Origin of the sequence: Streptomyces zagrosensis (assembly GCF_014203645.1) — a bacterium.
In the GTDB taxonomy this organism is placed as follows: Bacteria; Actinomycetota; Actinomycetes; order Streptomycetales; family Streptomycetaceae; genus Streptomyces; species Streptomyces zagrosensis.
Window position 1 is genome coordinate 1 of the sequence record NZ_JACHJL010000006.1, and the last position, 57,416, is coordinate 57,416.

Consider the following 57,416-nt stretch of genomic DNA (forward strand, 5'->3'; position numbering starts at 1 on the left):
GGATGTGTTGTCCAAGCCGGCGGGTGCCTCGCGGGTGTTGTTGGTGTCGGTGGGGGCGATGGCGCAGGTGTCGTTGGAGGCTGCGCAGTTGTTGGGGGAGCGTGGTATCGGTGTGACGGTGGTGGACCCGCGGTGGGTCAAGCCGGTCAACTCCACGCTGGTGGGCATGGCCGCCGAACATGACCTCGTCGCCACCGTCGAGGACAACGGTCGCGTCGGCGGCGTCGGCATGGCAGTCAGCCAAACCCTGCGCGATGCGGGAGTGAGCACACCGGTACGCGACTTCGGCTTGCTCCAACAGTTCTCCCCGTACGACAGCCGCAGTGCGGCCCTGTCCGCCGCGGGACTGACCGCCGAACGCGTCGCCGACTCCGTGAGCGACATGCTGACTCCGACCGGTTGGCCGTCGCTGCGCGGTGCCTCCTGACGGTCCCAGGCGCCCCCAACCCCACACGCCCCACTACGCACCACACCCAGCGGCTCGCCCTACGACCACCCCCGGCCCGCACGTCCCGCCCGATACCTGATCTCCAGGCACCACCCGCTTGATCACGCCACGTTCACCTCATCCGCCACACGCCGCTCCGCCACCCCAGCGCACGCTGGCCCAGGGGTATTCGCGGGCTCCTTAAGGGGCGTTGGGGGGCTCGACGTGGGGTGTACAGCGCGCCACGACAGCGCTTGGATACCCAGTGAAGCCGCTCGTACGCGCCGGGTGCGCACAGCCACAGCAGTGCGTCGGTGCTTGCTTCGCACAGCCTGTGGGGCTAGCAAGTTCTTGCTCTAGCGCTAGGCGATGCATCTGTGGGATGGCGCATATGCCTAGGGGGCATCCGGCACCGATTGCCTGGCTGGGAATAACTCCTACCGGCAAGTTCTTGTCCGTAGCGACGTTACAGAGCCGCTCCATAGCGTCACTCTCATGGTGTCCACGCTTACCGATGCCCCTGCCGCGCCGGTTCCGTTCTTTACCCAAGCGGAATCCTTCAAGGAGCTATGGCCGCTCATCACGCGCCATACGGATGATGTTTTCGATCGGGGCAAGTTCTCCCACGGGCGTAAGGTGGCGGAGCTTGAGCGGGCCATCGCCGAATACACCGGTGCCGGACGGGCTATTGCCGTCAATAGTGGTACCGACGCCCTGGTCATCTTGCTTCGGGCCGCCGGTATCAAGCCCGGTGACGAGGTCATCGTCCCGGCCTTTTCCTTCTTCGCCTCAGCGTCAGCCGTCAGCCTCGCCGGGGCCACCCCGGTGTTCGCGGACATAACCAACGACGGTGACTACGGGCTGGATGCCGTCTCGGTGGAGGAGGCCGTCACCGAGCGGACCAAGGCCGTCATGCCCGCGCATCTGTTCCATCAACTCGTTGACCTGACAGCGCTGTCAGACGTGGCCCGCCGCCACGACCTCATGCTCCTTGAGGACAGCGCCGAAGCGATCGGAATGCGCTGGGGCGGTACCCACGCCGGACTCGTCGGACGCGGCGGTGTGCTCTCCTTCTTCCCGACCAAGACGCTCGGCGCCCTTGGTGACGCCGGCATGATCCTCACCGATGACGAGGACCTGGCCGAACAGGCCGCCGTGCTGCGCCACCACGGCCGCATGGGCAAGACCATCGACCACATCGCCGGAATCTCCAACCTCTCCGGAGTCTCCGGCACCAACAGCAAGATGGACGACGTCCAGGCGGCCATCCTGATGGCCAAGATGACCCGCCTGGATCGCGACATCGCCCGCCGCGCGGAGTTGGCGGACGCGTACTCGCAGCGGCTGCGCGGCACCGATGGTGTGCTCGCCGTGCCGCGCATCGTGCCGCGAACCATCGAGACGGAGCCGGTCTTCTACGTCTACCAAATCGAGGTGGAGGCCAGAGACGAACTGGTGGCCCATCTGACGGCTCGTGGGATCGGCACCGAGGTTTACTACCCGCGCCCGCTCCACACCCAGCCGTGCTTCGCCGGCACGGACATCGGGCTGCGGCCCGGCAGCCTGCCCAACGCGGAGGCGGCCTGCGAGCGCACGCTCGCCCTGCCCCTGTACCCGGACCTGACCGAGGCGCAGTTGGAGACGGTCTGCGCCGCCATCTCGGACTTCTACGCCGGAAGGCGATGACATGGCCACCATCCCGTTCTTCCCTCCGGACCTCTTTGAGGAGGACCGGCAGGCGTTCAAGGACCTCCTCTTCGAGGTCGGTACGGACGATGAGCAAAAGTTCATCCTTGGGCGGCGCACCGCCGAACTGGAGGAGGAGCTGCGCCGTACGACCGAGGCGGAGCATGTCATCGCCTGCTCCAGCGGCACCGGCGGCCTCAACCTCGCGGTGCAGGCCCTGGGCGTCGGCCCTGGCGACGAGGTCATCGTGCCCGCGTTCTGCTGCCAGCCGGTCGCGAGCTCGGTGGCCAACTTCGGTGCGACGCCGGTCTTCGCGGATGTTGATCCGCACACCATGGTGATCGACCCGGAGTCCGTCGAGCAGCTCATCACGAGCAAGACGCGGGCGGTCATGCCCGCCCATGTCTTCTCGATCATGGCGGACATGCCCCGCATCAACAAGATCGCCCATGACCGGGGTCTCAAGGTCATCGAGGACGCGGCGGTGGCCCAGGGCGCGGTGCTCGACGGTGTGCCCTCCGGCCGCTGGGGTGACCTTGGAGTCTTCTCCTTCTTCCAGGTCAAGGCGTTCGGCACGGCCGGCGAGGGCGGCGCGGTACTGACCGATGACCCAGAACTCGGCCGCACGGTCCGCATGTTGCGCAACCACGGGCAGGACGGCATCACGCGCTTCCTGCACCACAAGGTCGGTCAGAACAGCCGGTTCGACGAGGTCATCGCGGCCTTCCAACTGCACCGGCACGCGGGCTTCGAGGGTCGCCTCGAACGCCGCGCTCGGATCGCCGACTACTACACGGAGCGCTTCGAACCGCTGGCCGACCGGGGCATCCTGGCGCCCCCCGCGGGGCGCAACGGCCGCTGCTACTACGTCTACTCGCTGCTCGTGGAGCGGCGCGCGGACCTGCGCGCCTGGATGAGCGAGAAGGACATCGGAACGCACGTTTACTACCCGGTGCCGCTGCCCCGTCAGCCCGCCTTCGCCGCGTACGCGCCCGAGGGCGCCGAGTGGCCCGGTGCGCAGCGTGCTAGCGATCAGAACTTGGCCATTCCGATCTGGCCCCACCTCTCGGACAGTCAGGTGGAATACGTCGCCGACTCGGTCTGTGAATTCTTCGACTAGGGAGCTTCCATTGACCACGAAACTGGTCGTAGTGGGGCAGGGGTACGTCGGCCTGCCGTTGGCCGTGGCCGCGGCCGAACACGGATACCAGGTCGTTGGGTACGACACCGATGAGTCTCGGGTGAAGAAGCTCGCAGTAGGCGACTCCTTCGTCGGGGACATCACTTCGGAACGCCTCAGCGCCGTCATCGACCGGGGCACGTATCGGGCGAGCATCGATATCGAGGACCTGGAGGGTTTCGATATCGCGGTCATCACCGTGCCCACGCCCCTGCACGAGGGCGTGCCCGATCTGTCCTTCATCGAGGCGGCGGGAAAGGCGCTGGCCCTGCGGTTGCGCCCGGGCGCGACCGTGATTTTGGAATCCACCAGCTATCCGGGCACTACCGAGGAGGTCCTGGCGCCGATTTTGCGCGATGGCTCGGGACTTGAGCCGGGTGCGGACTTCCATCTCGGCTATAGCCCCGAGCGCATTGACCCGGGCAACGTTGACTGGACCTTCGAAAGCACGCCCAAGGTCGTATCCGGCATTGATGAGGCGTCGCTGGAGAGCGTACGGACGTTCTACTCCGCCATTGTGCAGCAGGTGGTGATTGCTAAGTCGCCGCGCGTCGCGGAACTCGCGAAGGTCATGGAGAACACCTTCCGGCACGTGAACATCGCGCTGGTCAACGAGCTCGCCACACATGCCGAGGGAATCGGCGTCAATGTCTGGGACGCTTTGGAGGTCGCCTCGACCAAGCCCTTCGGCTTTATGCGCTTCACTCCGGGCCCGGGAGTCGGCGGGCACTGCCTGCCGGTGGACCCGTTGTATCTGTCCTGGAAGGTGGAGCGCACATCGAGCAAGCGGTTCCGACTGGTGGAATTGGCGGATGAGCTCAACAACGCCATGCCGGAACACGTGGTACGCAAGCTGACCCGCGGTCTGGACCGGCGGCATCAGACGGTGACCGGTTCGCGCATTTTGATGCTCGGCCTGGCCTATAAGCCGAACACCGGTGACGTACGCGAATCGCCGGCGTTGCCGATCGCCAAGATGCTCATCGAGGCGGGCGCCACGGTCCGGTTCGCCGATCCGCACGTCACCGAAGAGCCCAACATTCCGGGATTGACTCAGGTCGAGTTGACCCCGGAGGAGATCTCACGGGCCCACGCCGTGCTCATCGTCACCGATCACGATGACTTTGACTACGAAACCATCGCGGCAAAGGCCCGTTACATATTTGACTGCCGGCATCGGCTGCCTCTCTCCAAGGACATCGAGTCGCTATGAGCACGGCCGCCCCCGGCAACCCCACGCAGGCAGCAACTCCGTCGTCCCCCGCAGCTGCTGCAATCTCCGTATCGCAGTCGGCTGCGGGGCCTCGCCACTGGCGAAGCCGTCCCTGACGCTAGACCGAGTCATTATCCGTTTTGCGGGTGATTCGGGTACTGGTATGCAGTTGACGGGTAATCGGTTCACTTCGGAGACGGCGTCGTTTGGTAACGACCTCTCAACGCTACCGAACTTCCGCGCGGAGATTCGGGCGCCTGCTGGAGCGTTGCCGGGGGTGACATCATTCCAACTGCACTTCGCCGACCACGACATCCTCACCCCCGGCGACGCACCCGATGTACTGGTCGCATGGAACCTCCGTCAAAGCCGAGGAGTTGGCCACAGCCCTCAAGGAGGCCATCAATGCCTCACACCACCCCACCCCCCACCAGCGCAGCAGCCGGGGCTCATTCCAACGCGGGCGTAAAGGACCGGTTGCCGTCCCTGGCATTGGTGCCACGCGCGGACAGCAAACAAGCAATGAAAGACTTCAAGTCCGACCAAGAAGTGCGCTGGTGCCCCGGATGCGGGGACTACGCCGTCTTGGCCGCAGTACAAGGCTTCCCCTGGCTCTAGGCGCCGAAGCCACCTTCGTCGCCCGCACGGTGGACTCCGACCGCCAACACCTCACCGAACTTCTCCGACAAGCCGCGGCCCACCCAGGAACCGCACTCGTGGAGATCTACCAAAACTGCAACATCTTCAACGACGGCGCCTTCGAAGTCCTCAAGGGCAAAGTGGTCTGCGGCCTATGGGCTATGGGCCGGACGATGTATGCGTACCCGGTCGGATGATCATGGCCCACCGAGGTTCACCGGGGGAGTGACCGGTGCGAGTTGAGGTGTACGCGCGCCGGTAGCGAACGCGCGTAGCACTCGAACGACTCGGGAGAGCCGAGGAAGACTCGGGTCGCCCGCTGCCGTTTTGGCCCCTCACGCCATGGGCCTACTCGCCGTGGGCGTGAGCGTGGGCCGAGGCTGGTTGCTGGAGGGGAACGGTGGACGCGGAGGAGTACCGCGCGAGATCGAGGGCCAACACGGAGTCGGTGCCCACCGGGCTGTCGATGACCGGGTCGCAGGCCAACACGGCCTGGTGCAAATTGCGCATCCGCGGCGACGGCTCAAGGCCGAGCTCGTCATGCAGCACCTGACGCAACCGCTTCACCACCTCCAACGCCTGGGCACGTCGGCCCGAGCGGTAGAGCGCGAGCATGAGTTGCGCATGCAGGTTCTCGTGGGTGGGGTACTTGGTGACCAGGGCGCTGAGTTCGCCGAGAAGTTCGTGGTGGCGGCCGAGCCGCAAGTCGGCGTCGATGCGCTGTTCGTGGACGCTGATCCGATCCTCTTCGAGACCCACGAGATGGGCCCTGAGCACCGGGCCCGCCTGCACGTCGGAGAGGGCGGAGCCCTGCCACATGGTCAGCGCACGCGTCAAAAGGGCGGACGCGGTGTGGTCGTCGCGGTGGAGATCCGCACGGCCTTCGCGTACCAGCGACGTGAAGATGTTGACGTCGAGTTCATCATTGCGGACCGCCAGCAAATATCCGCCGTCGCGAGTCTCCAGAACGCGGCGCGCAGCTTGTAAACTGCCGATGCGCGGAACACTACGCAGAGTTCGCCGTAGCTGGAGGATATAGGACTGGAGGGTGGACAGCGCCGTGTTGGGTGGCGACGTCTCCCACAGTTCATCTATGCAGGTGCTGGTGGAAACGACCTGGTTGGCGTTGAGGAGCAGCAGGGCCAGAAGCTGCCGTTGTTTTGGTGCTGTTGGGGTATAGGAGCGCCCCTGCTCGTACATGCGGAGCGGGCCCAATATGGCAAATTCCATGACGTTCTCGTTCACCTTCCAGAAGAGTGTGACGAGAGGCTCGATGATTAGGGACGCACGGAAAGACCACACAGGTAAGACGTCATGACATCACTGGGAGTCTCACGCTAGTCCCCGTGTGGGCCGCTCCGTTGGGGGACGGGCGCCCGCCGATGTTCCGTCGTGCCTGTTTCCATATGGCCATGCTGCGTCGCCTGTTCATCCCCCCGTGGCTGAAAGTCGAGCAAATCTGGAGCCAGCAGGCAGTCTATGTCACCTCAAGTCGCTCGTTCAACAGTTCACCAGTGAGTCAACAGTTCCGCATGGTGGAGCGCGTTCGGTCTTCGAACGATCCAGATAGTAACCCGCTTTGAGCTGTGTACCTATGGTCCTTCCAGCTCTCTGACGGATGGCCACTCCAGTGCCTATTTGCGCAGCCCCGGCTTCATCCAGCCGCCTAGTCCGAGCCAGGCGTGGAGTTGACGAGCGTACCTCGTTGGCGTCGGTGGTGTATCGGGTGATCGAAAGTTTGTGGAGTGCGAGAACCCCCGTCTCCGGCCCTGGTGACGGGGGTTCTGTTGCTTACAAGAGGTGAACGGAAGGAGCCTCAATATCCTTACGTCATCAACTAGTTGCGCACGGTCATAGCCGGCGAGTGGGCTGGCTGATTCATGCGGCTCCGGCTAGCTCCCAGTGCGGAGTGCGCTCGTAGCGCGGCTGCCACACGCTGCGGCACAGGAAACGCAGCGGCGGCGACAGGAGGGACAAAATCTGGGACCTGGTGCTGTCCGGGGCCCCGTCGAGCAGCCAGGGAAAGAAGGAAGAGGCTCCCTTGAGTCCCACCTGGCGGCGCTGCTCATCGCAGAAGGCGCGCCATTCCTGCTGGCTGAGGACGCTCTGCACCAGCGGCAGGGCGTTGGCTTCCTCGCGGTCGAGGTGGGTGAGCAGCGAGGTGGAGAAGTCCTCCGCGTACTCGCGCAGTCGGAACCGTCGATCGTGGGAAAGGGCCGCATCGATCTTCCGGATCATGGGGTCCATCTCGGCATTCTCGGCCTCCATCGATTCCAGGATCTCCAACTCCTGGGGCTGGCCGGCCAACCGGGTGCGCATGGCGGGCCACAACACGCAGTCCTTGGCGGTGCGTTGCACCGCTAGATATCGCTTGAGCGTGAGCCAGCCTGCGCGGATCGACGCACCATCTCGTACGTCTTCGCTGTATGAGGCGGACATCAGCAAGGCCGCGTCCCGCCGAAAGGCGTTGTGCACCGCGTACGTTAGCGTCAGATCAGCCCGGCACTGGTCGCGAGTTCCCGCTATGGCGCTCAAGAGTTGCCTCCTCATGGTGAGAAGTCTGGTGCAGATTGCTCCGAATCTTCGGGTCAGTGTGCACCTCAATTACCTCCGGTGCAAGTTGTTCCATACCGCAGAAGTGGCTCCTGACCGGGCAGGCGGCCGAGTTGAGGTAGGAAACTCCGGCAATTCGGACCGCCATGGAACCAGCCGCATCGCGCCGCAATTGCGCCACGTTGCGAGATGAATACGGCGCGTGTCCGGCACGGTCACTCGCCACCGTGAAAGAGCCATTGTGGCGCGCTTCCCGGCGGTGTGACGGTACGCATCTTCCGCCCGTACGGAACGTCTGTTTTGCGTCGCTCCTGCGCGAAGTGGCCGAGCGTCGCCGGGGATGCGAAGTGGCCACTGACGCAAGGGCGCGCCAGGCGAGGCCGGATGGTCGGCGTGGGCCGTTGACGCGGGGGCCCGGCGAAAGGTGCGAAAGCCGTTGAGATGCGGCGAGTTGGCCGCGGTGAGGCTACGGGGCGGGGTGCGGGCTGCTCGTCTGCGGACCTCGCAGGAGGAGCGGGGCCGCGGGAACGCTGATCGGCGCGGTGGGTTGCGCTGCGGAATAGTCCGCTATGGCCTCGCTGAGCGCGCGGTGCATGGTGGTCTCCCTGGAGTGCGGCCAGATCAACGCGAGCGCCGAGTCGGGCAGTCCGACGACCGGGACGAACGCGACGTCGCGGCGGCCCTGATGGGTTGCGGTGGGGGCGCACAAGAGCATGGAGCCCAGGCCCGCGGCCACGGCGGTCAGCCCCTCCTGGAGGGTGCATACCAAGGCACCTGTCGCGATGAGGCGTCCACCCGGCGTGGTGGCCGGGGTCATGAACTCTCGCCAGTAGCGGGGAGCCGGGCCGCGGAGGCCGATGAGACGGCACTCGACCAGTTCCTCCGCCGACAAGGACAGGCGCCCCGCGAAGGGGTGTCGGAGCGGGACCGCCAGCAACTGGGGCTGCCGGGAAAAGACCGTACCGATCACCAGGTCGGGCTCCGCCACCGGCAGGCAGACGATCGCGGCATCCACCTCGCCACGCCGCACCGCGCCGAAGGGGTCAGCCAGCGGTATCTCGACCGGCGCCACCTCGCACCGCGGATGGCGCGCGTGGAAGGCCCCGATCGCGCCCATGACGAGTTCATCGGCCGAGCCCAAAAAACCCACCCGCAGCGTGCCGTCCAGCCCGCCGCGAGCGGCAGTGCGGGCCCCGTCGACGGCGGTTCGCAGCGACTCGTAGGCGGGCCGGAGCTCGGACAGGAAGCGCTCGCCGAGCGGGGTGAGGGACACCCGCCGGCTGGTGCGCTCCAACAACCGGCCGCCGATGCGCCGCTCCAGGGCGCTCAGCAACTGGCTGACCCGGCTCTGCGAGACGTACAGCCGCTCGGCGGCGCGACCGAAGTGCAGTTCCTCGCTCAAGAGCAGGAAGCACTCCAGTTCCCGGATCTCCACACCGCCGCTCACACCACAGCCCTCCAGCCTTCCTGGCGTCCTCATCGATGAATCTGACTCATACAAGGATGAGGATTTAGCCGTTGTTCCCGGCCGGGGCCGGCTGAAGGCTGGAGCCATGCCCCAAACTCCCAAGCGTTCGCACCTGACCAGTGCGTCCGCAACCCCGCACGTGCCGCAACCCACCCCTGCGGCCTCCGCCACGGCCGACCCCCACACTCCTGACCATGCCACTGCCCCAGGCCCTGACTCCCGCACGCCGCCCCACGAGCGTACGGCGGTCGGAGCGAGCGATGCGGGCGAGCGGGCGACGGTACGGAGCTGGCTGGCCGTGCTCACCGTGGCCATTGGCATCTTCTCCGTCGTCACCACCGAGATGCTTCCGGTCGGCCTGCTGACCTCGATCGGCTCCTCGCTGCACATCAGCGACGGCATGGCCGGTCTGGCCATGACCCTGCCTGGTCTCGTCGCCGCCGTCGCGGCGCCGCTGCTCGCCGTCACCATCGGGCGCCTGGATCGCAAGCGGGTGCTGTGCGCCTTGATGGTGCTGCTCATCGGGGCGAACCTGCTCTCCGCCATCGCACCCACCTTTTCCATACTGCTCATCGCACGGGTGCTGGTGGGACTGAGCATCGGCGGCGTGTGGTCCATCGCTGCCGGGCTCGCCGTTCGCCTGGTCCCGGAGCGGTCCGTCCCCGCCGCCACCTCGGTGATCTTCAGCGGTATTGCCGTGGCCTCGGTGCTCGGCGTGCCCGCCGGGACGCTGATCGGCGACCTCGCCGACTGGCGCGCGGCGTTTTGGGTGATGGCCGCGCTCGCGCTGGCGATACTCGTCGCCATGGTCGTGCTGCTGCCACCGCTGCCGGCGAACCAGTCGATCCGGCTGCGGGAGCTGCCCGCGCTGCTGCGCAACCCGACCCTACGCGTCGGGCTCATCACCACCGCCCTGTTGGTCACCGGCCACTTCGGCGCGTACACCTACATCCGCCCGGTGCTCGAAGAGGTCTCCGGCGTCGGGTCCGGCCTGATCAGCACGCTGCTGCTGGTGTACGGGGTGGCCGGCATCGCCGGAAACTTCCTGGCCGGGGCGCGGGCCGGGCGGGACCCGCGGGGCACGTTGATGCTCCTCTCGGCGCTGCTGACCGTTGCGGTGGTGCTGATCGCGGTCGTCGGTGACTCCACGCCGGGCGTCATCGTGCTGCTCGTCGTGTGGGGGCTCGCCTACGGTGGCGTGTCGGTCAGCGCCCAGGGGTGGATGCTCCGGGCGGCTCCGCAGGCCCGCGAGGTGGGGTCCGCGTTGTTCGTATCGGTCTTCAACCTCGCCATCGCGCTGGGCGCGCTGCTCGGCGGCCGGGCAGCGGACGGCATCGCCATGCCAAGCGTGCTGTGGTTCGGCGGTGCACTTGCGGTGCTCGCGCTGGCGAACCTGTGGGTGTTCGGGGGACGGGTGATGCCTCGGCAGCGATAGGGGGCGGGGCGGGGCGGGAAGGGGGCGGGGCGGCGATGACGCGGCCCCGTGCCCCGTCATCTCGCCTCGTGCCCCGCCCCGTGCCCCGTGCCCCGTCACCCCGCCCCGTGTGCTTTGCGCGTGCTCGGCTGGCTTCGTAGGCCGCGGGGAGCACCGCGGGGAGCTTTGTACGCTTCGTATGGTCGCTGCGCGCGCTCCAGTGGGCCTTGTCAGGCAGGCAACTGGGTGCCCGCCGGGAGTTCGATGCCGAAGTCGGTGGCGAGGGTGTGAAGCACCTCCGCGGCGCTGGTCAACTCGCGCTTGTTCACGGACCCATCGCCGTGGGTGTGGATGAGCTGGCGGCCGAACAGCGCACGGTGGGTGTCGATGCCCGGTTGCTGGGCGACTAGGCGGTGATGAAACGGCGACCGGGGGTGGGTGGCCATGTACCAGTTGGCGACCATGAAGTCGGCGGGCTCGAACGGCTCTTGACTGAAGGCGTAGAGATCGCTCCATTCGTCACCGGCCGAGTGCACCTGAAGCACCCACAGGTCGTCCGACCCGCCGCCCGGTTCACGTACCAGGCGCAACTTCCATGCTCCGCGGTCCCATTCGGTATCCGCCAGCAACGGAACGGCTTCCAGCAGCGCCGTCGTACCAAAACCGACATCGGCGAGATAGGGCGTTTCCGAACCTGGTACGCGGACCAGCAACGTCATATGCGTACGCGGGCGCACTCCGCCCGTCCCCGGTTGACTGACCCGCACCCGGGCCGCGAGGTAGGTCACGTGGAAACCGAACGCGCGGAGCGCCGTGGCGAGCAGCGTGTTGTGCTCGTAGCAGTAGCCGCCACGGGCCGAGCGAACGAGCTTGCGCTCCAGATCGGGCAACGCCAGCGACGGCGGTGACCCCACCATGGCATCGCCGTTCTCGAAGGGGATGTGGAGTAGGTGGGCGCGGTGCACAGAGCGCAGGGTGTCCGCGTTCGCTACCCGTTCCCCCGACCACTGGACTCGTGACAGATAGGCATCGAGATCCAGTGCGCCGGTGTCCTGATCAGCAGGCATGGACATCTCCTTCCACAACTGAGAGATCTGCGTAGGGTGACATGACGTTGACGGTAGTTCGCCCAGTGCGCGATGGCGACGGACCTGTGAGCGGCATCATGTAGTCCGCAAGACGTAGGACCCGGTGGGACCCCGGTGGGGCCGCTCGCGCCGGTTCGACCGCCCCGCGAGTGTTTTCCGACGCCACCGCCGGCGCCATCCACAGCGCGGGTCCACAGTGCCCGACTACCCCGACTACAAGGCAACCAGCGACCACGCCTGTGTTGGATCGCCCCATCACGCCCGGATACCGTCCGCCGGGACCGTCAGCCCGAAGTCGAAGAGCTCCGGACGCCCGACGCTCTTCCAGCATTCGATGGCATCCGCGCGTTCAGTGACGAGATTACGCGGACCCCACCGGCCGCCTCAAGGAGCCTTGGGGAGCGCCGCCACGGCCCGGCCCCACGGGAAGCTCGGGGCGTTGCCCTGCTTCGGCGGGTGCGGCTCGTACCCGCCTGGGCCGATGAGAACGGAAACGCCCTGAGCGCGTAGCGTCTCCACGCTGCGAGGCACTGCGGGCTGCGCGCCCTGGGCCTGGTTGAAGTACGGCATGGCGACGACCGGTACGCCCATGTGCACACCCTCGGAGACAAGGCCGATCGCGAGGGTGTCGGCGATCCCCGCCGCCCATTTGTTCAGACTCGTGCAACTTAGCGGCGCTACGAGCATGGCGTCGGCGAGTGGCAATGTGTCCTTCTGGCCCGGCAACTTGTACTGCGACCGCACCACATGCCCCGTCAATGTCTCCAGTTCGCCGAGCCGGTCTTCCCACCATCGCGCGGCTGACGGGGTGAGGACCAAGCAGGTGTCCCAACCCGCGGTGTGCGCGGCACGGATGCCTTGGTCGATGTGCTGAGTGGGCCCCGCCGCGCAGGCGATCAAATAGAGAACACGTGTCATGCACGGAGTCCACACCGCTTGGCGAGCCTGCGCAATTGCCCGTGCGCCTGGTTCCTCCATCACAGGGTGACGCGCGGGCGCCCGCACAGGCGGTAGGTCGCTTTCTGTGGCTCCGGGTGTGCGGACCTGACATTCCGTCGCCTTCGAAAGGCGAGAGGTCCCGTCGTGTCCGGGGGCGCGTGCCACCGTCAACACGCCGGCTCGTACTGCCTGGGAAGGGTTGATCGTTGCGCTCGCGGCTGGTGCGAGGAGTACCGTTTTGGTGTCGAGTCAGACCAAGGAGTCCGCTATGGCTGAAGGCACTGACACGCTCGGCGACCGTGTTTGCAAGTTACGCAAACGCCGTGGCCTTTCCCAGCGCGAGCTGGCTACCGCATCCAAGGTTTCTCTCGCTACTGTTCGCCAACTGGAGCAGGGGAATGCTGGTAACACCAGGATGGAGACGGCTCGCGCGCTGGCCGCCGCGCTGCGAGTGCCGACGACAGAACTCATGCGGCTCAATCCACCAGAAGAGATGTCACCGGACTCCGCTCCGTGGCAGCCCCTCGAACGGGCCGTCGTTGCGCCCCGCCTCACCTTCTTGGACGACGAGCCGACCATCGCCGGTCTCACAGCAGGCATGGAAGAAGCGCGCAGGCTGCACACCGCCAAGCAGATGGCGGACGAGGTCATGGTGCTCGCGCCATTGCTCCGAGACGCCGATGCGCTGGGCACCGCGCCAGAAGTACGGTCGGTACGCGCCCAGCTTTTGCACATGGCGGGAGCCCTGTTGACGCAGGCCAGACAGTTCGAGGGAGCCGAGACCGCGCTTCGCCGTGCTTTGGACGATGCGCCCGACCACGTGCGCGCGGCCTCGATCATCGCTACCTGGGCGTGGCTTTTGATGCGTCAAGGACGCCTTGGGCAGGCGCGGGAAATGGCGCAGCAATGGGCGGACGACTGCGAACCCAAGCTGTCACGCGCGCCAGTGGAAAGCATCGCCGCGTGGGGATGGCTGCTGTTGCACGGCGCGTCCGCAAGCCTGCGAGATGCCCGTGACGGCGAAGCCGACGACATGATGCGGCTCGCCCGCGCGGCGGCCACAGTCACGGGCACGATCACCCCCAGCGCCACGCGGCCCGACCCGTGGGGGCCGGTGGTCGTTGCGTACAAGGCAGCCGAAAAAGGCGTGATCCTCGATCGGCCAGATGACGTGCTGCGCGCCGGGCAACGGCTGAAGGGAACAGGGGAGGGCCAGGAGACTGACTATCACCGCCATCGGCTGGACGTTGCGCGCGCCTACACGATGGTGCGCAAGTACACGGAGGCGGCGGAAGTGCTCGGCGCGATCCACTGCGCTCAGCCGGAATGGCTGGCACAACAGCCCTACGCGCAGGACACTATGGGCCGCGTCATCGAGCGGCGACGCACCCTTACACCGGAGATGCGGAAGTTGGCCGACGCGCTCAGCGTGCCGATGTAGCCGACTAGCACTTCGCACGCGGGCCCGCTGAGACAGCTATTGAGGCCCCAACCAGGCAGCTTTACGGTCAGTCATGAAGCAACTACCCCCGATGACGCCGGAGGCTGTGCCATGCCGACCGAAGCGACCACCCCCGCCCCGCGCCATGACTGGATTCCGCCCGGTGGTGGGGTGCACTGGAGCCGGGTCGGTGACCTCGGTTGGCACACGCTGACCCTGTCCACCTACCTCGGTAACCGCGTCCTCGCGCACCTCGGGGATGGGACCGGAGCGGTGATCCAAGAGGACATCGGCCGTCAGATGACCTGGCTGACCGAGCCCCACGCACGGGCCGTTAAACACCTGTACGGCGACGACAAGGTCACGGTCTCCGGTGACGACAGTTCGTACGGTTCGGGCTCGGGGAGTGTCAGAAAGCCGTGAGCAGGTCGAACGGGCGCCTGGTCAGCTGGCCGGGCGCCGCCGAGTGAGCTTGCCCGTGGCTACGTGATGCATGACGGCCAGCGGCAGACTTACGAACCCATCGGCGCAGAGCCAAATGGTTCAGCCTCGTTCTGGGGACTTAGCAGGCCCGCCAGGAGGAGATTCTGTCGTTGGCCGTCGATCCGATGTTGGGGCGGGACTCGCCCGTGTTGACGATCGCCAGCAGCGAGCCACCGTATTTTGCGTGGTCGTAGGGACAGACCCGGGAACCCGTGCGGTTCCACAGAGCGGTGGTGTGATCGTTCATGTGGCTGCCGACGTTGGAACGACTAGTTCCCGGTACGAAGAGGAAACGGCCTTCGTAGTTACTGTCGCCCCACATGCATACGGCATTGTTGGGGCAGTCGTTGGGGTTGGCACTTGCTTGCGTGGCTCCTGCGACAACGGTGGTCGCTGCGATGCATGCCGCCGCGACGACGCCGCCAATCAGACTCTTCTTCATTTTCTGCACCCTTCTCTCGTCGGTCTCCGTACCACCTGCCGACGCAACCTCTGCCTCGCTGGCATAGAGATTGAGGCAATGCTGCTGCTTCATTCTTTTTCGGTAGTGAATTCGACTTGCGGGTCGCTAGCTAAGCGCTTCCAGACGGTGTGGCGGATAGCAGCTCCCGGCGTACGTGCTTCGCCGCGACTGCGTAGCGCAACACCGCTTGCGTCCGCCGTCCGTCGTCCGCTGCCCAACCCGGAAGTCCCGGTCCCACGCCCGGCTCGGTCCCGGCCCGCCTCCGTTGCCGTCCGCTCAGCGATAGCCGGTCAGCCCGTCCGTCAACTCCTCCTCGTCGCCGTCCCGGTGGGCGGCAAGGGCCTGTTGGAGGGCGAAGGTGCCCCGAATCGTGGTGATGCGGCGGGCTAGATCCCCGTTGGGCCGGCCGCCCAGTGCGAGCACCCGCGCCAAGAGGTCATCGCCGTAACTGGCGCCGATGGCCGCGAGGTCCTCGGCCGGGTCGCCTAGCGCGACCTCGTCCCAATCGACAACGCCGCTCAGCCGCGGCAGCCCGTCCGCGCTCTCCCAGAGTGCGTTTTCGGCCCCGAGGTCGCCGTGCACCACGGCCTCGACGCGGTGGGGGAGGCCATCGAGCGCTGCGACTTCCCGCTCGGCCCGCAGGCGCCCGGTATCGGACATGAGGGCGAACAACTTCGCGCGTACGTCAGCAGCGAACTGCTGCCACTGATCCCTGGGCGCATGGGGCAGCGTCGCGCGTACCGCCTCGTCGGAGCCGGCATCGGCCAGCCCGGCCAGCAGCACGGCGTACTGCTTCGCTACGGCATCGGCTAGCGCAGAGCTGTGCAGCGCGCCCGGCTCCAACGGAGCGCCGGGAATGCGGCTGAGTACCAAGTACCGTGGGTCATCCGGGTTTTGATGTACCCCCTGCGCCAACGGTTCGGGTGTGCGGAAGCCGAGGCTGAGCCCGGCGAGTGTGCGCAGCACGGCCGCTCGTGCGGGTAGCCGGTCGGCCGCTGCCTCGGTGCGGGGCAGGCACACCACCCGGTTCGTACCGAGGACCACGCGATAGAACTGCCCCTCGCGGACCGCGAGGCCGCCCGGGTCGTCGTCGGGCAGCAGCCGACTCAGCAGCGCGCGATGCGCGTCAAGGAACTCCATGTGTGGCGCGAACCTTCCTTATCCCGCGAGGCGCCTGCCCCGACCTGCCTGAACCTGCCTGGCCGAACGTGCCCGGCCCGGCCCGCCCTGCCTGGACCTTCCCGGGCCCCCGTGTCGGGGAGGCCGCCGTACGGGTGGGGCTCAGCGTGCCGCCCATAGCCGAGACGGCCGGGAAGGCGCAGGAAGGCGACCGCGGCCCGCACCGTACGACAACTCGTCCGGTGCGGGCCCACGGCCAGGGCGTCGATGCGCAGCCCGTAAGCCAGCACACCGCCAACTACGGGGCTATAACGGTCACTTCAGCACCTACCGACCCGGCGAGCAGAACTCGGCGTCGAACATCTTCTCGTACGGGGCGCCCTCCGCCAGCCAGTCGCCATTCATCTGGAAGGTCAGCGAGTGCGCGCCGTCGCGGGTGGTGGCGGAGCTGGTCAGCGAGCCCCAGACGATGCCGTCGTGGCCCCAGACGGTGACGCCGCAGGACAGGTCGCGGGCGATGAGCCCGAGCCCGTACCGATAGTGCTGGCCGGTCTCGACGGTCGTGTACATCTCCTTCATCTGCTGTTGGGGCAGGAGCTTGCCGCGGTTGAGTGCGCGGAAGTACGTGTTCAGGTCCCCGCTGGTGCTGATCAACTCGCCGGTCGCCCCGGACCAGGTGGGGCTGTACTCGGTGGCGTCGTAGATCTCGGGCCCGGGGTTGGGCGCGTAGAGCTTGGAGTATCCGACGGGGTGGGGGGCGGGCAGGGCGGTGTCGGTGCCGGGGAACGATGTGTGCTTCAGCCCGAGTCGCTTGATGATGCGCTTCTCGGCCTGGTGCGCGTAGGTGTCACCGGTGACCTTCTCGATGACCATCCCGGCGAGCACGTAGTTGGTGTTGGAGTAGTGCCAGCCGTCACCGGGCTCGAAGTACGCCGGGTACTTCAGTGCCATGGCGACGATCTCTTCGGGCTTCTTGACGTCGAATCGGTGCTTGAGGAAGCCGGGACCGTTCATGGTCTCCTGCCACTCCGGGGTCTCGACGCTGTCGTGGATGCCGCTGGTGTGGTTGAGCATCTGTCGCACGCTGATCTTGCTGGCGTCATAGCCGTTCCCCTTGACCACGCCGGGCAGCCACTTCTCCACCGAGTCATCGAGGTCGAGCCTGCCCTCGGCCTCTAGCTGGAGTAGCACGGTGGACATGAAGGTCTTGGTGATGCTTCCGGCCCGGAAGTGATCTGCCGCAGTCCGCTTGCGCTGCGTATCGGTGTCGGCGTAACCGGCCGACCCGAACCACTTCTTCCCGTTCGCCGTCTGGGCCTCGCCTGCCACGCCGGGCATCCCGGCCTTCACCAAGCCGTTGAGCGCATCCTGGGTGGGCTGGTGCGACCTGCTCGCCACGGCCGCTGGCGCCCCGCCGTCCACCGGTGAAGCCATCGCGGGCCCGGCCAGTGCGACCGCACCTACGGCAGCCGACACGGTGATGCCGATCAACGCACGCCGAACCCGTACGGAAGAACCGAACATGACGCCCCTCTCGCTGCTTGTTAGGTAACCCTTTCTTAGTCAGCCTAAGTGATCATGGCCAAAAGTGCCGCACGCTTCGCGACCGCCAGTGGGCCGCACCGGATGTGGGTATCTGCCGCATCTGCCGTACGCAGTACGCCCGTTGCGGCCATCGCGCGGGCGGCGCGGCTCGTCACACGTGTGGGGCGGTACGCGGTGACCGACGGCCCTCGATGCTTCCGTGCGCCCCCGGAGCGCGGAAACCGGAACGGTCCGAACCCTGCTGCTCTGTGGCTAGGTACGGCTATCCTCCACGCATCCGGCGGACGCGCAGCGGCCCCGGACGCCTACGGAGAGAACGGGGGGGGCTCCATGGCAGGTGTGGAGCCTGATGTCCTGCGCGACCGGTACTGGCTGAACGGGGCCTGGGGCCAGGGCGCCGGGTCCACCTACTGGTCGGGTTACGACCGCACGGAACGCACGTCCGTGTTCGTCCAGCAGCTCCACCCACGAACAGCGGGGGACGATGCCAAGAGCGGTGCCTGGCCCCCGGGCGCGCTGGCCCGTCAGGTGCATCGCATGCAACTGCCCGAGGAGTCACACCTCCTCCAGGTGCGCGACGTCATCGAGGAGTCGGGCTCCCTGTGGGTGGTGATGGAGCCCGTCGTACCCCGCTCGCTCTTCTCCGTGATGCGCGACCATCGACGCCTCACCCCCGTGGCAGCGGCGAATATCGGTCTTGAAGTGGCCACCGCCCTCGAAACACTGCACGAGTCCGGCACGGCACACGGCCAGGTCGGTCCGCGCGGCATCCTCTTTCGCCACGACGGCACGGCGGCGCTGCCCGGATACGGACTCGTCCCGCCGGGCCCCGGTGACGCGGCGCCCCCGGTGCACCCCTGGCGGCCCCATTCGCAGTACACCGCGCCCGAATTGACGGCGAGCCGCAAACAGCGCGACGCGTCACGCGGTGCGCCCACCCCGCAAGGTGATCTTTGGGCGCTGGGCATGACCCTCTTCGAAATGGTGGAGGGCCGCCGACCCTCGCGCGGGCCCATGCCCTGCGCGCCGGTCAAGGCGCTACGGGATGCCCGCCCGCCACACGTGCACCGAGAGAGGGAGTTCGCGCCGCTCATCGAGGGCTTACTCGCGCCTCATCCGGGTGCCCGCCCGAAGGTGGCATCCGTCACCAGCTCGCTGAGGGCCGCCGCCGGCCGCCAAGAGCCCGTATCGGATAGCCACTGGGCGGTGTCCACCCGAGCCCGGCGTACCCACTGGCAACGCATCCGCCGCTTCCTGCTCCAACTGGGCACCCTGATCGGCAGCCGCATCGCTGCGGCGTTCATGGCCGGCGTGGTGGCGGCCATGCTCGGCCTGCGGCTGGCCGGCAAATCCGCCGCTCCGGACGTCGGCACGTCGTTCCTGTCCGCCGCCGTCCTCGGCCTGGCCTCCGGGCTCGTCGTCCTGACCGGAAAGTGCCTGCGGCACATGGCGGCGTACGTCATCGACCGCTGTCGGCGCAGCCCCATGTCCGATCCACCTGCACAAGCCCCGCCTCCACCAGCCTCGCCCACACTCGAACCGCCCACCGCCGCGCCTCCCTTACCAGCCACCGCATCGAAACCGGCCGCACCGGGGCGCGAGCCGACGACCACCGCACCACAGCCACCAACGGCTACTGCGAAACCGTCAACGGCCACTCCGAAGCCAACGCCAACATCAGTCGCGTCAACATCAGTCGCGTCAACACCAGCCGCGCCAACATCAGCCGCGTCAACACCACCCGCGCCAACACCGGCCGCACCAGCCCCCTCCGCGCCGCCCCCCTCCGCAGCGCCAACGGCCGTACCAACGCCAGCCGTACCGCCGCCAGCCGCGCCAGCGCCGGTTTCCCGCGAGGAGGCTCTCGCCGGTCCCCCTGCACTCCGCGGCTGACCCTGCGAGACGGCCCCGCGCGCGTCGGTACGCCGGCCATCCTTGAATTCGCCCTGGACGTACCGGAGGGGCACCTGTGGGCCCGGCAGCCGGAGAGCCCGTCCGCACGCCTCATGCTCATCGCATCGTCACGTACCGCGGGACGCATCGTGCCGCCCGCTCGCAGCTACCAGGCGGGTCGCGCCCCTCAGCAACCGGCTACCTTTGTCTTTACCGCCCACGAACCCGGCGAACACCGGTTGCGCTTCACCGTCTACGACCGCGGATACGGCGTCGTCCTCCAGGAACTCGACGCCACCATGAACATCGAGCCACCGTCCGTGGCGGAGCCGTCCGCCACTTCCCACCCCAGCAGATTCTGCCGTAACCCCCCGCCCGCCCGTAACTCGGACACCTCCGACCCCTTGGTCGATGTGTCCAGCCGATACTGCGCGCCGGAGTCATGAGCAGTTGGACGAGAACATCAGCCTGACAGCCAATCAGAACGCCAGTGCCGGGTACCGCCTGCTGCCCCATGCTCCGGCCAGCGAACCGCGTGACCTGACCGTCTGCATCCGCATACCGGGCAAGGACGTGCAGCCGATGATCAACCTCTGGAGCGAGTCGTTGGTGCTGCCGCGCTCCCGTACGCGCGAGCACTGGGCCCATTTGGAGGCGAATGTAAGCAACATCAAGGACCTCACGGCCCAACTTCTCGCCGACTGGAAGGCGTTCGTGGACTTCCAGCCCACCGATCAGGCGACCCGCCGCCCCATCGGCGTACGCCCCTATGCCACGGCCGCCGACCTCAGCACACGCCCACCGTTGGAGGTGGAGGCACGCGTGGCGGAGTTGGCCCGCAGCGGACAGCACCTGCTAAAGGAGTTGCTGAAGGGAAGCAACCCGAACCTTGCCCGGTTCCGCGCCTACCTCATCAGCGCCCTAGAACGCCGGGACCTGCGCATACGCTTCGACTCCGACCTGGAGCTGCCCTGGCCGATGCTGGCGGTCGGCGACGGCGCACCGCCGATACCGGGGCAGCCGCCGACCGCCGACCCGTTCGACCTCTTCCTCGGTCACCGGCACCTCATCGAGTCCGCTTCGGGCGAGTACGAGACCGACTACTACTACGTCGCCGCTCGTTCCCGCCCCGTCAGCAGCGCCAACGTCGATCACACGTTGCACAATGTCGCGCGGGCGCCGGAGGTCATCAAGCTCCTGGACGACCAGACGGAGTTGATCGAGCGCACGCACAGCGATGTACTGCTGGCCGATCTGGCCATGGCGCACTTCGACGAAGACCTCATGTACTTCTTCTGCCATGGCGCGGTGATCACCGATGGCGACTCGATCTGGCAGGCGTTGCGGTTGACCGACCCCCGGACCCTGCACGCCGGCCGGATTGGCAGCACCCGCGAGCTCCACACCGAGGCCAACAGAAAACAGGGCGCCGTCGTCCCCTTCCACCCGTTGGTGCTCTTCAACGTCTGCTACGCGGGCGCGCCGGTGACCGGACGGTTCGCCCGCCTCGCGGCCTGTCTCATCCAACACGGTGCGCAGGGCGTGCTCGCCCCGCACATCGCCGTCCCCAAGGTCTTGGGCGTGGAGTTCGCTCTGCGCTTCCTCACCCTGTACCTCGTCGAGCGGATGGCGGCCGGCGCAGCCGTACGCGACACGGTCCGCTGGTTCGCCGCCGAGTACCGCAACCCGCTGGCACTGGTCTACGGCCTGCACTGCGGCCTGGACAGCAGGCTCGCCCCCAGCGGCCCGCAGGAAGGAGCGGACGCATGACCGCCACCCGCAACAGCAGGCGCCACCCCCGTACACCGGGCGTCGCAGGTCACCAGGCGGACGCCGCACACCAGCAGGCGGATGCCGCGCGCCTTCCCGCCGTGGCCGTACGCCTTCCCGCCGTCGCCGTACGCCGCTCCGCCGGGTTCGTGCGCCAGCTCGCGGCGGAGCCACGCCGGCCGACTCGGGCCCGCCGCCGCATGCCGCCGCTAGACCCGGCTGCCTTCACCACCGTGGACCTCGACGAGGACGGCTGGCTGCTGGCCCCCGACACCGGCGAACCCGTTCCGGCTGACCGCCTTACCGACCACCTGGCGACCTGGCTGCGGCCACCACCGTGGGCGACGGATATCGTCGTCTACGTCCACGGCTGGCGCACGGGCGACCGGGCCGCCGTACGCAACGCCCAGCGCCTCTTGGCCCTTTGCCACCAGCAGCGCAGTCATCGCCCGCACCTCTACCCGCGCTTGTACGCGGCCGGCTGTGCGCCGTGGGCCCCGTGGACCGTGGTCGTGCGCTGGCCCTCCTCGTCCCGGATCTCCTACAACGGCTACTACGCCATCCGCCGCCGAGCCCATGCGATGAGCGCCCCGGGCAAGGGATACGCGCCCCACGTTTTGGGCCACCTCCTTGGCTACCTGGATGCCGAGCGCGGCGATCCGAGAGCCGACACCCTGGTGACCTCATCCGGCCAGTATCTGCACCTGGTTGGCCACTCCTTCGGGGGCCGGTTCCTGTGTGAGGCGGTCCGGTGGGCGGCGACGGCGGGTGACACCCTCACCTGGTCCATCGCCACCCACCCCAGCCGCCCCTTCACCATCGACTCCCTCACCGCTTTCCAGATGGCGGCCCCCACCAATGCCTTCGACGGCACCTTCCGCGCGCTGCGCCCCGACGTGTGCGGCCACCAGGTGCCGCTCGGCGGGCCCATGGTCTTCACCCACTCGCGTCACGACCGGGCCACCGGCTACTGCCATCTGCACGCCGAGCACCTCCCCGGCATCGGCCACTCGGGCATGCGCCTCTCGCCGGCCCGAGGCGACCTGGCCCCCAACGACGTCTGGCACACCCGCCTGTTGCGGGCCGACACTCCCTACCCCCGCGCCTGCCTTGACCACCCCTTCGTCAACATCGACGCGAGCTGGCGCTACCGCAACACCCGCCTCAACCCCATCGGCGCTCACTCCGACTACTTCCATCCGGAATCGGCCCACCTACTCCTCAGCCTCGCGGAGTGGTCACGGCCGGAGTAAGGGCGAGGGCGAGGGGGGAACGGCGCAAGCGAGCCGGATGGCCGCCCCGGCGGCCATCGTCCACCGTGAGTCCACGTGAGGGCGTGGCGCGGACAAGGGCGGTACACGGTTTCGTCACGGCCACCCATCGGGTCTCCACCGTCCGGCCCGCCATGAGGCGCTCGATGCCCCCCGTGGACGGCCGTCTCGTTCACCGGGTCCAGCGCGGAGGTCACCTCGTCCAACAGCATGATGGGCGCGTTCTTCAACAGTGCTCGCGCAATCGACACACGCTGGCGCTCACCACCCGAAGTCTCCAGGCGACGGGCGATGATGACTTTGCGGTTGGCGGCACTGCGGCGGAAAGCGCCGAAAGGGATGGGCACCGCAGGCGGGAGCCGATGCTTAGACCTTGATGACGGTGATGCGAGAGCCGCACAGGGTGGTGAGATCCTCGGGGTCCGAGGTGAGGATCGTTGCCGGACCGGGGGCAGCGAGGGCTGTGGCGCTGAGCATGGCGTCGATGGCGTACTTGTGGCCGTGCAGACCGGTGTTGGCGATGAGGGCGGCGGCGTGACGGGCGATGGGCTCGGTGACCGGTTCGATGACGAGACGGGACAGGGTCCATTCCAGGGCTGGGCGATTGATCCGCGGATGGATCACTTCCACGAGGGTGGCTGCGGAAGTGATCACCCGTAGGTCGTCGGCGCGGGCGAGGGCGAGCCAGCCGGTGACCGTGCGGTCGCGCTGGACGGCCTTGGCTAGTCCTTCGCTGTCGAGGATCAGGGTGCCGCCTGGGGCGGCGGGGGCGGCAGGAAAAGGGGTCACGCGGCGGTCGCCCCACCTTTGTTTTGTTGCTCTCGGGCTTGGTGGAGCTGGTCGCGCAGCGCATGGATCTCTTCGTCGGTGACAGGGCCGTGTTCGGCCTCTGCCACCGCGATGAGTTCGTTGAGGTTGTCCCGCTCGATTTGGCGGGCGACGGCTGCGGCAACGTAGGCGGACAGCCCGGATGGACCGCCACGGGCCTTGGCGGCTTCGGCGATATCGCGCGGCATAGTGATCGAGTACTTGCCGGTAGGCTCACTCATGCTACTCATCCTACCTCGCATCCTCCCTGGGGTGGAGCTGGCAGAGACGGCCGCCGCGCTGCTGGTCCGACGCGATCTCGAAGCTGGGTTCGTGCGCACGACGGGACTCCAGCTGGCGTTGTTGCCGCCGGGCTTGATAGAGGCGTCGATGAATTGCTGCGGCGAGCGATGCGGGACTAGGCGTTTGTCGTCCCCGCCCGGGGCCGCGTCAGATGCCGACTGACGTCCGGCTTGCCCTCGCTGGGTGGAGGGAGCCTCACGTTCGCTGGCCGACCTGATGAATCCGATCGCGTTGCGGTCCGTGCTGACAGCGCCGCGGCTCGATCAAGATGGCGCGGTGGCCGCGGCGCAGACGCAACGGCACAAGCGCAAGGTCTTGGTCAACGCCGTGCGGTACGTCGTCGAGCAGCGCAAGTTGCCTGCCGATCCGCTCGCTGCCACCAAGTGGAGCGTGGCTGAGACCGCGACCAAGACGACCCGCGAGTGGTCGCTAACCCGAGCCAGGCGCGTTCTCTGCTGTGCGCGGTCTCCTGCGTCGGCGGTTGCCGACGGGCACGCAACGGTCTGTTTCTCCGTATCCCTTTTGGCTGTCCCGTTCGGTGAACATGCAGGTCAAAGAGGGCTCCTGAGGGCGGCAGATCCATCATGCGGCTGTTTGGCCCACACATGTCCCGCAGGAATTAATTGCGCGGTATCGGACCATTTAGATGTCGTCCGCCTAACCATGAGGAACCCCTGACCAGGGCGATCCCTGGGCGGTGGCCGCCGCTGAAATCTCACTCGCCACTCACTCGCGAGCAGTGACAGACAACGACAAAGAGCCGGACTCAGTGGGACTGGGTCCGGCTCTTCATTCATGGCATCCGCCTGGTCACATACGGATTTCCGCAGGTGGTCTGGCGAGTGCCCCCGGCAGGATTCGAACCTGCGCACACGGCTCCGGAGGCCGTTGCTCTATCCCCTGAGCTACGGGGGCGTGTCTGCCGTCTTGCGTGGCGACGGGTAGAACACTACCAGCTCACAGGCGGTGCCCATGAACGTCTTTCGGTGGCGCCTTTCCCCGTGCTCCCGCCGCTTTCGTCGTGGTCTCGCCGCGGCTGTGGCGGGGCCGCGGGGTCGGCCTCGGTGGAGGGCTGAGCTGGGGTTCTGAGGGGCGTGTGGGGGGAAGTGGGTAAGGGTGGGGCCACTTGTAGCGCATCCGGATGGAACTGTGGGGAGGCTCGGCGAAACGTCCCTCGCACGTGGCGGAAGTGGGCAAAACCCGGACGCAGCCGGAGTTGCGCGCCTACTCTTCGAGATGTGCCTGGCTTGTCCGGCCGGGTCCTTGTCGTCGACGACAACAAGGTCATCCGGCAGCTAATCAGGGTCAACCTTGAGCTTGAGGGGTTCGAGGTCGTGACCGCGGCTGATGGTGTCGAGTGCCTGGAGATCGTGCATCGCGTACGCCCCGACGTGGTCACCCTGGACGTGGTGATGCCCCGTCTCGATGGGTTGCGGACCGCCGCTCGGTTGCGGGATGACGCTCGTACTCGGCATCTACCCCTCGCCATCGTCAGTGCCTGCACGCCGTCTGATGTTGACAGCGGGCAGTCCGCCGGGGTGGATGCTTTTCTTGCGAAACCTTTCGAGCCCGCCGAGCTGGTGCGGCTCGTACGGCGGCTTGCGCGGCAAGCTGCTGGGCATGTGGCGGGGGGAGGTGAGAGCGATGGTGGTCCTGGTTCTGGGCCGGCCGAAGGGTTCGAGCCCGTTTTCCGGCCTGGTGGCTGACCGTTGCGTGGCTCTCGCCACCCTCCCAGCTACCTGGCCGTGTGGATGATCACCGGCCGAGCTCAGCTCTTGCCGCCTTCGGCGCAATGCTCGCTGCCGCCGCTGGGTCCTCTCATACGCGCCGGGCGGCCCGTGCCGCTCCGCGCTGGGTGGCGGCCCGCACCGCTCCACGCCGGGCAGTCCGTGCCGCAGCGCGAAACCCGCTCGCGAACCCACCCCCTTTCTCCCATACGCTTGCCCCGTGACCCCCGCGCAGCTCTCCCGCACCGTCGTGCACGTCGTGCGTTCCGCCGTTCAGGCTGGTGAGCTGCCCGTTCCTGCGGACGATCTGTCGTGGCTCGCCGTTGAGACAGCGGCTGTTGACGGTGGTTCGCGGAGCGGGATCGTTCAGGTGCCACCGCGGCCTGGCTCCGGTGACTTCGCCTCGCCGCTCGCCCTGCGGCTCGCCGCGGCCTCCGGTCGCGCGCCGCGGGATGTCGCGGAGGTGCTACGGCATCGGTTGGTGCGAGAGCCCGGAATCGCTCGGGTAGACGTCGCCGGGCCCGGGTTCTTGAACATCACGTTGGAGTCCTGGGCACACGTCGAGCTCGTACGAGAGGTACTCGCGCAGGGCCCGACGTACGGGCGCGGCTGCGGGCTCGCCGGGATGTCGGTGCGGCTGCGCTCGGAGGGCGGGCCGCGGGCCACGGTGGTTGCCGAGGTCGTGGAGCGGATGGCCGTCGCCTGTGGGGCCGACACCAGCAGCGGTGGCCGCTCCGCCGTCTTGGCTGATCAGCCGCAGCCCCTTCGCGTACGGGAGCCGGGGGTTGCGCTCGCGGAACTTGAGGCGCGGCTCGGGCGGGATGGCGCGCGGTGGGCCCTGCTGCGCGCTGCCGCGCACGACGCTCCCCACTGCGATCCGGCCGAGGTGCTCGCGCAGCGGGAGAGTAACCCGCTCTTTCGGGTGCGATATGCCCACGCTCGGACCTGCGCTGTGCTGCGCAACGGCCGTGAGCTGGGGGTGGAGCCGCACCCCGGTGATCCCGGGAGTGCCCACGCTGGCGCTGCTGACCCGGCCGTTCCGCTTCTCGCCCTTCTCGCTGATTTCCCGCGGGTGGTCGAGGCCGCCGCTCGGCGGCGGGCGCCGGATCGGTTGGCGCGAGAGATGGAGTTGGTTGCCGACTCCTTCTTCCGATTCCACGACGGTTGTCCTGCGCTGCCCAGGGGTGCGGAGAAACCCTCGGCCGTTCACCGTTCCCGGCTGGCCATCGCCGCGGCTGCCGGAACGGTGCTTGCCAACGGCCTGTCCCTGCTCGGCATCTCCGCGCCCGCCCACCTCTGAGTCGTTGTAGGAGACGTACGTTCATGAGTCGTTCCGCTCACCCCGCAGGGCCCCGGTACGCCGATGTGCTGCCCGAGGGGCACTATTCCGCTCCGCCCGCCGATCTCAACGCGCTCGACCCCAAGGTGTGGGCTCGTACCGTTACCCGCACCGAGGAGGGTTCGGTCAGTGTGAGCGGGCTCGATGTGCGGGCGCTGGCCGAGGAGTTCGGCACGCCCGCGTACTTCCTGGACGAGAGCGACTTCCGGGCGCGCTGCCGGGCCTGGCACGAGGCGTTCGGCGGTGCGGCCGACGTGTTCTACGCCGGGAAGGCGTTCTTGTCGCGGGCCATCGTGCGGTGGCTGCACGAGGAGGGGCTCAACCTCGATGTGTGCTCCGGTGGCGAACTGACCACCGCGCTCGCCGCCGGGATGCCCGCCGAGCGCATCGCCTTCCACGGGAACAACAAGACCGCCGAGGAGATCCACCGGGCCATCGAGGCCGGCGTGGGGCGCATCGTGCTCGACTCGTTCCAGGAGATCGTGCGCGTCGCGCACATCGCCCAGGAGCTCGGCAAGCGGCAGCCGGTGCAGATCAGGGTCACCGTCGGCGTCGAAGCACACACCCATGAGTTCATCGCCACCGCCCACGAGGACCAGAAGTTCGGCATCGGGCTGGCTGGCGGACAGGCCGCCGAGGCGGTGCGGCGGGTGCTGAAGCTGGACGGGCTTGAGCTGATCGGCATCCACTCGCACATCGGCTCGCAAATCTTCGACATGGCCGGTTTTGAGGTGTCAGCGCGGCGGGTCGTGCAGCTTCTCGCGGAGGTACGCGACGAGCACGGCGTTGAGCTGCCCGAGATCGACCTCGGCGGTGGCCTCGGCATCGCGTACACATCCGATGACGATCCCTGCGAGCCGCGCGAGATCGCCACCTCCCTCACCAGCATCGTTACCCGAGAGTGCAGGGCCGCCGGGCTTGCGGTGCCGCGTATCTCCGTCGAGCCGGGGCGCGCGATCGTTGGCCCCACGGCGTTTACGTTGTACGAGGTTGGCACCGTCAAGGAACTCGATGGGCTGCGGACGTACGTCAGCGTGGACGGCGGAATGTCGGACAACATCCGCACCGCGCTCTACGACGCCGAATACTCCGTGTCCCTCGTCTCCCGCTCGTCCAGCGCCGAGCCGATGCTGGTGCGGGTGGTCGGCAAGCACTGCGAGTCCGGCGATATCGTCGTACGCGATGCCTTCTTGCCGGCCGATATCGCGTCGGGGGATCTGATCGCGGTGCCCGCGACCGGCGCGTACTGCCGCTCGATGGCCAGCAACTACAACCATGCGCTGCGGCCCCCCGTCGTCGCCGTGAACGACGGGTCGGCGCGGGTCATCGTGCGCCGGGAGACCGAAGAGGACCTGCTGCGGCTCGATGTCGGGTGACACTTGAGGTGTCGGTACGGGCCCGGGCACAGTTCGGGAGCACCGCGTGCCGACAGGCGAAATAGACATCTCGGATACTGGACGGGTGACGGAAACTCCCGTCCAGTGAGTGAGACTGGTGCACGACGTATGTGCGGTAGAAGCAGAGGAAACGAGGTCGGATGATGCGTACGCGTCCGTTGAAGGTGGCGCTGCTGGGCTGCGGTGTGGTCGGCTCAGAGGTGGCGCGCATCATGGCGACGCACGCGGACGACCTCACGGCGCGCATCGGGGCACCGGTCGAGTTGGCCGGGATCGCCGTGCGCCGCCCCGGGCGGGCGCGCGCCGGCGTGCCTGCCGAGCTGATCACCACCGATGCGACGGCGCTGGTCAAACGCGGTGACATTGACGTGGTCATCGAGGTCATCGGCGGCATCGAGCCCGCCCGTTCGCTGATCACCACCGCCTTCGAGCATGGTGCCAGTGTGGTCTCGGCCAATAAGGCGCTGCTCGCCGAGGACGGGGCCGCGCTGCACGCCGCCGCCGAGGAGCGGGGCGCCGACCTCTATTACGAGGCGGCCGTGGCCGGCGCCATTCCGCTGGTGCGACCGCTGCGCGAGTCGCTGGCCGGGGACACCGTCAACCGGGTGCTCGGCATCGTCAACGGCACCACCAACTTCATCCTCGACAAGATGGACTCCAGCGGCGCCGGATACTCCGAGGCGTTGGACGAGGCGACCGCACTCGGTTACGCCGAGGCCGACCCGACCGCCGATGTCGAGGGCTTCGACGCCGCGGCCAAGGCCGCGATCCTGGCCGGGATCGCCTTCCACACCCGGGTGCGGCTCGACGATGTGCACCGCGAGGGCTTGACCGAGGTGACCGCATCGGACATCGCGTCCGCAAAGCGCATGGGCTGTACGGTGAAGCTGCTCGCGATCTGTGAGCGGGCGGGCGATGGTCGCTCGGTCACCGCGCGGGTGCACCCGGCGATGATTCCGCTGACCCACCCGCTGGCCTCGGTGCGCGAGGCGTACAACGCGGTCTTCGTCGAGGCCGAGGCGGCGGGTCAGTTGATGTTCTACGGCCCCGGGGCCGGCGGCCCGCCGACCGCATCGGCCGTACTCGGCGACCTGGTCGCCGCCTGTCGCAACAAGCTGGCGGGTACCACGGGCCCCGGTGAGTCCGCGTATACGCGGCTTCCCGTCAGCCCCATGGGTGAGGTGGTCACGCGTTACCACATCAGCCTTGACGTCGCCGACAAGCCGGGCGTTCTCGCGCAGGTCGCCCAGGTCTTCGCCGAACACGGCGTCTCCATCGACACCGTCCGCCAGCAGGGCAAGGACGGTGAGGCGTCACTAGTCGTGGTGACGCACCGGGCGCCGGATGCGGCGCTTTCGGCCACCGTGGAGACGCTTCGGCAGCTCGACACGGTACGCGGCGTCGCGAGCATCATGCGGGTTGAAGGGGAGTAACGAAAGCAATGACCGCAAACATCAGCGCTCGGCAGGGCACCCATCAGTGGCGCGGTGTCATCGAGGAGTACCGCGACCGGCTACCCGTCAGCGACAGCACCCCGGTGGTCACGCTCCGCGAGGGGGGTACGCCGTTGGTGCCCGCTCAGGTGCTCTCCGAGCGCACCGGGTGTGAGGTACATCTCAAGGTCGAGGGCGCCAACCCGACCGGGTCCTTCAAGGACCGCGGCATGACCATGGCCATCACCCAGGCCAAGGAGGCCGGCGCCAAGGCCGTCATCTGCGCTTCCACCGGAAACACCTCGGCCTCCGCCGCGGCGTACGCGGTACGGGCCGGGATGGTGTGCGCCGTCCTGGTGCCGCAGGGCAAGATCGCGCTCGGCAAGATGGGTCAGGCCCTGGTGCACGGCTCGCGCATCCTCCAGGTGGACGGCAACTTCGACGACTGCCTCACGTTGGCGCGCGAACTGTCCGAGAAGTACCCGGTGGCGCTGGTCAATTCGGTCAACCCGGCACGTATCGAGGGGCAGAAGACCGCCGCGTTCGAGGTCGTTGACGCGCTCGGCGACGCGCCCGACATTCATCTGCTCCCGGTGGGCAACGCGGGCAACATCACCGCTTACTGGAAGGGCTACCAGGAGTACGCGACGGCGACCTCGCAGCACGCCGCCGTAGCCTCCCGCACGCCGCGCATGTGGGGCTTTCAGGCGTCCGGGTCCGCACCGATCGTGCGTGGTGAGCCGGTCAAGGACCCGCACACCATCGCCACCGCGATCCGCATCGGCAATCCCGCGTCCTGGGAGCAGGCGGAGCGGGCCCGCGACCAGTCGGGCGGCTTCATCGACGAGGTGACTGACCGTCAAATCCTGGCCGCCTACCGGCTGCTCGCGGCCCAAGAGGGTGTCTTCGTCGAGCCGGCGTCGGCCGCCAGCGTCGCCGGACTGCTGAAGGCCGCCGAGCAGGGCAAGGTCGATCCGGGCCAGCGCATCGTGTGTACGGTCACCGGAAACGGGCTCAAGGACCCGGACTGGGCGGTGGCGGGTGCGCCGCAGCCGGTCACGGTGCCGGTGGATGCGGACGCCGCCGCCGGCCCCCTCGGCCTGTCCTAACAGTCGGTAAGCGGAGCCTGTGGGTCGGGTAACGGCAGTGCGGAATACCCGTTAACTCCCTTGGTCTCGTGCCGTACAGCAGTAGTAAAGGAGCACGGGACGGCACACGACACGCATCGTGCGCCTCCCGTGCGCCCTATGTCGCCACAGAACCTTCCTTCGATAAGCTGTACTGAATCCGCCCCGCCACAGAGCAATCGCCTCTGTGCGGCATCGCCGTAACGGCCCTCGCGGTGTTCCTTACTTCTTCGATATTTCGCAGCCCGTACACCGCAGCCCGCACCCAATCGTTGCCACACATCCGTAGCCTCACAAGGAGAGTCATCGAGCGATGGCCGGTCCAGCGTTCCGTGCCGCCGCCGTCCGGGTGCGCGTCCCCGCCACCAGCGCCAATCTCGGCCCCGGCTTCGACACCCTCGGCCTGGCCCTTGGGCTGTACGACGACGTGGTCGTCCGGGTCGCCGACACCGGACTACACATCGACATCGCGGGCGAGGGCGCAGACACCGTGCCGCGCGACGAGAACCATCTGCTCGTACGCTCTCTACGGGCCGCTTTTGACCTGCTCGGCGGCCAGCCTCGCGGGCTGGAACTGGTGTGCGCCAACCGGATTCCGCACAGCCGTGGGCTCGGATCGTCGGCCGCGGCCATCTGCGCGGGCATCATGGCCGCGCGTGCGGTGACCATAGGCGGTGCCGAGCGGCTCGGCGACGAGGCACTGCTTGAGTTGGCCACCGAACTTGAGGGGCACCCCGACAATGTCGCTGCCTGTTTGTTTGGCGGATTCACGCTGTCTTGGATGGACGCGGGCAGCGCGCGAGCGATTCGGATGACGCCGGCGGACTCCGTCGTTCCGGTGGTCTTCGTTCCGGCTCGCGCGGTGTCTACCGAGACCGCACGCGGGCTGCTGCCGCGCACGGTTCCGCATGGGGACGCGGCGGCCAACGCGGCCCGCGCCGCGCTCCTCGTGGAGGCCCTGACCAGGCGGCCCGAACTGCTGCTGACGGCCACCGAAGACCGGCTGCACCAGGAGTATCGCGCCGCTGCGATGCCGGAGAGCGTGGCCTTGATGGGCAGGCTGCGCGCGGACGGCGTCCCTGCGGTCATCTCCGGTGCGGGCCCCACGGTGCTCGCACTGGCCGAAAGCGGCGCGGCCGACAAGGTCGCACGATTGGCGGGTGAGGGGTGGGCGGCCAATCGGCTGGCTCTCGACGGTGGGGGTGCGAGCGTCCTACCGCTCGCCTGAGACACCGGACCTAGGGGCAACCCCGGGCCTGGCTGAAATGCGATTGCCGGACTTGGAGAGGGGGAATGTTTGTTGGAGCCGGTAGTGTTAACCTCAAGTCTGCACCTGTCGCCTTTTGGCCTGTTGCAAAGGCGCAGTGCTCACCGTCCCCATCCGGGACCACCCTTCTTCCGGGAGCCTCCCCAACTGCCTAAGCACCCTGCTTGAGCAGTGACGAGCACGCTCCGGAATCGGCGTGGCGGATCTGAGTGATACGTCTCTTCCGCGCGCCGGACCCAGCACCGAATTCTCTCCGCCGTCCTGGCGGACCACCGCCCCGGTCAGGTCCATGTAAAGGACCACAGCCGGACAGCACAACCGGTCGCCGAGCCAGACAGGCCGACGCCCGCTCCAGGGAAGGACCCTTCGTGAGCGACACCACCGATCTGATGGGCGTGAACGCCTCGGGCAACACCGACAGCTCTGTCGGTAATGCCGCCGCGCCCGCAACGGACGCTCCCGCCGCGCCTGCCACCGGTGCCACTGCTAGTGCCCCCAGGCGGCGCCGTTCCGGTACCGGCCTTGACGCCATGGTCCTGGCGGAGCTTCAGCAGCTCGCCTCCAGCCTCGGCATCAAGGGCACCGCGCGGATGCGGAAGAGCCAGTTGATCGAGGTCATCAAGGAGAAGCAGGCCAGCTCCGGCCCCGCCAAGAGCGCCGAGAGCGCGCCTGCCAGCGAGGCGCCGACCAAGCCCAAGCGCCGCGCAACCTCCAAGGCCCGTACCGGCGAGGGAGCCGACAAGCAGTCCGAGCAGGCGGCCGAGCAGGCCCCCGCTCAGCAGCAGATTGACATCCCCGGCCAGCCGGTCAGTGACGAGACCCCCGCAGGTGGCGAGCGCCGCAGGCGCCGCGCCACCGCACAGGCGGGCAGCCCGGAAGGCGCCGAGAGCGCCGCTGAGCCGCAGTCCGATGCCAAGGCCGACACCAAGACGGACACCAGAGCCGATGCCAGGGCCGAGCCCGCCGGCGCTGCCGCTGACAGCGGCGACGGCAAGCCCGCCAAGGGTGAGCGCTCCGAGCGTGGTGAGCGCGGCCAAAAGGGCGAGCGCAGGGAGCGCGGCAACCAGCGCGACCGCGGCGAGCGCAGTGACCGCGCTGAGCGCGGCGAGCGTGCTGACCGCGGCGAGCGTGAAGGCCGCAGTGAGCGTGCTGACCGCAGTGAGCGTGCTGACCGCGGCGACCGTGCTGACCGCGGCGACCGCGAAGGCCGCGGTGAGCGCGCAGACCGCGGCGAGCGTGAGGGCCGTCGCGGCAAGAACGACGACGGAGCCCAGAGCGGCGGCCGGCAGCAGCGCGAGAGCCGCGGTCAAAGCCAGCAGCGGCCCGACGATGACGGCGATGACTTCGAGGGCGGCCGGCGCGGCCGGCGCGGGCGCTACCGCGACCGGCGCGGGCGGCGCGGCCGTGAGGAGTTCGGTAACGAGCCGCCGGTCACCGAGGACGATGTACTGATCCCGGTCGCGGGCATCTTGGACATCCTCGACAACTACGCGTTCATCCGTACCTCCGGCTACCTCCCGGGGCCGAACGACGTCTACGTCTCCCTCGCCCAGGTCCGTAAGAACGGGCTGCGCAAGGGCGACCACGTCACCGGCGCCGTGCGGCAGCCGCGCGACGGCGAGCGGCGCGAGAAGTTCAACGCGCTGGTGCGGCTCGACTCGGTCAACGGCATGGCGCCGGAGACCGGCCGTGGCCGTCCCGAGTTCGGCAAGCTGACGCCCCTGTACCCGCAGGACCGGCTGCACCTTGAGACCGAGTCCGGCGCGCTGACCACCCGGATCATCGACCTGGTGACGCCGATCGGCAAGGGCCAGCGCGGTCTGATCGTGGCCCCGCCGAAGACCGGTAAGACCATGATCATGCAGGCGATCGCCAACGCGATCACGCACAACAGCCCCGAGTGCCACCTCATGGTCGTCCTCGTGGACGAGCGGCCCGAAGAAGTCACCGACATGCAGCGGTCCGTCAAGGGCGAGGTCATCTCCTCGACCTTCGACCGTCCGGCTGAGGACCACACCACCGTCGCCGAGTTGGCCATTGAGCGGGCAAAGCGGCTGGTAGAGCTCGGTCATGACGTCGTGGTGCTGCTCGACTCCATCACCAGGCTCGGCCGCGCGTACAACCTCGCGGCGCCGGCCTCCGGCCGCATTCTGTCCGGTGGTGTGGACTCCACCGCGCTCTACCCGCCGAAGAAGTTCTTCGGCGCCGCGCGGAACATCGAGGACGGCGGCTCGCTGACCATCCTGGCCACCGCGCTGGTGGACACCGGCTCGCGCATGGACGAGGTGATCTTCGAGGAGTTCAAGGGCACCGGCAACATGGAGCTCAAGCTCGACCGCAAGCTCTCGGACAAGCGCATCTTCCCGGCGGTGGACGTGGACGCGTCCTCCACCCGTAAGGAAGACATCCTGCTCGGCAGCGAGGAGCTGGCGATCGTCTGGAAGCTTCGCCGGGTGCTGCACGCGCTGGACTCGCAGCAGGCCATCGAGTTGCTCTTGGACAAGATGAAGCAGACCAAGTCCAACGCCGAGTTCCTGATGCAGATCGCCAAGACCACGCCCAACGGCGACTAACGGCACGGCCGCGCTGGCCGCCACCCCCACCGGGGTACGGCGCCCGTAGGCGCGCATAACGAGTGCGGCGGCTGTCAGCGCGCCGACTCGTAAGTGGGCTCAGGGCCCCTTCCGCAGCACGTCGGCGGAAGGGGCCCTTCCGCGTGAGCGGGGACGGGGCGCTGGGCACCTCGTACGAAGCTGGAGCGCCGCACGGCGCTATCCGAGGCTGCGCGGCCTGTGGTGGCCCCGTGGCAGCCCTGTAGCGGGGTTTATGGGGGCTGTGCGCCGCTACACGGCATGTGCGGGCATTGTGGGGGCGTTGTACGGGGTCGAGCGGCGCTACGCAGCGCTGTGACCGGTCGCTACTCGACGATCCACTGAGATGTGGGACACAGCATTTCCCGGCCAAATCTGCCCTAACTGATGCCACCGTATGCGGCGAAACAGCAGGTGAACAGGTATGCCACGGAACGCCGGGCATAAAGATCAGCCAGCTCTCGCACGATTTTTCGCTACCTCACGCTATGCAACCCTGACGCCCGGGCTCTCGTCTGACTAGTCACGATGGGGCGCGCCAGAAGATGGCGGCAGGGGGTAGCGGAACCACCGAGGACTGAGGAGCGCATGGCGGACGAGAGTAAGAGCGTGTCGGCGGTGCGGCGCGGCCATGGCCGAAAAGCCACCGGTCGCCGCCGTAAGACGCCGAGCAAGCGGCACCGGGCCCTGGTGCTCACGGCATGGATAACCGCGTCCGTGGTGCTCCTGGGGGGAAGCGCCCTCGGGTACGCCTACTACAAGCTCAACGGCAACCTCACCGGCGTGGACATCAACGCCGCCCTTGGTACCGACCGCCCCGATGACGTGGACAACGACTCGATGGACATCCTTGTCCTCGGTTCGGACTCCCGGGCCGGGAAGAACGGCAAGTACGGTCGCGACGAGGGCGGTGCTCGCTCCGACACCGCGATGATCGTGCACGTCTACGAGGGCCGGAAGAAGGCTAGCGTCGTCAGCATCCCGCGCGACACGCTGATCCAGCGGCCCACCTGCACGAAGAACGACAAGGAGGCGCCGGCCGCCAAGAACGCGATGTTCAACACCGCGTACGAGGTCGGCGGCCCGGCCTGCGCCGTCAAGACGGTCGAGTCCATGAGCGGCATCCGCATGGACCACTACCTTGAGGTGGACTTCTCCGGCTTTCAAAACCTCATCGACGTGCTCGGCGGCGTGGACATCACGACCACCGAGCCAATCCACGACAAGGACAGCCACCTCGACCTGGAGCCGGGCGAGCACACCCTGACCGGCGAGCAGTCGCTCGGCCTGGTGCGTACCCGACATGGCGTGGGCGACGGCAGCGACCTGGGGCGCATCAAGCTCCAGCAGGCGTTCATCAAGGCCTTGATCGACCAGGTCAAGCAAGTCGGGGTGTTCGGCAACCCCAAGCGGCTCTACGACCTGGCCGACACCTCGACCGGGGCGCTCACCACCGACTCCGATCTGGCGTCGGTTGACAAGCTGCTCGGCTTCGCACGCGGCCTCAAGGGCATCGACTCCAAGAACATGGAGATGGTCACGCTGCCCGTGCAGTACGACCCGAACGACAGGAACCGGGTGCTGCCGCTGCGCGAGAAGGCGGGCCAGGTATGGCAGGCGCTCCTCGCCGACCAGCCGATCCCCAAGTCGGCGACGAAGGGATCGGCGGGGGACGCGACGGACGCCGGCAAGGTGGTCGGCGACGACACGTCGCCCACTGGCGGGCCGGAGAAGTCGGCCGAGCCCCGCACCGAAGCCTCGACCACGCCGCCGCGAGCGGGGGGCGGGACGGAGCGCTGAGCGCGGCACGGGCTCAGCGCCGGGGCGGGGCCGCCGGAGGCGAGGGCCAGCGCGGGAGAGGGCCGCAGGGGGCAGGCGGGACCGGGCCCTGAGCTGTCGTCCTCGCCAGTGCGAAGCGTGCTGCGGGCGGGCTCTGCGGGGCTGGGGAATACCTCGCCGCCGGACCCCGTTTTGGGAGATACGGCCAGTGCTGGCAGACTGGTACGTCGGCCCCGGTTCACGTCAGGCAAGCATTCCCTTCCAGCCCGCCCATCGGGCGGAAGGGGCCCAACGACCCGGTGCCCTCCCGAAAACTAGGAGATTCCCTTGAAGCGCGAAATTCACCCCGAATACGTCGAGACCCAGGTCAGCTGCACCTGTGGCGCGTCGTTCACCACTCGTAGCACCGTAGGCGATGGCAGCATCCGTGCCGACATCTGCTCCGAGTGCCACCCGTTCTACACGGGCAAGCAGAAGATCCTCGACACGGGTGGCCGTGTGGCCCGCTTCGAGGCCCGTTTCGGCAAGAACGCCGGGTCCGCCAAGAAGTAGCGACCCAACCGGCGCCGGTTCCCGGCCGCCCCGCCCCGGGGTGGCCGAGAACCGGCGTTCTGTCGTAGCGGCGATTTCCGATGTCAAGCCGCCGCACCCACCCCCGCGCCCACCGGCGACGAGGCACCTGACCCACCCCAGCCCCTTGCGGAGAAACGAGTCCCGATGTTCGAGGCGGTCGAGGAACTGATCGGCGAGCACGCCGACCTCGAAGGGCGGCTCGCCGATCCCGCGGTCCACGCCGACCAGCGGGAGGCGATGCGGCTAGGCAAGCGGTACGCGGAGCTGACCCCGATCATTGCCACGTACCGCGACTGGAAGCGGTGCGGTGACGACATCGAGGCCGGTCGCGAACTGGCCGCCGATGACCCGGAGTTCGCCGACGAGGTCAAGGAGCAGGAGCGGCTTCGCGAGGGGTACACCGAGAAGCTGCGGCTGTTGCTCGTGCCCCGCGACCCCAGCGACGACAAGGACGTCATCCTTGAGGTCAAGGCCGGCGAAGGCGGCGAGGAGTCCGCGCTGTTCGCGGGCGACCTGCTGCGGATGTATCTGCGCTACGCCGAGCGCGTCGGTTGGAAGACCGAGATCATCGAGGCCAACGAGTCCGACCTCGGCGGCTACAAGGACGTCCAGGTCGCCGTGAAGACCAAGGGCGGCAATGGCGCCACCGAGCCGGGCCAGGGCGTATGGGCGCGGCTGAAGTACGAGGGCGGGGTGCACCGCGTCCAGCGGGTGCCCGCCACCGAGTCGCAGGGCCGCATCCACACCTCGGCCGCCGGTGTCCTGGTCACGCCAGAGGCCGAGGAGGTCGAGGTCGAGATCGGCCCGAACGACCTACGGATCGACGTCTACCGCTCCTCGGGGCCCGGCGGCCAGTCCGTCAACACCACCGACTCCGCGGTGCGGATCACCCACCTGCCCACCGGCATCGTCGTGTCCTGTCAGAACGAAAAGAGCCAGCTCCAGAACAAGGAGCAGGCACTGCGTATCCTGCGCTCACGGTTGTTGGCCGCGGCGCAGGAGGAGGCCGAGCGCGAGGCGTCCGACGCGCGCCGTAGCCAGGTCCGTACGGTGGACCGGTCCGAGCGCATCCGCACGTACAACTTTCCGGAAAACCGGATCTCCGACCACCGTGTCGGATTCAAGGCGTACAACTTGGACCAGGTGCTCGACGGCGAACTGGACGCGGTCATCCAGGCGTGCGTTGACGCCGACTCCGCGGCCAAGCTGGCCGCTGCCCAGTAGGAGGGGCCCGTGCAGCAGTCACCCGGGGGTCGCCCCCCGAACCCGCGGTCCGTACTGCTCGCCGAGGTGGCGCAAGCCACCCAGCGGCTGGCCGACGCGGGCGTGCCATCGCCGCGCTTTGACGCGGAGGAACTCGCCGCGTTCGTGCACGGCGTCAAGCGGGGTGAGCTGCACGCCGTCGCCGACACGGACTTCGATGCCCGTTATTGGGAGACCGTCGCCCGCCGTGAGGCCCGCGAACCGCTCCAGCACATCACCGGGCGCGCTTTCTTCCGCTATCTCGAACTCCACGTCGGCCCGGGCGTGTTCGTGCCCCGTCCGGAGACCGAGTCGGTGGTCGGCTGGGCCATAGACGCGGTGCGCGCCATGGACGTCGTCGAACCGCTCATCGTCGATCTGTGCAGCGGCTCCGGGGCCATCGCCCTGGCCCTCGCACAGGAGGTGCCCCGCTCGCGGGTGCACGCCGTGGAGCTGGACGAGGGGGCCTTGCAGTGGGCCCGTAAGAACGTGGAGGGCTCCCGTGTCGTCCTGCACCACGGGGACGCGCTGTCCGCGCTGCCCGAGCTGGACGGGCAGGTGGACCTGGTGATCAGCAACCCGCCGTACGTGCCGCTGACCGAGTGGGAGTACGTCGCCCCCGAGGCCCGCGACCACGACCCCTCGCTCGCGCTGTTCTCCGGCGAGGACGGCCTCGACACCATCCGCGGCATCGAGCGCACCGCGTACCGACTGCTGCGCCCCGGTGGCGTCGTCGTCGTCGAGCACGCCGACACCCAGGGCGGCCAAGTGCCGTGGATCTTCACCGAGGAACGGGGGTGGGCGGACGCCGCGGACCACCCGGACTTGAACAACCGCCCCCGCTTCGCCACGGCGCGCCGGGCCATGCCATGACGGGTGCCATGACGGACGGCACAGCAGGTGCCATGACGGACGGCACGGCAAGGGCTTGCCCGCACAGCGCAGCCGCGGCGCGCCCCAGCACAGCGCGGCAGACATTGGTCACGTACGAGGAGGTCCGTTAATGGCTCGGCGATACGACTGCGGTGACGCGACCGACCGCAAGACCGGCCTGCGTGAGGCCGCGTCCGCGATCCGCCGCGGTGAACTGGTCGTGCTGCCCACCGACACCGTCTACGGGGTCGGGGCGGACGCCTTCAGCGCGGAGGCGGTCGGCGATCTGCTGGAGGCCAAGGGCCGCGGACGCAACATGCCCACGCCTGTTCTCGTCGGGTCCCCGAACACCCTGCACGGCCTGGTCACCGACTTCTCCGAGCAGGCGTGGGAACTGGTGGACGCGTTCTGGCCGGGTGCGCTCACCCTGGTCGCCCGCCACCAGCCGTCGCTGACTTGGGACTTGGGGGAGACCCAGGGCACGGTCGCCGTGCGGATGCCGCTGCACCCGGTGGCGATCGAGCTGCTGACGGAGTTCGGGCCGATGGCCGTCTCCAGCGCCAACCTGACCGGACACCCCTCTCCGCAGGACTGCGACGCGGCCCAGGACATGCTCGGCGACTCCGTCTCGGTCTACCTCGATGCCGGGCCGACCCCGGCCGCCGTGCCCTCCTCCATCGTGGACGTCACGGGCAAGGTGCCGGTGCTGCTGCGCGCGGGTGCGCTCAGCGCCGATGAGCTGCGCGAGGTCGTACCCGATCTTGAGGTGGCCAATTGACGTCCCCGCAAGGGCGTGGCATAGCGGACGGTGAGTTCTCCCGCGATGGTGGGCTCGACCACGGTGCGGGCACCTTTCGCATCCTCCACGTCAGCACCGGCAACGTCTGTCGCTCGCCCATCACCGAGCGGCTGAACCGGCATGCCCTCGCGCACCGGCTCGGTGACCCGTACATCGGCGGCCTCGTCGTGGAGAGCGCAGGCACCTGGGGCCATGAGGGCGCGCCGATGGAGGCGCACGCCGCGACCGTGCTGTCCGACTTCGGCGCGGACCCGGACGGCTTCCTCGGCCGTGAACTGCTCGATGAGCACGTCATCCGCGCCGATCTGGTCCTCACCGCTACGCGCGATCACCGCGCGCAGGTCATTTCGATGGGGCACTCGGCCGGTCTGCGCACCTTCACGCTCAAGGAGTTCACCCGGCTCGTACGGGCCATAGACCCCGCGACACTGCCGGACCCCGAACAGGCGGGCGGCGTGGTGGAGCGCGCCCGCACCCTGGTGCGGGCCGCCGCCGCGCTGCGCGGCTGGCTGCTCGCTCCCAGTGAGGAGGCGGATGAGGTGCACGATCCGTACGGGGCACCGATCACGTTCTTTCGCAGCATCGGCGATGAGATCAACCAGGCGCTGGACCCGGTGGTCACCGCCCTGACGGGAGTGCCGACTCCGGCGTGAGTGCGGCGTGCGCCTGGCGGGGGTTGCTGCCGGGCCCATGGCGGGGCGCTCGACCTGCCCCGTAGTGGACGCTCGACCTGCCCCGTAGCGGGTGCCCCGTGGCGGAGCCCGTGCCCTGGCCCATGGCCGGCCCGCGGGGCGGCCTGCTGGGTGGTGGCGGACCGGCACGGTGGAGCGCCCGGCGCGCAGTGCCTGTCGCGCAGTGCCTATCGCGTAGCGGCTGTCGAGCAGTGCCCGTCGTGTGGGGCTTGAGATACGCGTGAGCCGCCCTGTGCCGCCATCTGAAGGGGCAGCCGCCTCCCTCCCTCGTACGAGCGACACGACAGCGCTCAGCGGCGCGAGCGCCCTATGGCGCATCGGTGTGATGCGGTGCGTGACGAGGGGTGCCAGCGGTACGCGTGCATACGCGAGGTGCGGGCCGGGCGGGCCGCCGCTTGGTGCACACACCGGGCGGGTCAGGACCGCCGGACCTACATTGGGCTTACGCCCCCTCTAGGCCCGGAGACAGTGCCATGTCCCTCATCGCCACGTCCTTGCCGAAGACCCCCTGGGGAACCGACCTCGACGCGTTGCGCCGGGCCGATCCGGAGCTGGCGGGGGTGCTGCTCGGGGAAGTGGAACGGCAGTCCGGCGGCCTTCAGCTCATCGCGGCAGAAAATTTCATCTCGCGGGCCGTGCTGACGGCGCTGGGCTCGCCGCTGGCCAACAAGTACGCCGAGGGCTACCCCGGCGCCCGCCACCACGGCGGCTGTGAACTGGTGGACCTCGCCGAGCGGATCGCCGTGGACCGGGCCAAAGCCCTGTTCGGCGCCGAGTACGCCAACGTACAGCCGCACTCCGGCTCTTCGGCCGTGCTCGCCGCATACGCCGCGCTGCTGCGTCCTGGCGACACCGTCCTTGCCATGGCCCTGCCGCACGGCGGACACCTCACGCACGGCTCACCGGCGAACTTCTCCGGCCGCTGGTTCGACTTCGTCGGCTACGGCGTGGACCGTTCCACCGGCCTCATCGACTACGAGCAGGTCCGCGCGCTGGCCCTCGCCCACCGCCCCAAGGCCATCGTTTGCGGCTCGATCTCCTATCCCAGGCACCCGGACTACGCGGCTTTCAGGGAGATCGCGGACGAGACGGGCGCCTATCTCATTGCGGACGCGGCCCACCCCATCGGGCTGGTCGCGGGCGGTGTGGCGCCCAATCCGGTCCCGTACGCGGATGTGGTCTGCGCCACCACACACAAGGTGCTGCGCGGCCCCCGAGGTGGCTTGATCTTGTGCGGTGCGGGCCTGGCCGAGCGCATCGATCGGGCGGTCTTCCCCTTCACCCAGGGCGGCGCCCAGATGCACACCGTCGCCGCCAAGGCGGTCGCCTTCGCGGAGGCGGCAACGCCCGGCTTCGCCACGTACGCCCATCAGGTGGTCAGCAACGCGCGCACGCTGGCCGAGGTGCTGACGGGGGAGGGGCTCGATCTCGCCACGGGCGGCACCGATACCCACCTGATCAGTGCCGATGTCACCGGTCTTGGCCTCGACGGGCGTACCGCACGGGGGCGCCTGGCCGCCGCCGGGATCGTCTTGGACACCTGTGCTCTGCCAAGCCCCGGCCGGCCCGCCGGATATCTGAAGGGCATCAGGTTGGGCACCGCGGCGCTCACCACGCAGGGCATGGGCGAGGCCGAGATGGAGCAGGTGGGACGGTTGATCGGTGCCGCGCTACGGGAAGACGGGGCGGTGCGTAGCCAGGTGGCAACACTGGCCGGAATCTTTCCCCCTTATCCAGCGAGCGATGATCCTCGGACCGGTGCCGGGAACCACTGACGGTCCCCGTGCGTCTTCCTTGAAGTTCACGGAAGCAGACCGGACGCGCATAGGGTGTGGGGCTGTGATGGCCAGCGAAACTTCTGGGGCAGCCTGTGCGTGAATACCTGCTGACGCTGTGTGTCACGGCTGCGGTCACTTATCTGCTCACCGGGCCGGTGCGAAAGTTCGCCATCGCGGCCGGCGCGATGCCAGAGATCCGCGCCCGTGATGTGCACCGCGAGCCCACTCCGCGACTGGGCGGGATCGCGATGTTCGGCGGGCTGTGCGCAGGACTTCTCGTCGCCGCCCATCTGACCAACCTCAAAAGCGTCTACGAGATCTCCAACGAGCCGCGCGCACTCCTGTCCGGGGCCGGGCTGATCTGGCTCCTTGGCGTACTGGACGACAAGTGGGGCGTGGACGCGCTGGTCAAGCTCGGCGGCCAGATGATCGCCGCGGGCGTGATGGTCCTCCAGGGGCTGACCATCTTGTGGATTCCGGTGCCCGGTGTCGGCACCGTCTCGCTGACCCCCATGCAGGGCACGCTGCTGACGGTGGCGCTGGTCGTCATCACCATCAACGCCGTCAACTTCGTGGATGGGCTGGACGGGTTGGCCTCCGGCATGGTCTGCATCGCGGCCACGGCGTTCTTCATGTACGCGTACCGCATGTGGTTCGGGTACGGGGTGGAGGCGGCGGCCCCCGCGACGCTGTTCGCGGTGATTCTCATGGGCATGTGCCTGGGCTTCTTGCCGCACAACATGCACCCGGCGCGCATCTTCATGGGCGATTCGGGTTCGATGCTGATTGGTCTGGTGATGGCCGCGGGCGCGATCTCCATCACCGGGCAGGTGGACCCGGACCTGCTGAACTCATCGGCGGGCTCCGAGCGCGCTGCTGTGCACGCGATGGTCCCGGTCTATATTCCGCTGCTGCTTCCGTTCACGGTGATCGCGGTGCCCGTCGCCGACCTGGTGCTCGCGATCGTGCGCCGTACCTGGAACGGCCAGTCGCCGTTCGCCGCCGACCGCGGGCATCTGCACCACCGGCTCCTGGAGATCGGGCACTCGCACAGCCGGGCGGTGCTGATCATGTATTTCTGGTCCGCGCTGATCGCCTTCGGCGCGGTGGCGTACTCGGTGAACTCCGCCAGCGTCTGGGTGGTCCTCGCGATCGCCGCGCTGAGCGGCGTGGGCCTGGTGCTCTTGCTGTTGCCGCGGTTTACGCCGCACGCGCCGCGGTGGGCGGAGAACGTGTTTCCGCCCCGCTACCGACGTGGCCGTCACCGCGGCGCCCACGCCGCGGGCGCCATGCCCCAAGTAGGCGCTGGCGCACCGGAGATGGCGGACGCGACCGAGGAGGACGAGCGGGAGGCGGTGCCCGCTGGTTTCCACGGGGCCACCGCCATCGGCGACCGCTCGCGGCTGCCGCAGCGCCGGAAGATCAGTACCCATCGCTGATGGATGCGTGCGCATCGTCGCCGTATGCACGGCGGGGCGCCCGGACGATACTGTGGCGCACATCTAGTGGGCCGAAATGGGGCAGGCGTCCTCATAGCAGACTCGCAGCCTGACGTCAGTAGGATGCGACAGAACTAGCCCGTTTGTGTGATGTGGACCACACTTTGTAGGTAAAGACCTCATCAAATAGTTTGTGATACCGTTCACGAAACCCGGTGCACAGAACCTAAGGGCCCCAGTGCGATGGTCCTTCGGGTCTCAGGTCATCCCCTGCCCGGAGCTACGCTCGTCCATGACGACACCCGCCCTCTCGCCCAGCCGGAGCTGCCGCCATGCAGTCCAATGACGCCCGAATGCTTCTCTACACCGCCGGACCTGCCGCCGCCGCCGGTGTGATCGCCGTCGCGGCCAGTGCGGCATTTGCCGGTGGCAAGGGGGCGATCGGCGCCGTTTTCGGCACCGTGCTGGTGGTCGCCTTCATGGGAATCGGGCTCGGCGTCCTCCAATGGGTCGCCAAATCCCTTCCGCAGCTTTTTCAGGGCATTGGGCTTGTGTTGTATGTCGGGCAGCTGCTGTTGATGGTGATTTTTGTCGCCGTGTTCCAAAACGCCACGTTCTTTAATCCCAGGGCGTTCGCCATCACGCTGGTCGCCGTCACCGTCGTATGGATCGGCGCCCAGGCCCGTGCGCACATGAAGGCCAAGATCTTCTACGTTGATCCGGCGGCAGAGGCCAGGAAGCCAGAGACCGCAGGGTCCACGACGTGACGCGTAGGGGCGGGATAAATGTCCGCGCGAGCGCCTGCTATCGTCCGGTGCCATCTGCGGCACTGCTGGCGCAGGCGGCTGAACTCCCGCATTCCACGGGACGAAACCAGCGGCCATTGCGGCAGGTGCCAGCGATCCGACCTGGCCCAGAGCCGATCAGCCGCTCTCTAATCCGCAAGACCAGTCCAGTGCCGTTCCGCGGCTCCGTGCCGCGCCGACACAACGAGGTTGCCGTACCCATGCGCCACGCTGAAGGAGCTCTCGGTGAGTTCTGACCAGACACTCGCCTTCGAGACCGATTGCCACATCTTTGACGGGTGCGGCTTCCCGGCTCCGGGGCTTCACTCGTTCACCTTCGATCCGATCTTCACCGTCGGCAGCTTCGAGTTCAATAAGCCGATGCTGCTGGCGCTGCTCGGAACGGTAGCCATCGTCTGGTTCTTCTGGGCAGCCTTCGGGAAAGCCAAGGTGGTCCCGGGCAAGCTACAGATGATCGGCGAGGCAGGGTACGACTTTGTCCGCAAGGGCATCGTCTACGAGACCCTCGGTAAGAAGGAGGGCGAGAAATACGTCCCTCTCATGGTCTCGCTGTTCTTCTTCGTGTGGATCATGAATCTTTGGTCGATCATCCCGGTGGCACAGTTCCCGGCGACCTCGATCATCGCCTTCCCCGCCGCGATGGCTCTGATTGTCTACGTCCTGTGGATGTACCTCACCTTCAGTAAGCACGGCTTCATCGGCGGCCTGAAGAACATCACCGGCTACGACAAGTCCCTCGGCGGGGTCCTGCCGCTGGTCATGTTCTTGGAGTTCATGTCCAACGTCATCGTGCGGCCCTTCACACATGCGGTCCGGCTCTTTGCCAACATGTTCGCCGGTCACCTGCTGCTGCTGATGTTCACCATCGCAAGCTGGTATCTGCTCAACGGGATCGGCATCGCTTACGCGGGTGTCTCGTTCTTGCTGACCATCGTGATGACCGCCTTCGAGCTCTTCATCCAGGCTGTCCAGGCGTACGTCTTCGTGCTGCTGGCGGCCACCTACGTGCAGGGCGCTCTCGCCGAGCAGCACTGAGCCCTCGCCTCCCTCAGTCCAACAGACGTCCGGTGGCCAACCCCCACCGGTCCGTGAAAGAGAAGGAAGAACCAGCATGTCCGCTCTCCAGACCATCGCCGCTGGTGTCGAAATCAAGGGCAACCTCGGCTCGATCGGCTACGGCCTCGCGGCCATTGGCCCCGGCGTCGGCGTCGGCATCATCTTCGGTAACGGCACCCAGGCGCTCGCTCGTCAGCCCGAGGCGGCTGGCCTGATTCGCGCCAACCAGATCCTGGGCTTCGCCTTCTGTGAGGCGCTCGCCCTGATCGGTCTGGTCATGCCGTTCGTCTACCCGACCAGCTGATCGCGGCGTACGTACCGTTGATTCGACGAAAGGCACTGATGTGAACGCCCTGGTACACCTGGCGTCCGAGGAGGCAGAGAACCCCCTCGTTCCGCCGATCCCAGAGCTCGTCATCGGTCTGATCGCCTTCGCGATCGTCTTCCTCTTCCTCGCCAAGAAGCTCCTCCCGAACATCAACAGCAAACTGGATGAGCGTCGGGCGGCGATTGAGGGCGGCATGGAGAAGGCCGAGGCCACTCAGGCCGAGGCGCAGCAGGTTCTCGATGACTACCGGGCTCAGCTCGCCGACGCTCGCCACGAGGCTGGGCGGCTGCGCCAGGAGGCACAGGAGCAAGGTGCCGCGCTCATCGCCGAGATGCGTGCGGAAGGCCAGCGGCAGCGTGAGGACATCATCGCTGCCGGCCACACCCAGATCGAGGCCGACCGCAAGCAGGCCGCGCTCTCGCTGCGCCAGGACGTGGGCAGGCTCGCCACCGAACTGGCTGGCAAGCTCGTCGGCGAGGCGCTTGAGGACAACGCCCGGCAGAGCCGCACCATCGACCGCTTCCTCGACGGGCTTGAGGACAGCGCGACGAAGGCCGAGGCCACGCGATGAACGGAGCGAGCCGCGAGGCGCTGGCCTCCGCACGCGAGCGACTCGACGCGCTGACGGACAACACGTCCGTTGACGCGACGAAGCTCGCCGAGGAGTTGGCCGCCGTCACCACGCTGCTCGACCGCGAGGTGTCGCTGCGTCGGGCGCTGACCGACCCGGCGCAGTCCGGCGAGGCCAAGGCCGAACTGGTCAGCCGACTGCTGGCCAGCCAGCTCGGCGGCGAGAGTCTGGACCTGGTCTCCGGCATGGTCCGCTCCCGCTGGTCGCGCCCGCGTGACCTCACGGACGCGGTCGAATCGCTGGCGGCCAGCGCCGACCTCATCGCCGCACAGCGGACCGGCACGCTCGATGACGTGGAGGACGAGGTGTTCCGGTTTGGCCGGATCGTCGCTTCCTCCCCCGAGCTGCGGGCCGCGCTGACCGCGAAGGGCGCCCACCAGGGCGCCACCGCGGCCAAGGCGGAACTGCTGCGCACGCTGCTCGGAGGCAGGGCCAACCTCGTTACTGAGCGGCTGGTGGTCCGTCTCGTCACTCAGCCCCGAGGACGTAGCCTGGAGGTGGGGCTCGAAGCCCTCGCCAAGCTGGCCGCGGACCGTCGTAGCCGTGTGGTGGCCACCGTCACCTCCGCGGTGCCGCTTACTGATCAGCAGAAGCAGCGCCTGGGCGGTGGACTCGCCCGGATGTACGGGCGAGCGGTGCACCTCAACCTCGACGTGGACCCCACCGTCCTCGGCGGGATCACGGTGCGCATCGGCGACGAGGTCATCAACGGAAGCATCGCGGACCGCCTCGATGAGGCGGCCCGGCGCATGGCCGGCTGACCAGCCACCAACTCAACAAGCATTGCTAGCGGCCCGAGTTGGGCCGACTGAGTCCTCTGGGGGGTAGCCCCCAGACCCCCCAGAAAAAACTTCGGGCCCAACAAGGAGAGCAGGGAACCCAGATGGCGGAGCTCACGATCCGGCCGGAGGAGATCCGGGACGCACTGGAGAACTTTGTCCAGGCGTACACGCCGGACGCGGCCTCGCGCGAGGAGGTCGGTACGGTCAGCGCTGCCGGCGACGGCATCGCGAAGGTCGAGGGACTGCCCTCGGCCATGGCGAACGAGCTGCTGAAGTTCGAGGACGGCACCCTTGGTCTCGCCCTCAACCTTGAGGAGCGCGAGATCGGTACGGTCGTCCTCGGCGAGTTCAGCGGCATCGAGGAGGGCCAGCCGGTCACACGCACCGGCGAGGTGCTCTCCGTCGCTGTTGGCGAGGGCTACCTGGGTCGCGTTGTCGATCCGCTCGGCGCCCCGATCGACGGCCTCGGTGAGATCGAGACCGAAAGCCGCCGCGCCCTGGAGCTACAGGCTCCCGGCGTCATGGTGCGTAAGTCGGTGCACGAGCCGATGCAGACCGGCCTCAAGGCCGTTGACGCGATGACCCCGATCGGCCGCGGTCAGCGTCAGCTCATCATCGGCGACCGGCAGACCGGCAAGACCGCCCTGGCCGTTGACACGATCATCAACCAGCGCGACAACTGGCGTTCCGGCGACCCGAAGAAGCAGGTTCGCTGCATCTACGTCGCCATCGGCCAAAAGGGCTCCACCATCGCCGGCGTGCGCGGCGCGCTGGAGGAGGCGGGCGCGCTGGAGTACACGACCATCGTCGCCGCTCCGGCCTCGGACCCGGCGGGCTTCAAGTACCTCGCCCCGTACACCGGCTCGGCCATCGGCCAGCACTGGATGTACCAGGGCAAGCACGTCCTGATCGTCTTCGATGACCTCTCGAAGCAGGCCGACGCCTACCGCGCCGTGTCCCTGCTGCTGCGCCGCCCGCCGGGCCGTGAGGCCTACCCGGGCGACGTCTTCTACCTGCACTCGCGGCTCCTTGAGCGTTGCGCCAAGCTCTCCGACGCCCTCGGCGCCGGCTCCATGACCGGTCTGCCGATCGTGGAGACCAAGGCCAACGACGTGTCGGCGTTCATTCCGACCAACGTCATCTCCATCACCGACGGCCAGTGCTTCTTGGAGTCCGACCTGTTCAACGCGGGCCAGCGCCCGGCGCTGAACGTCGGTATCTCGGTCTCCCGAGTCGGTGGCTCCGCTCAGCACAAGGCCATGCGGCAGGTCTCCGGCCGACTGCGCGTGGACCTCGCCCAGTACCGTGAGCTGGAGGCGTTCGCCGCCTTCGGTTCCGACCTGGACGCGGCCTCCAAGGCATCGCTTGAGCGCGGTAAGCGCATGGTCGAGCTGCTGAAGCAGGGCCAGTACGCCCCGTACTCCACCGAGGACCAGGTCGTCTCCATCTGGGCCGGTACGTCCGGCAAGATGGACGACGTGCCGGTTGAGGACATTCGCCGCTTCGAGCGCGAGCTCCTTGACCACCTGCACCGTGAGCGCAAGGACCTGCTGGTGTCGATCCGCGAAGGCGGAAAGATGTCGGACGACACGCTCCAGGCCATGGCCGAGGCCATCGCGTCCTTCAAGCGGCAGTTCGAGACCTCGGACGGCAAGCTGCTGGGTGAGGGCTGAGCATGGGCGCCCAGGTACGGGTATACAAGCGCCGCATCAAGTCCGTCACGGCCACCAAGAAGATCACCAAGGCGATGGAGATGATCTCTGCGTCGCGGATCGTGAAGGCGCAGCGGAAGGTCGCAGCGTCCTCGCCGTACGCGAACGAGCTCACTCGCGCGGTGACAGCGGTGGCCACCGGGTCCAACACCAAGCACCCGCTGACCACCGAGATGGAGCGCCCGTCGCGGGCCGCCGTGCTGCTCATCACGAGCGACCGCGGTCTGGCCGGCGGCTACTCCTCCAACGCCATCAAGGCGGCCGAGCAGCTCACCAAGCGGCTCACCGCCGAGGGCAAGGAGGTCCTTCCGTACATCGTCGGTCGTAAGGGTGTCGCCTACTACAACTTCCGCGGCCGTACGGTCACGGAATCCTGGACGGGCTTCACGGACGATCCGACGTACGCGGACGCCAAGGCAGTCGCGGCCCCGCTGATTGCGGCCGTGAGCCAGGAAACGGCCGAGGGCGGTGTGGATGAACTGCACATCATCTTCACCGAGTTCGTGTCGATGATGACGCAGACGGCGATCGACAAGCGGCTGCTGCCGCTGAGCATCGACGAAGCGAAAGCGCACGCGGAGACGACGGGCGCGGCCAAGGACCAGATTCTGCCGCTGTTCGACTTCGAGCCCTCGGCTGAGGACGTCCTCGACGCCCTGCTGCCGCGGTACGTCGAGAGTCGGATCTACAACGCGCTGCTACAGTCGGCCGCTTCCAAGCACGCCGCCACGCGGCGCGCGATGAAGTCGGCGACCGACAACGCGCAAGACCTCATCAAGTCGCTCACGCGGCTTGCCAATGCGGCCCGCCAGGCCGACATCACCCAGGAAATCAGCGAGATCGTCGGTGGCGCCAGCGCCCTGGCCGACGCGACCGCGGGGAGTGACTGATATGACCACCACTGTTGAGCCGACCGCTCCTGCCGGCGTGGCCACCGGCCGTGTCGCGCGGGTCATCGGCCCGGTTGTCGACGTGGAGTTCCCCGTCGATGCGATGCCGGAGATCTACAACGCGCTGACCGTCGAGGTGGCTGACCCGGCCGAGGACGGCAAGCTCAAGAAGCTGACCCTTGAGGTCGCCCAGCACCTGGGCGATGGCATGGTCCGTGCGATCTCCATGCAGCCGACCGATGGTCTGGTGCGCCAGGCCTCGGTCACCAACACCGGCAACGGCATCACCGTGCCGGTCGGGGACATCACCAAGGGCAAGGTGTTCAACACCCTTGGCGAGATCCTCAACGACTCCGAGGCCGAGGCTCAGGTCACCGAGCGCTGGCCGATCCACCGCCAGGCCCCGGCCTTCGACCAGCTTGAGTCGAAGACCGAGATGTTCGAGACCGGCCTGAAGGTCGTTGACCTGCTGACCCCGTACGTCAAGGGCGGCAAGATCGGTCTGTTCGGCGGTGCGGGCGTCGGCAAGACCGTCCTCATCCAGGAAATGATCATGCGTGTGGCCAAGCTGCACGAGGGCGTTTCCGTGTTCGCCGGTGTCGGCGAGCGCACCCGTGAGGGCAACGACCTCATCGACGAGATGACTGAGTCGGGCGTGCTGGAGAAGACCGCGCTGGTCTTCGGCCAGATGGACGAGCCCCCGGGCACCCGGCTGCGCGTCGCGCTGGCCGGCCTGACCATGGCCGAGTACTTCCGCGACGTCCAGAAGCAGGACGTGCTGTTCTTCATCGACAACATCTTCCGCTTCACGCAGGCCGGTTCCGAGGTCTCCACACTGCTCGGGCGCATGCCGTCCGCGGTGGGTTACCAGCCGAACCTGGCGGACGAGATGGGCCTCCTCCAGGAGCGCATCACCTCGACCCGTGGTCACTCCATCACCTCGATGCAGGCGATCTACGTCCCCGCCGACGACCTGACCGACCCGGCTCCGGCGACCACCTTCGCGCACCTCGACGCGACGACGGTGCTCTCCCGCCCGATCTCGGAGAAGGGCATCTACCCGGCGGTGGACCCGCTGGACTCGACGTCCCGCATCCTGGACCCGCGTTACATCACGCAGGAGCACTACGACTGCGCGTCCCGCGTCAAGGGGATCTTGCAGAAGTACAAGGACTTGCAGGACATCATCGCGATCCTGGGTATCGACGAGCTCGGCGAGGAGGACAAGCTCACCGTCCACCGCGCCCGTCGTATCGAGCGCTTCCTGTCGCAGAACACCCACGCGGCGAAGCAGTTCACCGGACTCGACGGCTCGGACGTCTCGCTGGACGAGTCGATCAGCGCGTTCAACTCGATCGCCGACGGTGAGTACGACCACTACCCCGAGCAGGCGTTCTTCATGTGCGGTGGCCTGGATGACCTGAAGTCGAAGGCCAAGGAGCTGGGCGTCGCCTGACGTCTGATTGTGTCGGGAGGGGCGGGTGCGTCCCGCCCCTCCCGTTACGCCCACTAGAATCCGACCCAACATCCGGCGTACCTGCCGGGTGACGACCCGAGGAGCCACGTTGGCTGCTGAGCTGCACGTCGAGCTGGTCGCTGCGGACCGGAGTGTTTGGTCCGGCGCGGCCACCTTGGTCATCGCGCGCACCACATCGGGTGACATCGGCGTCATGCCCGGCCACCAGCCGCTGCTCGGTGTGCTGGAGTCGGGCCCGGTGACCATCCGTACGAGCGAGGGCGGGACGGTGATCGTCGCGGTGCACGACGGGTTCATCTCGTTCGCCGATAACAAGCTGTCGCTGCTCGCGGAGATCGCAGAGCTGTCCGACGAGATTGATGTACAGCGCGCCGAGCGTGCGTTGGAGCGGGCCAAGGCGGAGGCGGACGCCGCCGCCGCGCTGCGCGCCGACGTTCGACTGCGCGCAGCGGCAGGCGCGCACTGAGCCAGTCACTGATACGTACGATCCTCAGCCGCGGACCCCGCTGGAGCTCCATCCAGCGGCCCGCGGCTGAGGCGATGCAGGTGCGGGTTGTCCTGATGAGGCGAGGAGGTCGGTGAAGATGGTCCTCGCTCTGCTTGTCAGCGGCGTGGTGGTCGTACTCGTGCTGCTGGGGCTCTTCGTCTTCGGGCTGCGCAGACGATTGATCCAGCGATCTGGCGGGACCTTCGACTGTAGCCTGCGCTGGGACGTGCCCGCCCGGACTGACAGCGATGCCATGAACGCCGCCGCTGCGGCCTCCGCCGCCGGGGGCCCGCGGGTGGATGCGGGCGAGCCGAGCGGTAAGGGCTGGGTGTACGGCGTCGCCCGCTACAGCGGCGACCGGGTGGAGTGGTTCCGCGTCTTCTCGTACGCGCCCCGCCCTCGCCGGCTGCTCGAACGCTCGGCCATCGAGGTCATCGCCCGCCGTACCCCGCAGGGCGAGGAGGAGCTGGCGCTGCTGTCGGACGCGGTAGTGCTGGCCTGCCGCCACCAGGGAACCCGCCTTGAGCTCGCCATGGGCGAGGACGCCCTGACAGGCTTCCTGGCCTGGCTCGAAGCCGCACCACCGGGACAACGAGTCAATGTGGCCTAAGTAAGAGGTGTGTCGTTGTTTGGGGGTGCCCCCAGCGGTAGCTGGGCTGGGGTGGGGGTACCTCCCAGCGGTAGCTGGGGGACAATGTGGCCTAAGTAAGGGGTGTGCCGTCGTTGTCGGATGAGGGGATCATCCAGTACGGCCGCGGCTGCGGGGAGCGCCACACCGGACCGTCGCCGATGCTGGTGCTCAAGGCGGTGATGTAGGGCCAGCGCCTGGTGCTGAGCGGCGGTCGTTGCTCTGGTCACTGTGACGCCGAGAGCGGCGCTGTGTGGTGAGTCCTTCAGGGGGCAGTGCCCGGAGCGTGGGGTGAGCATGGCCAGCTCGTAGGGTTTGTCTGGTTTGTTCGTTAGTTGCAGAATCTGCACACGGGTCTGTTCATCGGTGAGCGATGCAGGGGCACCCGCACGTCGTTGCCCATGAAAGGGGTACGACGTGATCGCGGTCGCTATCTTCCTCCTGCCCGGCCTGGCGCTGCTGTTGTTCATCACCACGCGCCTGGAAGACGGGCTTGATGACACCGCCAAGCCCGCCCGGCACGCCCGTCGGCCTCAGCTCCGCCTGATCCGCGGCGAGAAGAGCGAGGTACCTTCCGGCACATCACTCCCGGCGGAGGAACCGCAGGGCCGGAGGACTGCCTGAACTGCCAGCACTCCGGCCCTCGCTCGGTCTAGCCACCAGCTCGGTCTAGCCACCAGGGAAAATCTGCCCGCACTTCGCGCGGCGCCCGGTAGCAGTATGCCGACGCGGCGCGGTGTGGCGGTGCGGTGTCGTGGTCGGGCATCTTGCTGCGCCTGGGTGCGCAGACCGGCCGCCGGCACCCCCGCTGAGCGCACCGGACGCCAGCGCTGAGCGCACCGGGCGCCAGGCCGACTGCCTGGTGCGCCACCTCGGGCCCGGAGAACGCACGCTCTTCCTTACTTGTGCTTGCTTGTGCTTGCTTGGTCTTACTTGTTCTTGCGGCGCAGCAGCACATAGGCCACCAGCACCGCCGCACCGGCGGCGAACAGCGCGGTGCGGTTGTTCCGCACGGGCTCGGGCGCCTGGTGCTGCCACATCTGCTCGGCCTGCTCAGTCTTCGCCTTGACCTGCTCGGCGGCCAGGGCCGCTTTCTCCTTGACCGGCTCGGGCAGCTTCTCCTGAAGCACCTGGGCGGCCTCGGACGCTTTCGCCTTGGCCTGTCCACCCAGCTCGGCGGCCTTTGCGGTCGTCTGTTCCTTCAGCTGGGCCGCCTTCTCCTGGGCGCGGGCCTTGACGTCGGCTTTCTCGGCGAGTGCCTGAACGGTGTTACTGAGTTCCTGGCGGGTCTGCTCCACCTGCTCCCGCAGGTTGTCGGGGCTGGCGGCGGCGGACTTGTCGTCGGAGGACTGGGTCATCGCTTGGCACTCTCCTTGATCTCGGCCACATCGGCCCTCACGCTGTCGATGGTTCGTTCAGGTGCGGGCGGCGCGGCTCGGCTGACGTGCTTCTTTCCGCTTATGGCCATGACCGCGGCAATCACACCCAACGCCACGGTGACAATCAGCGCAGCCGCCCACACCGGCAGCGGCACCGCCAACGCCGCGATCACGGTTGCGACCAGTGCCTGAAGCGCGAGGAAGCCAACCAGGCCGGCGCCGCCAAACAGGCCGCCGCCCTTGCCGTAGTGCTTGCCCTTCTCCTTCATCTCCGCTTGCGCAAGCCGCATCTCACCGCGCACCAGCTCCGTCAGCTGCTGCGAAGCGCGCTGTACCAACTCTCCTACCGGTTCTTCCCCGAAGCCGTGTGTGCTCCGGCCGGACCCGTTGGGGTACGGCTGCGTACTCGACACAGCGATCACCGCCTTCACCCGTCTCGTGCGTGTGCCGGCCGGGCACGCACTGATGCCCGGCCATCTGGTGAGGGCGAGTACCCCGAACTGGCCAAAGGCTGCCACGTAGGAAGGAATCGCTGCGATGAGTTTGGCGCCTCGTCAGCGTGGCCAGCTGTTGGCGCTTGCCGGGCGTGCGGGTCCGGGAATGACGAGGACCGGGGAGTCGGCGGGCGGTGCCGACTCCCCGGTCCAGCTTTCTGGGGTTTGCGTTGCTGGTGGGCGACCTCAGCTGACAGCTGCTGGGCCGCCCCGGCGGGTCGCTGGTGCGGCCTGCCGTGGTGGTGGGTTAGCGCAGGCCGCTGTTGATGGCCGTCATCAGCTCACCGTTGCTGGTGTCCCCGCTGAACTCCCAGAAGAACGAGCCACCGAGCTTCTGGTTCTTCACGTAGGACATCTTTCCGTTGATGGTGGCCGGGGTGTCGTAGCTCCACCACTGGTTGCCGCAGTGGGCGTACGCCGTACCACCCACGGTGCCGTTGGCCGGGCAGCGGTCCTTGAGGTCCTTGTAGTCCTCGATGCCCTGCTCGTACTTGCCAGGGGCCGGACCGGTCGCGGTGCCGCCCGGCTCCTTTTGGGTGACGCCCGTCCAGCCGCGGCCGTAGAAGCCGATGCCGAGCAGCAGCTTCTTCGCCGGTATGCCCTTGCCCTTGAGCTTTTGGATCGCCGCGTCGGAGTTGAAGCCCTCACGCGGGACGCCCTGGTAGGAGGTGAGCGGGGAGTGCGGGGCGGTGGGGCCCTTTGCGTCCCAGGCGCCGAAGAAGTCGTACGTCATGACGTTGTACCAGTCGGCGTGCTGCGCCGCTCCGGCGTAGTCCGCGACATCGAGCTTGCCGCCGTTCGAGCCGTCGGCGCTGATCGCGGCGGTCACGAGGTTGGACGAGCCGAAGCGGGCCCGCATCGCCTTCATCATGTCGGTGACCGTGTTCGGACCGCTGGTGTCGCAGGTCAGACCGCAGGCGTTGGGGTACTCCCAGTCCAGGTCGATGCCATCGAAGACATCGGCCCAGCGCGGGTCCTCGACCAGCTTGTAGCAGGAGTCGGCGAACGCGGTCGGGTTCTTCACCGCGTCACCGAAGCCGCCGGACCAGGTCCAGCCGCCGAAGGACCACAGCACCTTGATGTTCGGGTACTTCTGCTTGAGCTTGCGGAGCTGGTTGAAGTTGCCGCGCAGCGGCTGGTCCCAGGTGTCGGCCTTGCCATCGACGCTCTGGTCGGCGCCGTATGACTTGTCGTAGTCGGCGTAGCTGTCACCGATGGTGCACTTGCCGCCCTGGACGTTGCCGAACGCGTAGTTGATGTGCGTGATCTTCTCGGCGGAGCCGGAGGTCACCAGGTTCTTGACGTGGTAGTTGCGCTGGTAGACGCCCCAGTTGGTGAAGTAACCCAGCTTCACCGCGTCGCCGACCGGCTCGCCGCTGCCACCGGTGGTGCGCACGGTGCGCGCCGCGCTGGCCGGGCCGACCTGGCCGCCGGTGTCGCGGGCCTTGACCGTGTACGAGTAGTCGGTGCCCGCGGTCAGCCCGGTGTCGGTGTAGCTGGTGCCGGTGACGGTGGCGACGGTGGTGCCGCTGCGCACGACGTCGTAGTTCTTGATGCCCTTGTCGTCGGTTGCCGCGGTCCAGCTGAGCTTCACCGATGTGTCGGTGATGTCGCTCGATGCCGGGGTGCCGGGGGCGCTGGGCGGGGTGTCGCCCGGCTGCGTACCGCCGTCACAGGAGCCGCCGTTGAGCTTACAGCCGGTGGGGGCGTTGCCGGTGCCGGTGCCGTTGAAGCCGAAGGTGATGCTTGCGCCGGGGGCCAGGGTGCCGTTCCAGCTCAGGTTCTTGGCCGTGTAGTGGCCGCTCGTCCCGGAGATGGTGGCGTCCCAGCCGGAGCCAACCGTGGTCCCCGTGGGGAAGTCCCACTCCACGGTCCAGCTGCTCAACGTGGTGTCACCGGTGTTTTTGACGGTCCAACGGCCCTCGAAGCCGCTGCCCCAGTCGGACGCCTTGGTGTAGGTGGCGGTCGCGGACTCGGCGGCCTGGGCGGGAGAGGCGAGGCCAACGAGTGCGGCGAGGGGGAGGATCAATGCGACGAGCGCCGCGGTAGTTCTGTGCCGGGTATGCCGGATGCGTCCGACGATTCCTGATCTCACAGCAGGGGCTCCTGAATACTCGGGTCCGGATGTGTGGGGTCCGGAAATCGGGCTGAGATCTCTTCGCGAAACGTGCGCCGCCCGGTAAGCCGTCATTGTCATGACACGCTCACCAAAGATGTGATGGGAGCGTAAGGAGGTCTGGACCATTGGGTCAATAGGTCTGGACCAAAGTGAGAGTCGGTTGGCGGGGAATTCCGGTTACGTTCAAGGCCGCGGAGCGGTGACCCGCAACTCCCGCGCCAGCATCGCGGCCTGCACTCGGCTGCGTAGTTCCAGCTTGGCCAACAACCTGCTGACGTGGGTCTTCACCGTTGCTTCGGCCATCGTCAAACGGTCCGCGATCTCCGCGTTGGACTGCCCATCGCCCAGACAGCCGAGCACCTCGCGCTCACGTCGGGTCAGTGCGTCGAGCACCGAGTCATCGGGGGCGTCCGCGGCCCCGGGGGGCTGCACGCGGCCGAACTCCCGGATCAGCCGCCGGGTCACCGCGGGCGCGATCAGGCCCTCACCACGGGCCACCGTCCGTACCGCCGCGAGCAGTTCGCCCGCTTCGCTGTCCTTGAGGAGAAACCCCGCCGCGCCGGCGCGCAGCGCGCCGAAGACATAGTCATCGAGGTCGAAGGTGGTCAGCACGAGCACATCGGCCCATCCATTGGTGACGATCTCGCGGGTGGCCGAGACGCCGTCCAGGCGCGGCATCTGTACATCCATCACCACCACATCCGGCCGCAACTCGCGAGCCATGGTTACGGCCAACTCGCCGTCGCCCGCCTCACCGACCACCCGAAGGTCGGGCGCTGACCGCAGGATGAGCACGAGGCCGGCCCGTACGGAGGACTGATCCTCGGCAACCAGGACCCGGATCGGAGTGGCGGCGCCGGGGAGGCCGT

At 67.9% G+C, this 57,416-nt stretch carries 51 protein-coding genes, 1 tRNA gene and 4 pseudogenes (1 of these 56 running past the window's edge); 39 read left to right on the plus strand and 17 right to left on the minus strand.

Features of this window, described 5'->3' with window-relative positions; all coding sequences use genetic code 11:
* From FHS42_RS13235 to FHS42_RS13255, 6 genes and pseudogenes are all read left to right on the plus strand, one after another.
* A partial coding sequence (locus tag FHS42_RS13235) for a transketolase C-terminal domain-containing protein (RefSeq protein WP_281392741.1) occupies positions 1 to 427 on the plus strand: 427 nt, incomplete at its 5' end.
* Between the two features lie 495 nt (positions 428 to 922).
* Entirely contained in the window at positions 923 to 2,113 is a 1,191-nt protein-coding gene (locus tag FHS42_RS13240) for a DegT/DnrJ/EryC1/StrS family aminotransferase (RefSeq protein ID WP_184572400.1), read from the plus strand.
* 1 nt (position 2,114) lies between these two features.
* Positions 2,115 to 3,233, plus strand: a complete 1,119-nt coding sequence (locus FHS42_RS13245) for a DegT/DnrJ/EryC1/StrS family aminotransferase (protein ID WP_184572401.1) — start codon at positions 2,115 to 2,117, stop codon at positions 3,231 to 3,233.
* Between the two features lie 10 nt (positions 3,234 to 3,243).
* A complete protein-coding gene (locus FHS42_RS13250; protein WP_221476464.1) occupies positions 3,244 to 4,506 on the plus strand; it encodes a nucleotide sugar dehydrogenase in 1,263 nt (420 codons plus the stop codon).
* Positions 4,507 to 4,576: 70 nt separating this feature from the next.
* Positions 4,577 to 4,903, plus strand: a pseudogene (locus tag FHS42_RS36990) (2-oxoacid:acceptor oxidoreductase subunit alpha); the annotation flags it as partial.
* 8 nt (positions 4,904 to 4,911) lie between these two features.
* Positions 4,912 to 5,285, plus strand: a pseudogene (locus tag FHS42_RS13255) (hypothetical protein); the annotation flags it as partial.
* Between the two features lie 208 nt (positions 5,286 to 5,493).
* On the opposite strand, the gene FHS42_RS13260 reads toward FHS42_RS13255, so the two are convergent.
* From FHS42_RS13260 to FHS42_RS13270, 3 genes are all read right to left on the minus strand, one after another.
* Positions 5,494 to 6,375 carry an AfsR/SARP family transcriptional regulator gene (locus tag FHS42_RS13260; protein WP_184572402.1) on the minus strand — a complete coding sequence of 294 codons (882 nt, stop codon included), beginning with the start codon at positions 6,373 to 6,375 and terminating at the stop codon, positions 5,494 to 5,496.
* Between the two features lie 648 nt (positions 6,376 to 7,023).
* Positions 7,024 to 7,680 (minus strand): hemerythrin domain-containing protein, encoded by a 657-nt coding sequence (locus tag FHS42_RS13265; RefSeq protein WP_184572403.1) that lies wholly within the window; start codon positions 7,678 to 7,680, stop codon positions 7,024 to 7,026.
* 484 nt (positions 7,681 to 8,164) lie between these two features.
* On the minus strand, positions 8,165 to 9,178 hold the full coding sequence (locus FHS42_RS13270) for a LysR family transcriptional regulator (RefSeq protein ID WP_184572404.1): 1,014 nt from the start codon (positions 9,176 to 9,178) through the stop codon (positions 8,165 to 8,167).
* Between the two features lie 73 nt (positions 9,179 to 9,251).
* On the opposite strand from FHS42_RS13270, the gene FHS42_RS13275 reads away from it, so the two are divergent.
* Positions 9,252 to 10,601, plus strand: a complete 1,350-nt coding sequence (locus FHS42_RS13275; protein WP_184572405.1) for an MFS transporter — start codon at positions 9,252 to 9,254, stop codon at positions 10,599 to 10,601.
* A 209-nt stretch (positions 10,602 to 10,810) separates the two neighbouring features.
* Here FHS42_RS13275 and FHS42_RS13280 read toward each other — a convergent pair whose 3' ends face one another.
* Both FHS42_RS13280 and FHS42_RS13285 read right to left on the minus strand, forming a co-directional pair.
* Positions 10,811 to 11,647 (minus strand): arylamine N-acetyltransferase family protein, encoded by an 837-nt coding sequence (locus FHS42_RS13280; RefSeq protein ID WP_184572406.1) that lies wholly within the window; start codon positions 11,645 to 11,647, stop codon positions 10,811 to 10,813.
* 405 nt (positions 11,648 to 12,052) lie between these two features.
* Entirely contained in the window at positions 12,053 to 12,586 is a 534-nt protein-coding gene (locus tag FHS42_RS13285) for a flavoprotein (RefSeq protein ID WP_184572407.1), read from the minus strand.
* A 289-nt stretch (positions 12,587 to 12,875) separates the two neighbouring features.
* Here FHS42_RS13285 and FHS42_RS13290 point away from each other — a divergent pair, with 289 nt between their 5' ends.
* Positions 12,876 to 14,048: a helix-turn-helix domain-containing protein gene (locus FHS42_RS13290; protein WP_184572408.1), complete on the plus strand. Its 1,173-nt coding sequence runs from the start codon at positions 12,876 to 12,878 to the stop codon at positions 14,046 to 14,048.
* Between the two features lie 111 nt (positions 14,049 to 14,159).
* Positions 14,160 to 14,471, plus strand: a complete 312-nt coding sequence (locus FHS42_RS13295) for a hypothetical protein (RefSeq protein ID WP_184572409.1) — start codon at positions 14,160 to 14,162, stop codon at positions 14,469 to 14,471.
* A gap of 139 nt (positions 14,472 to 14,610) precedes the next feature.
* On the opposite strand, the gene FHS42_RS13300 is transcribed toward FHS42_RS13295, so the two are convergent.
* From FHS42_RS13300 to FHS42_RS13310, 3 genes are all read right to left on the minus strand, one after another.
* Positions 14,611 to 15,066 (minus strand): peptidase inhibitor family I36 protein, encoded by a 456-nt coding sequence (locus FHS42_RS13300; protein WP_246494704.1) that lies wholly within the window; start codon positions 15,064 to 15,066, stop codon positions 14,611 to 14,613.
* Between the two features lie 204 nt (positions 15,067 to 15,270).
* Positions 15,271 to 16,134: a viomycin phosphotransferase gene (gene vph, locus FHS42_RS13305; protein WP_184572410.1), complete on the minus strand. Its 864-nt coding sequence runs from the start codon at positions 16,132 to 16,134 to the stop codon at positions 15,271 to 15,273.
* A gap of 306 nt (positions 16,135 to 16,440) precedes the next feature.
* Complete coding sequence (locus FHS42_RS13310) at positions 16,441 to 17,637, minus strand: serine hydrolase domain-containing protein (protein ID WP_184572411.1); 1,197 nt, start codon at positions 17,635 to 17,637, stop codon at positions 16,441 to 16,443.
* A 351-nt stretch (positions 17,638 to 17,988) separates the two neighbouring features.
* Here FHS42_RS13310 and FHS42_RS39075 point away from each other — a divergent pair.
* Positions 17,989 to 18,753, plus strand: a pseudogene (locus FHS42_RS39075) (protein kinase domain-containing protein); the annotation flags it as partial.
* Positions 18,754 to 18,770: 17 nt separating this feature from the next.
* Here FHS42_RS39075 and FHS42_RS37000 read toward each other — a convergent pair.
* Entirely contained in the window at positions 18,771 to 19,031 is a 261-nt protein-coding gene (locus FHS42_RS37000; RefSeq protein WP_246494707.1) for a hypothetical protein, read from the minus strand.
* Between the two features lie 60 nt (positions 19,032 to 19,091).
* Between FHS42_RS37000 and FHS42_RS37005 the strand changes: the two genes are divergently transcribed.
* Genes FHS42_RS37005 through FHS42_RS13330 form a run of 3 tightly spaced genes read left to right on the plus strand, consistent with a single transcriptional unit; the run spans position 19,092 to position 22,574 of the window.
* Positions 19,092 to 19,997, plus strand: a complete 906-nt coding sequence (locus tag FHS42_RS37005) for a hypothetical protein (protein WP_246494709.1) — start codon at positions 19,092 to 19,094, stop codon at positions 19,995 to 19,997.
* A 4-nt stretch (positions 19,998 to 20,001) separates the two neighbouring features.
* Positions 20,002 to 21,321: a hypothetical protein gene (locus FHS42_RS13325; protein ID WP_184572414.1), complete on the plus strand. Its 1,320-nt coding sequence runs from the start codon at positions 20,002 to 20,004 to the stop codon at positions 21,319 to 21,321.
* The gene (locus tag FHS42_RS13330) at positions 21,318 to 22,574 is read left to right on the plus strand and encodes a hypothetical protein (protein ID WP_246494711.1); all 1,257 of its coding nucleotides are present in this window, start codon (positions 21,318 to 21,320) and stop codon (positions 22,572 to 22,574) included. The genes FHS42_RS13325 and FHS42_RS13330 overlap by 4 nt, the downstream gene beginning before the upstream one ends.
* Here FHS42_RS13330 and FHS42_RS36205 read toward each other — a convergent pair.
* The 4 genes and pseudogenes from FHS42_RS36205 to FHS42_RS13350 form a co-directional block, all read right to left on the minus strand.
* Positions 22,543 to 22,864 (minus strand): annotated as a pseudogene (locus FHS42_RS36205) (ATP-binding cassette domain-containing protein); the annotation flags it as partial. The gene FHS42_RS13330 and the pseudogene FHS42_RS36205 overlap by 32 nt on opposite strands.
* Positions 22,865 to 22,958: 94 nt before the next feature.
* Positions 22,959 to 23,381, minus strand: coding sequence for a PIN domain-containing protein (locus tag FHS42_RS13340; protein ID WP_184572415.1), 423 nt, complete (start codon positions 23,379 to 23,381; stop codon positions 22,959 to 22,961).
* Positions 23,378 to 23,641 carry a CopG family transcriptional regulator gene (locus FHS42_RS13345; protein ID WP_184572416.1) on the minus strand — a complete coding sequence of 88 codons (264 nt, stop codon included), beginning with the start codon at positions 23,639 to 23,641 and terminating at the stop codon, positions 23,378 to 23,380. The genes FHS42_RS13340 and FHS42_RS13345 overlap by 4 nt, the downstream gene beginning before the upstream one ends.
* Positions 23,642 to 24,545: 904 nt before the next feature.
* Positions 24,546 to 24,617, minus strand: a tRNA-Arg gene (locus tag FHS42_RS13350).
* Between the two features lie 323 nt (positions 24,618 to 24,940).
* On the opposite strand from FHS42_RS13350, the gene FHS42_RS13355 reads away from it, so the two are divergent.
* The 26 genes from FHS42_RS13355 to FHS42_RS13480 all read left to right on the plus strand — a co-directional run bounded on the left by FHS42_RS13355 (position 24,941) and on the right by FHS42_RS13480 (position 53,179).
* Positions 24,941 to 25,408, plus strand: a complete 468-nt coding sequence (locus FHS42_RS13355) for a response regulator (protein WP_184572417.1) — start codon at positions 24,941 to 24,943, stop codon at positions 25,406 to 25,408.
* A 241-nt stretch (positions 25,409 to 25,649) separates the two neighbouring features.
* On the plus strand, positions 25,650 to 26,729 hold the full coding sequence (nrtL, locus tag FHS42_RS13360; protein ID WP_184572418.1) for an ArgS-related anticodon-binding protein NrtL: 1,080 nt from the start codon (positions 25,650 to 25,652) through the stop codon (positions 26,727 to 26,729).
* A 23-nt stretch (positions 26,730 to 26,752) separates the two neighbouring features.
* Positions 26,753 to 28,144 (plus strand): diaminopimelate decarboxylase, encoded by a 1,392-nt coding sequence (gene lysA / locus FHS42_RS13365; protein ID WP_184572419.1) that lies wholly within the window; start codon positions 26,753 to 26,755, stop codon positions 28,142 to 28,144.
* Positions 28,145 to 28,305: 161 nt separating this feature from the next.
* A complete protein-coding gene (locus FHS42_RS13370; RefSeq protein WP_184572420.1) occupies positions 28,306 to 29,598 on the plus strand; it encodes a homoserine dehydrogenase in 1,293 nt (430 codons plus the stop codon).
* An 8-nt stretch (positions 29,599 to 29,606) separates the two neighbouring features.
* Complete coding sequence (gene thrC / locus FHS42_RS13375) at positions 29,607 to 30,707, plus strand: threonine synthase (protein WP_184572421.1); 1,101 nt, start codon at positions 29,607 to 29,609, stop codon at positions 30,705 to 30,707.
* A 331-nt stretch (positions 30,708 to 31,038) separates the two neighbouring features.
* Entirely contained in the window at positions 31,039 to 31,953 is a 915-nt protein-coding gene (gene thrB / locus FHS42_RS13380) for a homoserine kinase (protein ID WP_184572422.1), read from the plus strand.
* 407 nt (positions 31,954 to 32,360) lie between these two features.
* Positions 32,361 to 34,565 (plus strand): transcription termination factor Rho, encoded by a 2,205-nt coding sequence (gene rho, locus FHS42_RS13385; RefSeq protein WP_184572423.1) that lies wholly within the window; start codon positions 32,361 to 32,363, stop codon positions 34,563 to 34,565.
* A gap of 606 nt (positions 34,566 to 35,171) precedes the next feature.
* Complete coding sequence (locus FHS42_RS13390; protein ID WP_184572424.1) at positions 35,172 to 36,383, plus strand: LCP family protein; 1,212 nt, start codon at positions 35,172 to 35,174, stop codon at positions 36,381 to 36,383.
* A 306-nt stretch (positions 36,384 to 36,689) separates the two neighbouring features.
* On the plus strand, positions 36,690 to 36,914 hold the full coding sequence (gene rpmE / locus FHS42_RS13395; protein WP_184572425.1) for a 50S ribosomal protein L31: 225 nt from the start codon (positions 36,690 to 36,692) through the stop codon (positions 36,912 to 36,914).
* A 165-nt stretch (positions 36,915 to 37,079) separates the two neighbouring features.
* Positions 37,080 to 38,159 (plus strand): peptide chain release factor 1, encoded by a 1,080-nt coding sequence (prfA, locus tag FHS42_RS13400; protein ID WP_184572426.1) that lies wholly within the window; start codon positions 37,080 to 37,082, stop codon positions 38,157 to 38,159.
* Between the two features lie 9 nt (positions 38,160 to 38,168).
* Positions 38,169 to 39,050 (plus strand): peptide chain release factor N(5)-glutamine methyltransferase, encoded by an 882-nt coding sequence (gene prmC, locus FHS42_RS13405; protein ID WP_184572427.1) that lies wholly within the window; start codon positions 38,169 to 38,171, stop codon positions 39,048 to 39,050.
* A gap of 130 nt (positions 39,051 to 39,180) precedes the next feature.
* A complete protein-coding gene (locus FHS42_RS13410) occupies positions 39,181 to 39,828 on the plus strand; it encodes an L-threonylcarbamoyladenylate synthase (RefSeq protein ID WP_184572428.1) in 648 nt (215 codons plus the stop codon).
* Positions 39,825 to 40,502 (plus strand): arsenate reductase/protein-tyrosine-phosphatase family protein, encoded by a 678-nt coding sequence (locus FHS42_RS13415; protein WP_221476465.1) that lies wholly within the window; start codon positions 39,825 to 39,827, stop codon positions 40,500 to 40,502. Before FHS42_RS13410 ends, FHS42_RS13415 begins: the two co-directional genes overlap by 4 nt.
* Positions 40,503 to 41,014: 512 nt before the next feature.
* Positions 41,015 to 42,316 (plus strand): serine hydroxymethyltransferase, encoded by a 1,302-nt coding sequence (glyA, locus tag FHS42_RS13420; protein ID WP_184572429.1) that lies wholly within the window; start codon positions 41,015 to 41,017, stop codon positions 42,314 to 42,316.
* Between the two features lie 95 nt (positions 42,317 to 42,411).
* A complete protein-coding gene (locus FHS42_RS13425) occupies positions 42,412 to 43,758 on the plus strand; it encodes an MraY family glycosyltransferase (protein ID WP_184572430.1) in 1,347 nt (448 codons plus the stop codon).
* 332 nt (positions 43,759 to 44,090) lie between these two features.
* Positions 44,091 to 44,525, plus strand: coding sequence for a Cg1360 family ATP-synthase-associated protein (locus FHS42_RS13430; protein ID WP_184572431.1), 435 nt, complete (start codon positions 44,091 to 44,093; stop codon positions 44,523 to 44,525).
* A 264-nt stretch (positions 44,526 to 44,789) separates the two neighbouring features.
* A complete protein-coding gene (gene atpB / locus FHS42_RS13435; protein ID WP_184572432.1) occupies positions 44,790 to 45,599 on the plus strand; it encodes a F0F1 ATP synthase subunit A in 810 nt (269 codons plus the stop codon).
* Positions 45,600 to 45,675: 76 nt separating this feature from the next.
* Positions 45,676 to 45,924: an ATP synthase subunit C-like protein gene (locus FHS42_RS13440; RefSeq protein ID WP_184572433.1), complete on the plus strand. Its 249-nt coding sequence runs from the start codon at positions 45,676 to 45,678 to the stop codon at positions 45,922 to 45,924.
* A gap of 40 nt (positions 45,925 to 45,964) precedes the next feature.
* A complete protein-coding gene (locus FHS42_RS13445) occupies positions 45,965 to 46,519 on the plus strand; it encodes a F0F1 ATP synthase subunit B (protein ID WP_184572434.1) in 555 nt (184 codons plus the stop codon).
* Positions 46,516 to 47,340, plus strand: coding sequence for a F0F1 ATP synthase subunit delta (locus FHS42_RS13450; RefSeq protein WP_184572435.1), 825 nt, complete (start codon positions 46,516 to 46,518; stop codon positions 47,338 to 47,340). Before FHS42_RS13445 ends, FHS42_RS13450 begins: the two co-directional genes overlap by 4 nt.
* A 122-nt stretch (positions 47,341 to 47,462) precedes the next feature.
* Positions 47,463 to 49,034, plus strand: coding sequence for a F0F1 ATP synthase subunit alpha (gene atpA, locus FHS42_RS13455; RefSeq protein ID WP_184572436.1), 1,572 nt, complete (start codon positions 47,463 to 47,465; stop codon positions 49,032 to 49,034).
* 2 nt (positions 49,035 to 49,036) lie between these two features.
* Entirely contained in the window at positions 49,037 to 49,963 is a 927-nt protein-coding gene (locus FHS42_RS13460; protein ID WP_184572437.1) for a F0F1 ATP synthase subunit gamma, read from the plus strand.
* A 1-nt stretch (position 49,964) separates the two neighbouring features.
* On the plus strand, positions 49,965 to 51,419 hold the full coding sequence (atpD, locus tag FHS42_RS13465; RefSeq protein ID WP_184572438.1) for a F0F1 ATP synthase subunit beta: 1,455 nt from the start codon (positions 49,965 to 49,967) through the stop codon (positions 51,417 to 51,419).
* 109 nt (positions 51,420 to 51,528) lie between these two features.
* Positions 51,529 to 51,906 carry a F0F1 ATP synthase subunit epsilon gene (locus FHS42_RS13470; protein ID WP_184572439.1) on the plus strand — a complete coding sequence of 126 codons (378 nt, stop codon included), beginning with the start codon at positions 51,529 to 51,531 and terminating at the stop codon, positions 51,904 to 51,906.
* 118 nt (positions 51,907 to 52,024) lie between these two features.
* The gene (locus FHS42_RS13475; protein WP_184572440.1) at positions 52,025 to 52,537 is read left to right on the plus strand and encodes a DUF2550 domain-containing protein; all 513 of its coding nucleotides are present in this window, start codon (positions 52,025 to 52,027) and stop codon (positions 52,535 to 52,537) included.
* Between the two features lie 435 nt (positions 52,538 to 52,972).
* Positions 52,973 to 53,179 carry a hypothetical protein gene (locus tag FHS42_RS13480; RefSeq protein WP_184572441.1) on the plus strand — a complete coding sequence of 69 codons (207 nt, stop codon included), beginning with the start codon at positions 52,973 to 52,975 and terminating at the stop codon, positions 53,177 to 53,179.
* 305 nt (positions 53,180 to 53,484) lie between these two features.
* Here FHS42_RS13480 and FHS42_RS13485 read toward each other — a convergent pair whose 3' ends face one another.
* The 4 genes from FHS42_RS13485 to FHS42_RS13500 form a co-directional block, all read right to left on the minus strand.
* The gene (locus FHS42_RS13485) at positions 53,485 to 53,913 is read right to left on the minus strand and encodes a DUF3618 domain-containing protein (RefSeq protein ID WP_184572442.1); all 429 of its coding nucleotides are present in this window, start codon (positions 53,911 to 53,913) and stop codon (positions 53,485 to 53,487) included.
* Complete coding sequence (locus tag FHS42_RS13490; RefSeq protein WP_184572443.1) at positions 53,910 to 54,356, minus strand: phage holin family protein; 447 nt, start codon at positions 54,354 to 54,356, stop codon at positions 53,910 to 53,912. The genes FHS42_RS13485 and FHS42_RS13490 overlap by 4 nt, the downstream gene beginning before the upstream one ends.
* 319 nt (positions 54,357 to 54,675) lie before the next feature.
* The gene (locus tag FHS42_RS13495; protein WP_376772583.1) at positions 54,676 to 56,523 is read right to left on the minus strand and encodes a glycosyl hydrolase family 18 protein; all 1,848 of its coding nucleotides are present in this window, start codon (positions 56,521 to 56,523) and stop codon (positions 54,676 to 54,678) included.
* Between the two features lie 207 nt (positions 56,524 to 56,730).
* Positions 56,731 to 57,416 carry the 3' portion of a response regulator gene (locus tag FHS42_RS13500; RefSeq protein WP_184572667.1) on the minus strand. The gene runs 13 nt beyond the window's last position, so 686 of the gene's 699 nt are visible here — the last part of the coding sequence; its start codon lies off the right edge, out of view; its stop codon occupies positions 56,731 to 56,733.

Excerpts from the sequence above, each read along its gene's own strand:
- FHS42_RS13460 (WP_184572437.1), top strand. The coding sequence starts at position 49,037 with ATGGGCGCCCAGGTACGGGTATACAAGCGCCGCATCAAGTCCGTCACG.
- lysA (WP_184572419.1), top strand. The coding sequence starts at position 26,753 with ATGAGTCGTTCCGCTCACCCCGCAGGGCCCCGGTACGCCGATGTGCTG.
- thrC (WP_184572421.1), top strand. The coding sequence starts at position 29,607 with ATGACCGCAAACATCAGCGCTCGGCAGGGCACCCATCAGTGGCGCGGT.
- FHS42_RS13330 (WP_246494711.1), top strand. The coding sequence starts at position 21,318 with ATGACCGCCACCCGCAACAGCAGGCGCCACCCCCGTACACCGGGCGTC.
- FHS42_RS13430 (WP_184572431.1), top strand. The coding sequence starts at position 44,091 with ATGCAGTCCAATGACGCCCGAATGCTTCTCTACACCGCCGGACCTGCC.
- FHS42_RS13270 (WP_184572404.1), bottom strand. The coding sequence starts at position 9,178 with ATGAGGACGCCAGGAAGGCTGGAGGGCTGTGGTGTGAGCGGCGGTGTG.
- FHS42_RS13275 (WP_184572405.1), top strand. The coding sequence starts at position 9,252 with ATGCCCCAAACTCCCAAGCGTTCGCACCTGACCAGTGCGTCCGCAACC.
- FHS42_RS13390 (WP_184572424.1), top strand. The coding sequence starts at position 35,172 with ATGGCGGACGAGAGTAAGAGCGTGTCGGCGGTGCGGCGCGGCCATGGC.
- FHS42_RS13245 (WP_184572401.1), top strand. The coding sequence starts at position 2,115 with ATGGCCACCATCCCGTTCTTCCCTCCGGACCTCTTTGAGGAGGACCGG.
- FHS42_RS13280 (WP_184572406.1), bottom strand. The coding sequence starts at position 11,647 with ATGCCTGCTGATCAGGACACCGGCGCACTGGATCTCGATGCCTATCTG.
- FHS42_RS13440 (WP_184572433.1), top strand. The coding sequence starts at position 45,676 with ATGTCCGCTCTCCAGACCATCGCCGCTGGTGTCGAAATCAAGGGCAAC.
- FHS42_RS13410 (WP_184572428.1), top strand. The coding sequence starts at position 39,181 with ATGGCTCGGCGATACGACTGCGGTGACGCGACCGACCGCAAGACCGGC.
- atpA (WP_184572436.1), top strand. The coding sequence starts at position 47,463 with ATGGCGGAGCTCACGATCCGGCCGGAGGAGATCCGGGACGCACTGGAG.
- prfA (WP_184572426.1), top strand. The coding sequence starts at position 37,080 with ATGTTCGAGGCGGTCGAGGAACTGATCGGCGAGCACGCCGACCTCGAA.
- FHS42_RS13260 (WP_184572402.1), bottom strand. The coding sequence starts at position 6,375 with ATGGAATTTGCCATATTGGGCCCGCTCCGCATGTACGAGCAGGGGCGC.
- thrB (WP_184572422.1), top strand. The coding sequence starts at position 31,039 with ATGGCCGGTCCAGCGTTCCGTGCCGCCGCCGTCCGGGTGCGCGTCCCC.
- glyA (WP_184572429.1), top strand. The coding sequence starts at position 41,015 with ATGTCCCTCATCGCCACGTCCTTGCCGAAGACCCCCTGGGGAACCGAC.
- FHS42_RS13475 (WP_184572440.1), top strand. The coding sequence starts at position 52,025 with ATGGTCCTCGCTCTGCTTGTCAGCGGCGTGGTGGTCGTACTCGTGCTG.
- FHS42_RS13240 (WP_184572400.1), top strand. The coding sequence starts at position 923 with ATGGTGTCCACGCTTACCGATGCCCCTGCCGCGCCGGTTCCGTTCTTT.
- FHS42_RS13290 (WP_184572408.1), top strand. The coding sequence starts at position 12,876 with ATGGCTGAAGGCACTGACACGCTCGGCGACCGTGTTTGCAAGTTACGC.
- FHS42_RS13345 (WP_184572416.1), bottom strand. The coding sequence starts at position 23,641 with ATGAGTGAGCCTACCGGCAAGTACTCGATCACTATGCCGCGCGATATC.
- atpD (WP_184572438.1), top strand. The coding sequence starts at position 49,965 with ATGACCACCACTGTTGAGCCGACCGCTCCTGCCGGCGTGGCCACCGGC.
- vph (WP_184572410.1), bottom strand. The coding sequence starts at position 16,134 with ATGGAGTTCCTTGACGCGCATCGCGCGCTGCTGAGTCGGCTGCTGCCC.
- FHS42_RS13370 (WP_184572420.1), top strand. The coding sequence starts at position 28,306 with ATGATGCGTACGCGTCCGTTGAAGGTGGCGCTGCTGGGCTGCGGTGTG.
- FHS42_RS13300 (WP_246494704.1), bottom strand. The coding sequence starts at position 15,066 with ATGAAGCAGCAGCATTGCCTCAATCTCTATGCCAGCGAGGCAGAGGTT.
- FHS42_RS13310 (WP_184572411.1), bottom strand. The coding sequence starts at position 17,637 with ATGTTCGGTTCTTCCGTACGGGTTCGGCGTGCGTTGATCGGCATCACC.
- FHS42_RS13485 (WP_184572442.1), bottom strand. The coding sequence starts at position 53,913 with ATGACCCAGTCCTCCGACGACAAGTCCGCCGCCGCCAGCCCCGACAAC.
- FHS42_RS13295 (WP_184572409.1), top strand. The coding sequence starts at position 14,160 with ATGCCGACCGAAGCGACCACCCCCGCCCCGCGCCATGACTGGATTCCG.
- FHS42_RS13450 (WP_184572435.1), top strand. The coding sequence starts at position 46,516 with ATGAACGGAGCGAGCCGCGAGGCGCTGGCCTCCGCACGCGAGCGACTC.
- FHS42_RS13285 (WP_184572407.1), bottom strand. The coding sequence starts at position 12,586 with ATGACACGTGTTCTCTATTTGATCGCCTGCGCGGCGGGGCCCACTCAG.